The sequence below is a fragment of the Faecalibacterium sp. Marseille-P9312 genome (assembly GCF_902497445.1).
Taxonomy (GTDB): Bacteria; Bacillota; Clostridia; order Oscillospirales; family Ruminococcaceae; genus Faecalibacterium; species Faecalibacterium longum.
In genome coordinates this window covers 114,099-168,729 of sequence record NZ_CABVEW010000004.1, presented here as the reverse complement: position 1 = coordinate 168,729, position 54,631 = coordinate 114,099, and the positions used below count along the sequence as shown (strand labels likewise).

Annotated in this window: 58 protein-coding genes and 1 riboswitch (1 of these 59 running past the window's edge); of the genes, 41 read left to right on the top strand and 17 right to left on the bottom strand. The window is 60.3% G+C overall.

Annotated features, from left to right (window positions below; translation table 11 throughout):
• Positions 1-132: 132 nt before the first annotated feature.
• Together F3G95_RS04625 and F3G95_RS04620 are read left to right on the top strand one after the other, a co-directional pair.
• On the top strand, positions 133-930 hold the full coding sequence (locus F3G95_RS04625) for a GGDEF domain-containing protein (RefSeq protein ID WP_149794024.1): 798 nt from the start codon (positions 133-135) through the stop codon (positions 928-930).
• A 53-nt stretch (positions 931-983) separates the two neighbouring features.
• Complete coding sequence (locus F3G95_RS04620; RefSeq protein WP_015564545.1) at positions 984-1,424, top strand: hypothetical protein; 441 nt, start codon at positions 984-986, stop codon at positions 1,422-1,424.
• A gap of 252 nt (positions 1,425-1,676) precedes the next feature.
• On the opposite strand, the gene F3G95_RS04615 is transcribed toward F3G95_RS04620, so the two are convergent.
• From F3G95_RS04615 to F3G95_RS04605, 3 genes are all read right to left on the bottom strand, one after another.
• Positions 1,677-2,360, bottom strand: coding sequence for a 5'-methylthioadenosine/adenosylhomocysteine nucleosidase (locus F3G95_RS04615; RefSeq protein WP_149794023.1), 684 nt, complete (start codon positions 2,358-2,360; stop codon positions 1,677-1,679).
• Between the two features lie 82 nt (positions 2,361-2,442).
• The gene (gene ychF / locus F3G95_RS04610) at positions 2,443-3,576 is read right to left on the bottom strand and encodes a redox-regulated ATPase YchF (protein WP_015564543.1); all 1,134 of its coding nucleotides are present in this window, start codon (positions 3,574-3,576) and stop codon (positions 2,443-2,445) included.
• A gap of 80 nt (positions 3,577-3,656) precedes the next feature.
• On the bottom strand, positions 3,657-4,292 hold the full coding sequence (locus tag F3G95_RS04605) for a PAS domain-containing protein (protein WP_149794057.1): 636 nt from the start codon (positions 4,290-4,292) through the stop codon (positions 3,657-3,659).
• Between the two features lie 296 nt (positions 4,293-4,588).
• On the opposite strand from F3G95_RS04605, the gene F3G95_RS04600 reads away from it, so the two are divergent.
• The 3 genes from F3G95_RS04600 (at position 4,589) to F3G95_RS04590 (ending at position 7,616) form a co-directional block, all read left to right on the top strand.
• Positions 4,589-4,963 carry a RidA family protein gene (locus F3G95_RS04600; protein ID WP_149794022.1) on the top strand — a complete coding sequence of 125 codons (375 nt, stop codon included), beginning with the start codon at positions 4,589-4,591 and terminating at the stop codon, positions 4,961-4,963.
• 37 nt (positions 4,964-5,000) lie between these two features.
• A complete protein-coding gene (locus F3G95_RS04595) occupies positions 5,001-6,329 on the top strand; it encodes an L-serine ammonia-lyase, iron-sulfur-dependent, subunit alpha (RefSeq protein WP_149794021.1) in 1,329 nt (442 codons plus the stop codon).
• Positions 6,330-6,419: 90 nt separating this feature from the next.
• Positions 6,420-7,616, top strand: a complete 1,197-nt coding sequence (locus F3G95_RS04590; protein WP_149794020.1) for a dicarboxylate/amino acid:cation symporter — start codon at positions 6,420-6,422, stop codon at positions 7,614-7,616.
• Positions 7,617-7,740: 124 nt separating this feature from the next.
• Here F3G95_RS04590 and F3G95_RS04585 read toward each other — a convergent pair whose 3' ends face one another.
• Positions 7,741-7,965, bottom strand: a complete 225-nt coding sequence (locus tag F3G95_RS04585) for a helix-turn-helix transcriptional regulator (RefSeq protein WP_015564488.1) — start codon at positions 7,963-7,965, stop codon at positions 7,741-7,743.
• A gap of 146 nt (positions 7,966-8,111) precedes the next feature.
• A complete protein-coding gene (locus F3G95_RS04580) occupies positions 8,112-8,336 on the bottom strand; it encodes a helix-turn-helix transcriptional regulator (protein ID WP_015564487.1) in 225 nt (74 codons plus the stop codon).
• A 128-nt stretch (positions 8,337-8,464) separates the two neighbouring features.
• Between F3G95_RS04580 and F3G95_RS04575 the strand changes: the two genes are divergently transcribed.
• The 16 genes from F3G95_RS04575 (at position 8,465) to F3G95_RS04495 (ending at position 23,319) form a co-directional block, all read left to right on the top strand.
• Positions 8,465-9,001: a hypothetical protein gene (locus tag F3G95_RS04575; RefSeq protein WP_149794019.1), complete on the top strand. Its 537-nt coding sequence runs from the start codon at positions 8,465-8,467 to the stop codon at positions 8,999-9,001.
• Between the two features lie 135 nt (positions 9,002-9,136).
• Positions 9,137-9,391 (top strand): hypothetical protein, encoded by a 255-nt coding sequence (locus F3G95_RS04565; protein WP_015564485.1) that lies wholly within the window; start codon positions 9,137-9,139, stop codon positions 9,389-9,391.
• Between the two features lie 39 nt (positions 9,392-9,430).
• Positions 9,431-9,820 (top strand): twin-arginine translocation signal domain-containing protein, encoded by a 390-nt coding sequence (locus F3G95_RS04560; RefSeq protein WP_149794018.1) that lies wholly within the window; start codon positions 9,431-9,433, stop codon positions 9,818-9,820.
• Positions 9,821-9,849: 29 nt separating this feature from the next.
• Positions 9,850-11,280, top strand: a complete 1,431-nt coding sequence (locus F3G95_RS04555) for a hypothetical protein (RefSeq protein WP_149794017.1) — start codon at positions 9,850-9,852, stop codon at positions 11,278-11,280.
• Between the two features lie 99 nt (positions 11,281-11,379).
• Positions 11,380-11,787 carry a hypothetical protein gene (locus tag F3G95_RS04550; protein WP_015564482.1) on the top strand — a complete coding sequence of 136 codons (408 nt, stop codon included), beginning with the start codon at positions 11,380-11,382 and terminating at the stop codon, positions 11,785-11,787.
• 17 nt (positions 11,788-11,804) lie between these two features.
• Positions 11,805-12,221: a twin-arginine translocation signal domain-containing protein gene (locus F3G95_RS04545; protein WP_188117508.1), complete on the top strand. Its 417-nt coding sequence runs from the start codon at positions 11,805-11,807 to the stop codon at positions 12,219-12,221.
• Between the two features lie 337 nt (positions 12,222-12,558).
• Positions 12,559-13,257 carry a response regulator transcription factor gene (locus tag F3G95_RS04540; protein ID WP_149794015.1) on the top strand — a complete coding sequence of 233 codons (699 nt, stop codon included), beginning with the start codon at positions 12,559-12,561 and terminating at the stop codon, positions 13,255-13,257.
• Complete coding sequence (locus tag F3G95_RS04535) at positions 13,257-14,774, top strand: HAMP domain-containing sensor histidine kinase (protein WP_149794014.1); 1,518 nt, start codon at positions 13,257-13,259, stop codon at positions 14,772-14,774. Before F3G95_RS04540 ends, F3G95_RS04535 begins: the two co-directional genes overlap by 1 nt.
• A 243-nt stretch (positions 14,775-15,017) precedes the next feature.
• Positions 15,018-15,668, top strand: coding sequence for a ribulose-phosphate 3-epimerase (gene rpe / locus F3G95_RS04530; RefSeq protein ID WP_149794013.1), 651 nt, complete (start codon positions 15,018-15,020; stop codon positions 15,666-15,668).
• A 13-nt stretch (positions 15,669-15,681) separates the two neighbouring features.
• Positions 15,682-16,719 (top strand): RnfABCDGE type electron transport complex subunit D, encoded by a 1,038-nt coding sequence (locus tag F3G95_RS04525; protein WP_149794012.1) that lies wholly within the window; start codon positions 15,682-15,684, stop codon positions 16,717-16,719.
• Complete coding sequence (locus tag F3G95_RS04520; RefSeq protein WP_149794011.1) at positions 16,716-17,441, top strand: Rnf-Nqr domain containing protein; 726 nt, start codon at positions 16,716-16,718, stop codon at positions 17,439-17,441. Before F3G95_RS04525 ends, F3G95_RS04520 begins: the two co-directional genes overlap by 4 nt.
• Positions 17,434-18,045, top strand: coding sequence for an Rnf-Nqr domain containing protein (locus tag F3G95_RS04515; protein WP_149794010.1), 612 nt, complete (start codon positions 17,434-17,436; stop codon positions 18,043-18,045). The genes F3G95_RS04520 and F3G95_RS04515 overlap by 8 nt, the downstream gene beginning before the upstream one ends.
• Before the next feature lie 24 nt (positions 18,046-18,069).
• Positions 18,070-19,179, top strand: a complete 1,110-nt coding sequence (locus tag F3G95_RS04510) for a putative glycoside hydrolase (RefSeq protein ID WP_149794009.1) — start codon at positions 18,070-18,072, stop codon at positions 19,177-19,179.
• 49 nt (positions 19,180-19,228) lie between these two features.
• On the top strand, positions 19,229-20,521 hold the full coding sequence (locus F3G95_RS04505; protein WP_149794008.1) for a DUF1015 domain-containing protein: 1,293 nt from the start codon (positions 19,229-19,231) through the stop codon (positions 20,519-20,521).
• Between the two features lie 12 nt (positions 20,522-20,533).
• Positions 20,534-22,480, top strand: coding sequence for a DEAD/DEAH box helicase (locus tag F3G95_RS04500; protein ID WP_149794007.1), 1,947 nt, complete (start codon positions 20,534-20,536; stop codon positions 22,478-22,480).
• Positions 22,480-23,319: a putative RNA methyltransferase gene (locus tag F3G95_RS04495; protein ID WP_149794006.1), complete on the top strand. Its 840-nt coding sequence runs from the start codon at positions 22,480-22,482 to the stop codon at positions 23,317-23,319. The genes F3G95_RS04500 and F3G95_RS04495 overlap by 1 nt, the downstream gene beginning before the upstream one ends.
• Positions 23,320-23,392: 73 nt before the next feature.
• Here F3G95_RS04495 and F3G95_RS04490 read toward each other — a convergent pair whose 3' ends face one another.
• Positions 23,393-24,067 carry an ECF transporter S component gene (locus F3G95_RS04490; RefSeq protein ID WP_243130265.1) on the bottom strand — a complete coding sequence of 225 codons (675 nt, stop codon included), beginning with the start codon at positions 24,065-24,067 and terminating at the stop codon, positions 23,393-23,395.
• Between the two features lie 165 nt (positions 24,068-24,232).
• On the opposite strand from F3G95_RS04490, the gene F3G95_RS04485 reads away from it, so the two are divergent.
• Positions 24,233-25,666, top strand: coding sequence for a PLP-dependent aminotransferase family protein (locus F3G95_RS04485; protein WP_149794005.1), 1,434 nt, complete (start codon positions 24,233-24,235; stop codon positions 25,664-25,666).
• On the opposite strand, the gene F3G95_RS04480 is transcribed toward F3G95_RS04485, so the two are convergent.
• Positions 25,573-26,478, bottom strand: coding sequence for a hypothetical protein (locus tag F3G95_RS04480; RefSeq protein ID WP_149794004.1), 906 nt, complete (start codon positions 26,476-26,478; stop codon positions 25,573-25,575). The two genes, F3G95_RS04485 and F3G95_RS04480, sit on opposite strands and share 94 nt — an antisense overlap.
• A gap of 81 nt (positions 26,479-26,559) precedes the next feature.
• Between F3G95_RS04480 and F3G95_RS04475 the strand changes: the two genes are divergently transcribed.
• Both F3G95_RS04475 and F3G95_RS04470 read left to right on the top strand, forming a co-directional pair.
• Complete coding sequence (locus F3G95_RS04475; RefSeq protein WP_149794003.1) at positions 26,560-26,856, top strand: hypothetical protein; 297 nt, start codon at positions 26,560-26,562, stop codon at positions 26,854-26,856.
• Positions 26,857-27,036: 180 nt separating this feature from the next.
• Positions 27,037-27,129, top strand: a riboswitch (glycine riboswitch).
• 117 nt (positions 27,130-27,246) lie between these two features.
• Positions 27,247-28,764: a sodium:alanine symporter family protein gene (locus F3G95_RS04470; protein ID WP_149794002.1), complete on the top strand. Its 1,518-nt coding sequence runs from the start codon at positions 27,247-27,249 to the stop codon at positions 28,762-28,764.
• A gap of 47 nt (positions 28,765-28,811) precedes the next feature.
• Here F3G95_RS04470 and F3G95_RS04465 read toward each other — a convergent pair whose 3' ends face one another.
• Positions 28,812-30,059: an aminoacetone oxidase family FAD-binding enzyme gene (locus F3G95_RS04465; RefSeq protein WP_149794001.1), complete on the bottom strand. Its 1,248-nt coding sequence runs from the start codon at positions 30,057-30,059 to the stop codon at positions 28,812-28,814.
• Between the two features lie 149 nt (positions 30,060-30,208).
• Between F3G95_RS04465 and F3G95_RS04460 the strand changes: the two genes are divergently transcribed.
• The 6 genes from F3G95_RS04460 to F3G95_RS04435 all read left to right on the top strand — a co-directional run bounded on the left by F3G95_RS04460 (position 30,209) and on the right by F3G95_RS04435 (position 36,457).
• Positions 30,209-30,751: a stage V sporulation T C-terminal domain-containing protein gene (locus F3G95_RS04460; protein WP_149794000.1), complete on the top strand. Its 543-nt coding sequence runs from the start codon at positions 30,209-30,211 to the stop codon at positions 30,749-30,751.
• Between the two features lie 189 nt (positions 30,752-30,940).
• A complete protein-coding gene (gene hrcA / locus F3G95_RS04455; RefSeq protein WP_149793999.1) occupies positions 30,941-32,014 on the top strand; it encodes a heat-inducible transcriptional repressor HrcA in 1,074 nt (357 codons plus the stop codon).
• Positions 32,011-32,637, top strand: a complete 627-nt coding sequence (locus tag F3G95_RS04450; protein WP_149793998.1) for a nucleotide exchange factor GrpE — start codon at positions 32,011-32,013, stop codon at positions 32,635-32,637. Before hrcA ends, F3G95_RS04450 begins: the two co-directional genes overlap by 4 nt.
• A 92-nt stretch (positions 32,638-32,729) precedes the next feature.
• Positions 32,730-34,562: a molecular chaperone DnaK gene (dnaK, locus tag F3G95_RS04445; protein WP_149793997.1), complete on the top strand. Its 1,833-nt coding sequence runs from the start codon at positions 32,730-32,732 to the stop codon at positions 34,560-34,562.
• Positions 34,563-34,825: 263 nt separating this feature from the next.
• Positions 34,826-36,007 (top strand): molecular chaperone DnaJ, encoded by a 1,182-nt coding sequence (gene dnaJ, locus F3G95_RS04440; RefSeq protein ID WP_149793996.1) that lies wholly within the window; start codon positions 34,826-34,828, stop codon positions 36,005-36,007.
• A gap of 153 nt (positions 36,008-36,160) precedes the next feature.
• A complete protein-coding gene (locus F3G95_RS04435; protein WP_149793995.1) occupies positions 36,161-36,457 on the top strand; it encodes a helix-turn-helix transcriptional regulator in 297 nt (98 codons plus the stop codon).
• 76 nt (positions 36,458-36,533) lie between these two features.
• Here the strand turns inward: F3G95_RS04435 and F3G95_RS04430 are convergent, their stop codons facing one another.
• From F3G95_RS04430 to F3G95_RS04405, 6 genes are all read right to left on the bottom strand, one after another.
• Positions 36,534-36,860, bottom strand: a complete 327-nt coding sequence (locus tag F3G95_RS04430; RefSeq protein WP_149793994.1) for a hypothetical protein — start codon at positions 36,858-36,860, stop codon at positions 36,534-36,536.
• 92 nt (positions 36,861-36,952) lie between these two features.
• Complete coding sequence (locus F3G95_RS04425; protein WP_015564456.1) at positions 36,953-37,285, bottom strand: hypothetical protein; 333 nt, start codon at positions 37,283-37,285, stop codon at positions 36,953-36,955.
• A 205-nt stretch (positions 37,286-37,490) separates the two neighbouring features.
• Entirely contained in the window at positions 37,491-38,663 is a 1,173-nt protein-coding gene (locus F3G95_RS04420; protein ID WP_149793993.1) for a DHHW family protein, read from the bottom strand.
• A 15-nt stretch (positions 38,664-38,678) separates the two neighbouring features.
• Positions 38,679-40,097, bottom strand: a complete 1,419-nt coding sequence (locus F3G95_RS04415; RefSeq protein WP_149793992.1) for an MBOAT family O-acyltransferase — start codon at positions 40,095-40,097, stop codon at positions 38,679-38,681.
• A gap of 171 nt (positions 40,098-40,268) precedes the next feature.
• On the bottom strand, positions 40,269-40,853 hold the full coding sequence (locus tag F3G95_RS04410; RefSeq protein ID WP_149793991.1) for a DUF4358 domain-containing protein: 585 nt from the start codon (positions 40,851-40,853) through the stop codon (positions 40,269-40,271).
• 144 nt (positions 40,854-40,997) lie between these two features.
• Positions 40,998-41,888: a M15 family metallopeptidase gene (locus F3G95_RS04405; protein ID WP_149793990.1), complete on the bottom strand. Its 891-nt coding sequence runs from the start codon at positions 41,886-41,888 to the stop codon at positions 40,998-41,000.
• Between the two features lie 77 nt (positions 41,889-41,965).
• On the opposite strand from F3G95_RS04405, the gene F3G95_RS04400 reads away from it, so the two are divergent.
• From F3G95_RS04400 to F3G95_RS04385, 4 genes are all read left to right on the top strand, one after another.
• Positions 41,966-42,403, top strand: coding sequence for a SpoVA/SpoVAEb family sporulation membrane protein (locus tag F3G95_RS04400; protein ID WP_149793989.1), 438 nt, complete (start codon positions 41,966-41,968; stop codon positions 42,401-42,403).
• A gap of 115 nt (positions 42,404-42,518) precedes the next feature.
• Positions 42,519-43,544: a stage V sporulation protein AD gene (locus tag F3G95_RS04395; protein ID WP_149793988.1), complete on the top strand. Its 1,026-nt coding sequence runs from the start codon at positions 42,519-42,521 to the stop codon at positions 43,542-43,544.
• Positions 43,541-43,897, top strand: coding sequence for a SpoVA/SpoVAEb family sporulation membrane protein (locus F3G95_RS04390; RefSeq protein WP_149793987.1), 357 nt, complete (start codon positions 43,541-43,543; stop codon positions 43,895-43,897). Before F3G95_RS04395 ends, F3G95_RS04390 begins: the two co-directional genes overlap by 4 nt.
• A 108-nt stretch (positions 43,898-44,005) precedes the next feature.
• The gene (locus F3G95_RS04385; RefSeq protein WP_149793986.1) at positions 44,006-44,269 is read left to right on the top strand and encodes a peptidoglycan synthetase; all 264 of its coding nucleotides are present in this window, start codon (positions 44,006-44,008) and stop codon (positions 44,267-44,269) included.
• Positions 44,270-44,904: 635 nt separating this feature from the next.
• Here F3G95_RS04385 and rpsT read toward each other — a convergent pair.
• Complete coding sequence (gene rpsT, locus F3G95_RS04380; protein WP_149793985.1) at positions 44,905-45,165, bottom strand: 30S ribosomal protein S20; 261 nt, start codon at positions 45,163-45,165, stop codon at positions 44,905-44,907.
• 178 nt (positions 45,166-45,343) lie between these two features.
• Here rpsT and gpr point away from each other — a divergent pair, with 178 nt between their 5' ends.
• The 7 genes from gpr to F3G95_RS04345 all read left to right on the top strand — a co-directional run bounded on the left by gpr (position 45,344) and on the right by F3G95_RS04345 (position 52,629).
• Positions 45,344-46,123, top strand: a complete 780-nt coding sequence (gpr, locus tag F3G95_RS04375) for a GPR endopeptidase (RefSeq protein ID WP_149793984.1) — start codon at positions 45,344-45,346, stop codon at positions 46,121-46,123.
• 54 nt (positions 46,124-46,177) lie between these two features.
• A complete protein-coding gene (locus F3G95_RS04370) occupies positions 46,178-47,305 on the top strand; it encodes a stage II sporulation protein P (RefSeq protein WP_149793983.1) in 1,128 nt (375 codons plus the stop codon).
• 351 nt (positions 47,306-47,656) lie between these two features.
• On the top strand, positions 47,657-49,045 hold the full coding sequence (gene asnS, locus F3G95_RS04365; RefSeq protein WP_015564447.1) for an asparagine--tRNA ligase: 1,389 nt from the start codon (positions 47,657-47,659) through the stop codon (positions 49,043-49,045).
• A 179-nt stretch (positions 49,046-49,224) separates the two neighbouring features.
• Complete coding sequence (gene mutY, locus F3G95_RS04360) at positions 49,225-50,268, top strand: A/G-specific adenine glycosylase (protein WP_149793982.1); 1,044 nt, start codon at positions 49,225-49,227, stop codon at positions 50,266-50,268.
• Positions 50,269-50,411: 143 nt separating this feature from the next.
• Positions 50,412-50,633 carry a phosphatase gene (locus F3G95_RS04355; protein WP_149793981.1) on the top strand — a complete coding sequence of 74 codons (222 nt, stop codon included), beginning with the start codon at positions 50,412-50,414 and terminating at the stop codon, positions 50,631-50,633.
• A 296-nt stretch (positions 50,634-50,929) separates the two neighbouring features.
• On the top strand, positions 50,930-52,234 hold the full coding sequence (locus tag F3G95_RS04350; protein ID WP_149793980.1) for a M23 family metallopeptidase: 1,305 nt from the start codon (positions 50,930-50,932) through the stop codon (positions 52,232-52,234).
• 35 nt (positions 52,235-52,269) lie between these two features.
• Positions 52,270-52,629 (top strand): DUF6054 family protein, encoded by a 360-nt coding sequence (locus tag F3G95_RS04345; RefSeq protein ID WP_149793979.1) that lies wholly within the window; start codon positions 52,270-52,272, stop codon positions 52,627-52,629.
• Between the two features lie 92 nt (positions 52,630-52,721).
• Here F3G95_RS04345 and F3G95_RS04340 read toward each other — a convergent pair whose 3' ends face one another.
• Together F3G95_RS04340 and F3G95_RS04335 are read right to left on the bottom strand one after the other, a co-directional pair.
• A complete protein-coding gene (locus F3G95_RS04340) occupies positions 52,722-53,705 on the bottom strand; it encodes an aldo/keto reductase (RefSeq protein ID WP_149793978.1) in 984 nt (327 codons plus the stop codon).
• A 140-nt stretch (positions 53,706-53,845) separates the two neighbouring features.
• On the bottom strand, positions 53,846-54,631 hold the final stretch of the coding sequence (locus F3G95_RS04335; RefSeq protein ID WP_149793977.1) for a peptide chain release factor 3. The gene runs 819 nt beyond the window's last position; 786 of the gene's 1,605 nt are visible here — the last part of the coding sequence; the start codon falls outside the window, past its right edge; the stop codon is at positions 53,846-53,848.

Below are 54,631 nucleotides of genomic sequence, written 5' to 3'. Positions count from 1 at the left end.
ATAATCGCATGAGAGGCAGTCAGGGATAAGAACCTGTTTTCACAGCGATACACTGGCCATGAAAACAGGCTCGACTGTGAAAAGGCAGAGCACCGGGAAGGAAGACCCGGTGTATAAAATGGGGAAAAACGCATGAAAAATGAATGGACTGAGCAGGACTTGCGGCAATTCGTCGAAAGTTCGCGGCCTGTGTTTCAGGATGTGAGCCTGACGCAGGTGGACGAGGACGCCGACCGCTGCTGGCAGGACGACGGCCTGATGGTGGACTACGAGCTGCGCGGCGGTCAGGTGGACTGTGTGCTGCGCCGCTGTGTCGTGGCCGACGGCAAGGTGTGGCAGCTGCAGATGACGGCCCCTCTGGCAGGCAATGACCTGCCCGAAGACCGGATGACCCCGCGGGAACGGGAGATGTGCCGCGACGACATGAACCACGACTTTGTGACGGGGGTGTTCAACCGCCGCTACTACGAGACGGAATTCTGCACGAAACTCGATGAATGGACCGACTGCCACCGCTGTGCGGCGCTGGCGCTGGTGTCCATCGACGGCGCAGAGAAGCTTTCCGCGCGGGAGAGCGACGCCGTCATGGGGCAGCTGGTCTGCTTTGTGGCAAACCAGTGGAAAAAGCACTTCGACCAGCCTGCTGAGCGGGTGGTCTGCCGCCTGAGCGACACCCTGTTCGCCATCGGCTGCGCCGACCGCACCCGCCGTGAGCTGGAAGAGGAGCTGAAAGCCATCTATGCCGAGATGCCCAAGGAGTGTGTGGCCTCGGTGGGCCTGATGCGCCGGGTGCCGTTCACCCAGTCCATCGGCGTGGCCGGCACCCGCGAGGTGCGCTGCAAGAACTGGGATGCCCTCTATGACCTGTGCGAGAAGCGGCTGGCCGCTGCACAGGCCGCAGGCGGCGACCGCATCTACGACGGCGAATAATGCATAAGAGTCCCCCTTTTGAGAGAAACTACCCTCAAAAGGGGGACTTTTGTATGGAAAACCAGAAAAACGACAATCTCAATATGCTGGAAGCCATCGTGCAGAACACCGAGATGGGGAAGAACACCCTCGATCAGCTCGTGCCGATGGCGGAGGATGAGCAGTTCAAGGCAGAGCTTCTGCGCCAGCGCAATATCTACCGCCAGCTCAATCAGGAGGCCCACGCCGCCATCGACGCCTGCGGCGGCTCGGCCCAGGGCCAGAGCGCCATGGCGAAGCTCAACACCAAGGTGAGCATCGGCATGAAGACCATCACCGACAAATCCACCCGCAACCTCGCCGAGATGCTCACCCAGGGCAGCGGCATGGGCGTGGTGGACTGCATCAAATCCCAGAAGGACTACCCGGACGCCGCGCCGGGGTCGAAGAGGCTGATGCAGAAGCTGCAGGATTTTGAGGAGGATAACAGGCTGAAGCTGGAGCAGTATCTGTAACGGGAATAAGTTCTCTTTTGCGTGCCAAAAGAGAACCAGAAAAGCACCAGCGATTTCGACGCGCTGGATCCACGAGAAAGGGGCTGCTCGCCCCTTTCAGACCCCAAAGGGGTTGTCGAAACGGAAAAAAGCTAGCCGCTGCGCTTAACGCTTTTTTCTCGTTTCTCCGATTTGCTGCTTCGCACCAGATTTTAGATGCTGCAATAGAAAAAGCTCCTGCCCGGATGAGGCAGGAGCTTTTCGCAGCTAAAATTAGAGAGATTCTACCATCGCGGCGACGATCTTGGTCGCGGTGGCGACGTACTCGGTGATGCTGAACTTTTTGACCACCAGCACCTCATGGCCGTCCTCGTCGGCGTTATCGCTCATGGCGCGGAGGATGACGCAGGGCACATCGTTCTTGGCGGCGATCTGACTCACGGCCGCACCTTCCATCTCCACGCAGTCGGGGGCGCATTTGGCCTCGATGGCGGCTTTGGTGGCGCTGTCGCCCACGAACATATCGCCGGTGGCGATCTTGCCTGCCAGAGCCTTGACGCCTGCGTCGGCGCAGGCTTTCTCGGCGGCGGCGATAAGGGCCGGGTCGCCGGTGTACTCCTTCAGGAAAGGCGGATTCTGGCAGATCATATCCAGCTGGGCGTCGTGGTAAAGCACCGTCTTGCCGATGACTACGTCACCGATGCCGATCTTGCTGGTCATGTTGCCTGCGATGCCGGAGAAGATGATCTTCTCAGCACCAAACCTGGTGATGAGCACCTGGGTGGTGGCGGCGGCGTTGGCCTTGCCCATGCCTGCACAGCAGACGACCACCTGCTTGCCGGCCAGCGTACCCTTATGATACTCCACACCGCCGTAGGGCTCGACCGTGACATTTTCCAGCCTGGCGCAGAGCTGGTCCACTTCGTCGGGCATTGCGCCCATGATACCGATAATCATAATTTTAATCCTTTTCTGCTTTGGCTCCCCTTTCTAGGGGAGCTGTCGAGCGGTAGCGAGACTGAGAGGTTGTTCCTCTGTTTTACACATTGAACAGGAACTCGATGACATCGCCGTCCTTCACGACGTACTCCTTGCCCTCGGTGCGCTGCAGGCCCTTGGCCTTGACGGCAGCGTAATCGAAATCGTGAGCCTCGAGGTCGCTGTAGGCGATGACGCTGGCGCGGATGAAGCCGCGCTCAAAGTCGCTGTGGATCTTGCCGGCAGCCTGCGGAGCCTTGGTACCCTTGCGGATGGTCCAGGCGCGGCACTCCTTCTTGCCGTCGGTCAGGAAGGAGATGAGGCCCAGCAGGTCGTAGCTGGCGGTGATGAGGTTGTCGAGGCCGCTTGCCTCGATGCCCATCTCGGCGAGGAAGGCTTTCTTTTCCTCGGGGCTGTAGTCGGCGATGTCCTCCTCGGTCTTGGCGCAGATGGGGATGTAGCGTGCGCCCTCTTCCTTAGCGCGTGCAGCCACCAGCGGGACGTACTTGTTGTTCTCGATGCCCTCCATCAGGTCGTCCTCGCCCACATTGCAGGCATAAAGGACGGGCTTTGCGCTCAGCAGGCCCATCTCGTGGAGCACGGTCTGCTGTTCGGCGTCGTTCTCGTCGAAGTCGAAGCTGCGGGCGGGCTTGCCGGATTCCAGATGGGCGGCCAGCTGCTGCAGCCATGCGGCCTCGGCGGCAGCACCCTTGTTGTTGCCGCTCTTTGCGGCCTTGGCCATGCGGCCTGCGCGGTTCTGGACGACCTCGAGGTCGGAGAGGATGAGCTCGTAGTCGATGGCGTCGATGTCGGCGATGGGGTCCACGGCCTCGGCCTTGGTCACGTCCTCCACGACATGGATGATGTTGTCGTCGTCGAAGCAGCGCACGACATGGACGATGGCGTCGCACTCGCGGATGTGGCCGAGGAACTTGTTGCCGAGGCCGGCACCCTGACTTGCGCCCTTGACGAGGCCGGCGATGTCCACGAACTCCACGATGGCGGGGGTCTTCTTGTTGGTCTGCCAGATCTCAGCCAGCTTATCCAGCCGCTTGTCCGGCACGGCCACGATGCCGCTGTTGGGCTCGATGGTGCAGAAGGGGTAGTTTGCAGCCTCCGCGTTCTTGGTGGAGGTGATGGCGTTGAACAGAGTGGACTTGCCGACGTTGGGCAGGCCGACGATACCTAATTTCATATAAAATACGCTCCTTCACGTTATGGTAGACATAATAATACATCTACCATTATACGCGAAGGAGCGTATGAGTGCAAGTATCAATCCTTCAGTTTGCTTAGATAACGGTAGATGGTCGCTTCCGAAGAGCCCAGCTGTGCCGCTACCTCGCTGACCGCGCCCTTCATGTAGAAGATGCCCGCCTGCTGCAGGTCGTCCACGATGCGGATCTTCTCGTCCATGGTCAGCCGATCCGGGGGCAGGCCGGCGGTGCCGGTCACGTCGGTGATGGCAGCCTGCACCGCGTCGGGCAGGCTGCTGACGAAGTTTTCGACGCCCAGCGTGGGGCCGGGCTCCTGATGGGCCCCGCAGAGCGACAGAAGCTCCTGCGCCATCCGGCTGTACTTGGCGGCGTCAAAGTTGATGCAGAGCATCCCGATGAGCTCGCTGCCGTCCTTGATGAACATGGTGGAGGAGCGCAGCCGCCCCCTGGCCTGCGACGCGCCCTGATAGCCTGCCACATAGGGCTGCTTTTCGTAGACTTTGCCGTGGATGAACCGCAGGGCCATGTTGGACAGCGGTGCGCCCTCGGTGCGGCCGCTGATGTTGTTGTTCACGATGGCTGCGATGGTGCCTTCCTCGCTGGTCAGGTCGTGCAGCACCACTTCATAGTCCGGCCCCAGCGCCTCGCCCAGAAACGAAACGAGTGTCCGGTAGGGTTCCAGCCGTGCATCCATGTATGTCACCACTTTCCACGTTGTTTCATGAGGGAAATGATGAGAATTTATTCTCATCCTGCTGCCTATATCATATCACGTTCGTGTGTTGTTGACAATGAAAAATGGAAAACTCAATGCATTTTCGTGAAAGTGCTTCAAAATATCCGCGGAATTTGTCACAAGTGATAATAATTTCTCATCGAGAGAGAAAATTGTTGACTTTTGCCGCCCACCGCGTTAGGATAGGGTCAGGACAAGGGGCATCAAGGCAAGCGATGCCCCTGCAATTCGGAATCGGAAAAGGAGAGAGAATTATGAAACAGGCACTCGCCACTGCACAGGCGCCCGCCGCCATCGGGCCGTATTCGCAGGGCATCGCAGCAGGCCAGACGGTCTACGTCTCCGGCCAGCTCCCCATCGACCCCGCCACCGGGGCCATCCCCGAGGGCATCGCGGTCCAGACCGCACAGTCCCTCAAGAACATCCAGGGCATCCTTGCCGAGCAGGGCATGACTCTGGCCGATGTGGTCAAGACTACGGTCTTTCTGGCCGACATGAACGACTTTGCTGAGATGAACAAAGTCTACGGCGAATACTTCGCCCAGCCCTTCCCCGCACGGAGCGCCGTGCAGGTGGCGAAACTGCCGAAAGGCGCACCGCTGGAGATCGAATGCATCGCCGTGAAGTAACAGAGCATCCTATAAGAGAAAGAGACGGTGCAACACTATGGAACAGAACATGTTCATTCGCATCCTGAACAGTGAGATGGAGCTGGCTACCGGCTGCACCGAGCCGGGCGCTGTGGCGCTGACTGCCGCCGAGGCGGGTCAGGCCCTGCGGAAGGCCGGTGTGGACAAGGCCGAAGAGATCACGGTCAACGCCAGCATCAACATCATCAAGAACGCCATGTCGGCGGGCATCCCCGGCACCGATTACGAGGGCATGGACTATGCCGCCGCCATTGGTGCGCTGGGCGGCGACCCGGTCTATCTGCTGGAAGTCATGAACCACGTCCCCCGCGAGACGGTGGAAGCTGCCGCTGCGCTGGTCAAGGCCGGCAAGGTCAAGGTGAATGTGGCCCAGGTGCCGCAGAAGCTTTACATCGAGGTCATTGCCAAGGGCGGCGGCCATACGGGCCGTGCCATCGTCCGCGACCTGCACACCAACGTCGTGCTGGTGGAGCAGGACGGTGTAGCCACCCTCGACAAGCGGGACACGGACACTGCCGCCGCAGGCGACAGCGATGTGGTCTCCCCGGAGCAGATCGCGTCCTTCCTGACCGTCCGCTCCATCTGGGACTACTGCACCAAAGAGCTCGACCCGATGAACGACCCCATCGACATCATCCGCAGTGCCGTGAAGGTAAACTCCGTCATCAGCAATGAGGGCCTCTCGAAGGAGTACGGCCTCGCCATCGGCCGCAACCTCGACCTCAACTGCCGCAAGGGCCTCATGACCCGCGATCTGACCACCAACTCCATGATAGCCGCCGCTGCGGGCGCAGATGCCCGTATGGCAGGCGCTCCGGTGTCGGTGGTGGCAAACTCCGGCAGCGGCAATCAGGGCATCACTGCGACGATGCCCGTCGTGGCTGCTGCCCACTGGCTGGACATCGACGAGCCCACCATGCTGCGTGCCGTCACCCTGTCGAACCTCATCGCCATCCGCATCAAGTCGAAGTTTGGCCGTCTGAGCAACCTGTGCGGCGCCACCGTCGCCGGCACCGGCGCGGCCTGCGGCATTACATACCTGCTGGGCGGCGGCTACCATGAGATCTGCTGCGCTATCCAGAACATGGTGGGCAATGTCACCGGCATGGTGTGCGACGGCGCAAAGGCCGACTGCGCCCTGAAAATTTCCACCTGCGTCAATGCCGCCTGTCAGGCAGCGGCCATGGGTACCCGCGGCGTCCGCGTCCAGAGCACCGACGGCATCGTGGAAGAGAACGTGGAGCGCACGCTGGACAACTTCGCCATCCTCAGCACCCACGGCACCAGCGACAGCGTCATCCTCGACCTGATGCTCAACAAAGAACATGCTCCGGACGCCGAATAAGCGTCCTCGCAACACCCTGGCAAGCCTGCATCCGCATCCTGCAAAAAACACCCTGCGCCCGAAGCGCAGGAGAATTAGGGGTAAATTATTATGAAAAAGCTATTCGATAACCTGCCGTTCCGGCTGCTTCTCGGTATCATCATCGGCGTCATCCTGGGCCAGGTCTTCCCGGAGAGCGTCATGAAGGTGGTCGTCACCTTACAGTATATCATGGGCCAGCTCATCACCTTCTGTGTGCCGCTCATCATCATCGGCTTCATCGCCCCCTCCATCACCAAGCTGGGCAAGAACGCCTCTCGTCTGCTGGGCGTGGCGATCGTGATCGCTTACGTTTCCTCTGTCTGCGCAGCCCTCATGAGCGCCGGCGCAGGCTACGCCCTCATCCCGCACCTGTCCATCGACACTGAGGTGGCCGGTCTGCGGACCCTGCCCGACGTCGTGTTCGAGCTGAACATCCCCCAGATCATGAGCGTCATGAGCGCCCTCGTGCTCAGCGTTCTGGTGGGTCTGGCCGCTACCTGGACCAACAGCAAGCTCACCTGTGATTTCCTCGGCGAGTTCCAGAACATCGTGCTGGACATCGTCGGCAAGATCATCATCCCCATGCTGCCCTTCTATATCGCCGCGACCTTCTGCAACCTGAGCTATGAGGGCATGATCACCCACCAGCTGCCCGCCTTCATCCAGATCATCCTCATCGTCATGGCAGGCCACTATATCTGGCTGGCTGTCCTGTATCTGCTGGCCGGTGCATACTCCGGCAAGAACCCCTGGGAAGTCCTCCGCCACTACGGCCCCGCTTACCTGACTGCTGTCGGCACCATGTCCAGCGCCGCCACCCTGGCAGTCGCTCTGGACTGCGCCCGCAAGAGCAAGGTCCTGCGCAAGGATATGGTCAGCTTCGGCATCCCCCTGTTCGCCAACATCCACCTCTGCGGCTCTGTCCTGACTGAGGTCTTCTTCTGCATGACCATCTCCAAGATCCTCTACGGCCATCTGCCCAGCATCGGCACCATGCTCCTCTTCTGCGCCCTGCTCGGCATCTTCGCCATCGGCGCTCCCGGCGTCCCCGGCGGTACCGTCATGGCTTCTCTGGGCCTCATCACCGGCGTTCTGATGTTCGATGACGCCGGCACCGCTCTGATGCTCGCCATCTTCGCCCTGCAGGACAGCTTCGGCACCGCCTGCAACGTCACCGGCGACGGCGCTCTGACCCTGATGCTGACCGGCTACGCCGAGAAGCACGGCATCCAGAACAACGACAACATCCAGAGCCCCGTTCTGTAAAGACTGCTTCAAAGGATCTGAGCGCATTTCCCTGAAAATACCAGAAACCGGGCTGCGTCCCCCATTCTGACCAGCCCGTGATATGCAAAAGGGGCCTCCTGCAAAGGAGGCCCCTTTTGGTGCGTTATAGGGAGACAGGCGGCTTGGGGTCGTTCGTACGGCCCAGAAGATAGTCGGTCGAGGTGTGGTAAATGTCGGCCAGCGCGATGAGAGTGGTGGTGGGCAGGTCGCGCAGGCCCTGCTCATAGCGGTTGTACTGCGGCTGGGGCATATGCAGCAGGGCGGCGAGCTGGCGCTGGGTGAGGTCGTGGTCTTCGCGCATATCGCGGATGCGGCGGTAGTATGCCATAAGATGTCCTCCTGATAACTGAATGAGTATCTTGACAATACCGCAGAGAGATGCTATGCTGGACTTATGATAACCAAATGGCTATCTATAGGCAAAACAAAAACAAACACCGCCGCTTTTGGAAAATCAGCGGCAGGACGTCCGGCTCATGCGTGGGGGAAGGGCTGAAGGGTGTCGCTGACGCCGGTGATATAGTTCATATCGACGTCGTAGAATTTGGCCAGCTGGATGAGGCACTCGACCGGGATGCGCACTTTGCCCTTTTCGTAGTCGGAATAGGTGGTCTGGGCAACATGGATAGCCCGCGCGACCTGCGTCTGGTTGAGGTCGTGGTCGCTGCGCAGTGCCTTGATGCGTTCCGTGTATAGCATAGGATTCACCTCTTTGTAGAAAGTCTACAAAGGATGGCCCGAATATCTTGATTTTTAACGGATAATCCGTTAAAATAAGAGCCAAGACAGAGACTTGGGCGGAAGGGCTTGAACTACTGACGGAAAGGATGGGCGAGATGAACATATGCTCTGAAGCGGTGATAGATTCAATTCGACAGGGAGTTTCAAATATTCCACCAGAGAGCGGGGGAATATTAGGCGGAAGAAATGACGTGGTTACAAATATCTGCTTGGATAAAGGAATATTGGGTAAACATCCTTGCAGTTATACACCTGATACACGCTTCCTGAATCAGAAAATCAACCAATGGGCTGAAACTGGGATACAGTTTATGGGAATGTTTCATGTGCATTTCGGTGGCACAGAAAGCCTTTCCGAAGGAGATAAAGAATATATCGTTCGCATTATGGAAGTAATGCCGAAAAAAATTGGTTGTCTGTACTTTCCTGTTGTTGTAATGCCGGAGCGTAAGGTGGTGGCATATAAGGCAGTACGCAACAATGAGAAAGTCGTAATAAAAAGAGATTGTATCAAATGTCAAGGAGGAACTGAACATGAAGAACGTGAAAAACAAGAAAATGATGGCTGTTGTTCTGCCGGAGGGATGCTTCTACGGAAATTGCAGCGACTGCGTCTATGCTGACCGGAGTGACTGGAGAGACGGCGAGGTGTACTGCCTTTGCGAGAAAGGCTGGACACACGGCTATAATCGCCCGAGTGACCGGAACGGCTGTGCCTACTATGAGGAACGCTGATAACGAAAAAGGGAGAAAGAACTATGACGGTTGCATTGTGCATGTTTGCCCTTTGGGCATGGGGCGGATGGATCTCGTGGAAGGGCATTGAAAACGGAAATGGCTGGATCGGTGTTATCCTTTCCGAGAAAATACGCAAGAGTCTGAACAAAAAAGAAAACTGGTGGAAAAAGGCGCTTCTTTCGGTGGCATTCGGCTATGTTGCAATGGGTGCAAAGGTGATAGAGTGGATTCTTACTTTTGTCATGCGCATGGTGGACGGCTCGCTTTTTAGATGAGCTGCCTTAGAAGGAGACAGTCAAAAGGAGACAGTCAAAATGAAAAATATCACGCGACGTGGATTCTTACAGCTTACGGCGGCGACGGCTCTGGTGTGTGCAACAGCACCGCTGACGGGATGCGGGAAGAAAAATAAAAAGAAACTCATTATCGGTACATGGTACCGTCAGGGTTCGGATGACTTGGCGTTCACGATTTATGATGACGGAACCTGCATGATTGATAATGACTACGGAAAAGGAACATGGTCGATTGCGAACGAAGACCAGTTTACGCTTACCGGATTCTATGGGAATAGCGAGATTTTCACGATAATCGCTATCGATAAAAAATCAGTGACCTTTGGCCCGCCGAATGCGGATAAGAATACCGACCAGACAATCGTATTCTGGCATACGGCTGAGGATGCAAAAAATAATGCTGGGTAAATGAGGAAGGACAGAAAGAGGTGAAATCTATGAGAACCGCTCAGAGACTGGCTGCACTCGGAGTTGTGGCAGCGATTGTTCTTTCGGGATGTTCTAATGGAAAAGACAGTTACTCATCTGCGGAAAAAGAGGAAAGCGGCCAGCCACTTCAGTCGGCTTCGATAAGTGCGAGTTCTAGTGTGGAGTCTGCGGAGCTTGCCGAAAGTGCGAATGCAGGGTATCCAACATTGAAGGAAATAGCGCAAAATTATAATGGTTGTGCGCTTGAATACCCGAATATGGAAGAGCTTTCGGTCGCTTGGCTTTATAACGGCGGCGAAGGTAACTTCTGTCTGTTTGATGTGGACGGAAGAGTTCATCATGTTTTTGAAAGTGGTACTTACATTGCTTCTGGTTTTTATAACGGGATGTGTATGACAAGTACCCGTGTGATGGCAAAAGAGGATGGAACGCTTTTCAGGCCGTCTTATCTATCGAATGATGAAATTATCATCCGGTATGCGAAGGATGACGATGGTACGCTGCTCTGGACAGTAAGAAGAGAGGACTCGATTGAAGGAACAAAGGCAATTATAACCGCTTGGGATACGAACGGTGAAATTCGTTTTCAATGTGATACTACACGTGATGAGTTTTCGAAAATGAATTCTGATACCGTATATAAAGACCTTGCGAATAATGACTACGATTCGATTGGAATCTCACAGGCATTTGCATACTGTGGAGGAAGCGTATATCGCATCCGTAGTGATTTTTATTATGTGTTTATGAACATTGATACCGAAAAATTTTTCTCGGTACGGGAACCCAATGCGTATCTGATACAGGCAGAAGGGAACCTGATGATTCGAACAATGCCGGGGCTGAGAGCACTCGATGATGATTTTAATGAGCTTCCGGAATGGGAGGCCATAAAGTCAAGACGAAGCGAAACGCCAGTATTAAGCGAAGGGCTGATTTATTTGGATGTCAGGAGAGATGCAGGTGATTTTGAGGATTATCCATCGGGGTTTTATGATGTCCATTTGAATCAAGTAATCGACCTGAGCCAATATAATATTCAATCAATTTATGAGGATGAACCCCGGTTTATCAACGGCTATGCAGTCTTACAGATGAAAAATCCAGAGGGTGTTCCATTTTGGGGCGTTATAAAGAGAGATGGAACATGGGCGGCAGAACCGCAAAAAGGTTCAGTCAGATATGTATACCAGACAGCTGATGGTGTTCTTATTACTACCTGCGAAGAAAATACGGAGCAGTGGTATACATATGACCAAACCGGGACAAAGCTTGATGAATGGGACAGAATAAAATTTGACGGCTCTTATGGATATGCACAGGATAGTTCGTCAGGACACAGGGGAATCTGTGAAGTCTATAACGGGTATACATATGCTAGTTTGAATAGCCATGTTGCAAAAATCAGCAGTGACGGTTCTTACGAATATCTGTCTTGACGCCCAAGGCAAAAGCTAACAGTGACATTTGGCTGGAAAAGGATTCATGGCAAGTGAAAATCGGACGAGTAACAAACGGATAGAGAAAGGTGTAAAGCTATGTCCAAGAAGGAGAAGACGATTTTATACGCAATATGTGCCGTTATTGTGTGTGCTGTAGTTGCAGTATGTGTGACTCAGAATACTACCGGCAGCCGCGAAAAAGAGATGAAAAAGCTTCTGGCAAACAACTGGTATCGGCAGTGGTCGGAGAGTGTGAGCTTTACGCTTTACGACGATGGAACAGTTACGATTCCAGGTTCTTACGGTCAAGGAAAATGGTCACTTGTAAATGATGATGTTTTGAAAATCTCGGATTTCTATGGTGAAACTATGACACTGAAAATTGACGACCTCGATGACCAATGGCTTGTGGTCTATGAAATGGAAAACGGACAACAGAGTGAAGAAAAAATTACATTCTGGAATACAGCGGAAGGCGCACAGACGCTCCGTGCAAAATTTTGAAGTTAGAAGTTGAAACTATGTCAAATGAAATGAATCGTCGCAAATTCCTGAAGCTTACAGGCGCAGCAGTTTTGGCAACATCCGTTGCAGGAGCGCTGGGCGGATGTAGTGGCGGCGGCAGCAGTACGCCTGCACCGCCCTCTCCTGAAGAAGAGGAAATAGCGCAAATTATCCTGGATTCGATTAATGCTGCACGCAAAGAAGTTGGATTGGACGGCACAGTTCAAGAAGTGGATAAAATAAGCCAGCTTTCAGCACAGCGCGCGCTGGAAATGATGAACGGAAAAACGAATGAGGAACTGCCTTCGATTCCAGAAGATTTCAAAGATGGTGGAAAATGCTATAAGTACGGCGGAAGGGAAAGCTGGACGAAAACAGGGGGTTCCACGGGGATACTTTACAAAGGAACAGCTCACAGCAAAATGGAAGAATGATTTCCAAACAGAGTTGACTGCCCCGGGAAGGACAACGATAAAGGAAGATGTCTATGTGGGTATTGGTGTGCAAGAACGCGAGGGCATTGTATGGCACGATGTAATTTTCGTTCATGAAGGCGAATAAAGCAGATTTTTAATCCTAATTAAATGAGAGGGCGGGAGGGACGAACAATGTCCCTCCCGCCCTCTTTGTCTGCCAAAGATTCAAAAATCATACAAAACCTTCTTTATTTTGTCATAACTGTCCCGTATAATAGAATATAGGTCAACATCAGAATTGCGGCCAGCGCCCGGCGGGAGCTGGCTTTGGACTGGATAGAGGAGGAACACTCACATGGCAAACGAAAAGATACTCGTTGTGGACGACGATACCAACATCTGCGAGCTGCTGCGGCTCTACCTGACCAAGGAGGGCTATCAGGTCACGACGGCCAACGACGGCGAAGAGGGCCTTGAAAAGTTCAACCAGCTCAAGCCCGACATGGTGCTGCTGGACGTCATGATGCCCAGAATGGACGGCCTCGAGGTCTGCCGCCGCATCCGCAAGCTGGGCAACACCCCGGTCATGATGCTGACGGCCAAGGGCGAGACCTTCGATAAGGTGCTGGGCCTTGAGCTGGGCGCTGATGATTATATGGTCAAGCCCTTCGACACCAAAGAGGTCGTGGCCCGCATCAAGGCGGTGCTGCGCCGCTGCACCGTCACCACGTCCCAGACCGAGAGCACCGAGGGCGTCATCGAGTTCGACAACCTCCGTCTCGACATGAACAGCTACGAGCTACGGGTCAAGGGAAAGGTGGTGGAAGCTCCCCCGAAGGAGCTGGAACTGCTGAACTGCCTCGCCTCTCACCCCAACCGGGTCTACACCCGCGACCAGCTGCTGGACGAGGTGTGGGGCTTCGAATACTACGGTGACAGCCGCACCATCGACGTCCATGTCAAGCGCCTGCGCGAGAAGCTGGCCGGTGCTTCCGATAAATGGGAGCTGAAGACCGTCTGGGGCGTGGGCTATAAATTCGAGGTGCGTCAGTAATGCGCAAAAGTGTTTCCGTTGCGTTCTTCTCGCTCATGAGCACCCTGCTCATCTTCGGCACGGTGATCATGGGCGGCTCGGAGCTGGTGCTGTTCAGCAACTACTTCGCGCAGGAGCGGTACGACGTGCTGGACGAAGTGGTCAATGTGGCCCAGCGCACGGCGTCCCATCTGGTGCAGGAAGCCGCTCTGCCGGAAGGCGAAGAACTGGAAGCCCTGAACACCAAGCTCGAGCTCATCGGCGAGAGCGCGGAAGTGTACCTGTTCTTCACCGACTGCGACGGCAACGTGGTGCTGGCCTCAGACCCGGACGATCTGGCCGGGGATGTGGTAGAGGCGTCCGTGCTGGAAAAGTCGGCCAAGGCCAAGGAGAATTATCACATCTTCGGTACGCTGGACGGTGTACTGACCGAGAAGAGCTACATCTCGGTGCATGAGATGCGCAGCGAGAGCGGCGAGTGTACCGGCTACCTTTTCCTCTGCTCGTCGGGCGACCGGCTGGTGGAGTTCCGCAAGGAGTTCTTCTCGAACTTCTTCCTCTCGGCCTGTCTGATGCTGCTGGTGGCCAGCGTCCTCACCAAGGTGATGATGCATAAGCTCACCGACCCCATCCAGAAGGTGACGGACGCGGCCCAGCGCTTCGGCGGCGGCGACCTGTCCGTCCGGGTCGAGGGCGTGGACGGCGAAGGCGAAGTGGCCGACCTGGCCCGCACCTTCAACAAGATGGCGGACAACATCCAGTCCAACGACAACTCCCGGGGCCAGTTCATGGGCAACATCGCCCACGAGCTGCGCACCCCCATGACCACCATCAAGGGCTTCATCGACGGCATTCTGGACGGCACCATCCCGCCCGATATGCAGAACCACTACTTACAGCTGGTCAGTGAGGAGACGGGCCGTCTGGCGCGCCTCATCCAGAATATGCTGGACCTCTCGAAGCTGGAGAGCGGCGAATATCAGGTGAACGCCCGGATGTTCAACATCTGGGAGACGCTGACCGGCGTGGCCCTCTCGGCAGAGCAGCGCATCAACGACGGCATGATCGACATTGACGGCCTGACCATGGATGAGAAGGTGCTGGTCTATGCCGACCCCGACCTCATCCATCAGGTGGCCTACAATCTGCTGGACAACGCCATCAAGTTCACCCCGGCGGGCGGCACCATCCGCTTCGGGGTGGAGAGGCTGGGCCCGGAGGTGGAAGTCTCCATCTGGAACTCCGGCCAGGGCATCAGCCCCGAGGCGCTGCCCTACGTCTTCCAGCGCTTCTACAAAGAAGACCAGTCCCGGGGTCTCCACGCCCGGGGCGCAGGTCTCGGCCTGAACATCTGCAAGGTGCTGGTCAACCTCTCCGGTGGCCAGATACGGGTGGAGAGCAAGCAGGGCGAGTGGTGCAGGTTCGTCTTCACTCTGCCCGTCCAGCCCCCCAACCCCGGCGGCATGAAGCGTCTGCCCGACGAGAGCGGCCGCCCCGGTGCGGTGGAAGACCCGGCCAGCATGAAGCCGGTAGATTAACTTCACAGCGGTCAGACTGCCCCTCAAAGGAGCGGTCTGGCTGCTTTTTGCATTGTGGAAGAGGGGAGATACGCAGAACTTTACGTCTTTTCCGTGAAAAACACGGCGGCGGGTTTGATTTTTTCGCTGTTTTCATGTAAACTATAATCGACTATGCCGACTGCTCCTGTGGGAGATGCCGCAGGGACGGCGGCAGAGCAAAATTACAAAAATTCTCTAAAAAATAACGGGGAGTAAAATAAAATGACAACGATCAGTCCTTCTATCCTTTCGGCTGACTTCAGCCATCTCGGCGCAGACTGCCGTATGGTGCTGGATGCCGGTGCGCAGATGCTGCATTATGACGTGATGGACGGCCACTTCGTGCCGAACATCAGCTTTGGCGTCCCGGTGCTCAAGAGCCTGCACAAGGCCCTGCCGGACGCTTTCTATGACGTCCACCTGATGATCACCCACCCCCAGCAGTACGCCGAGGCTTTTGCCAAGGCCGGTGCCAGCCTGCTCAACTTCCACCTCGAGTGCGACGACGACATCCAGGAGACCATCGACGCCATCAAGGCCCAGGGCTGCAAGGTGGGCATGACCATTAAGCCCGGCACCCCGGTGGAAGAGCTGGGCTACTACCTCGACCAGCTGGACCTCGTGCTGGTCATGAGCGTGGAGCCCGGCTTCGGCGGCCAGAAGTTCATGCCCTCGGCCCTCGACAAGCTCCGCTGGCTCAAGGCGGAAAAAGACCGCCGCGGCCTGAAATTCCTGCTGGAAGTGGACGGCGGCGTGGATGCCGCCACCGCTCCGCAGTGCGTTGCCGCCGGTGCGGACGTGCTGGTGGCGGGCAGCGCCATCTTTGGCGCCGCCGACCCCGCCGCGGCCGTCCGTGCGATGGCAGCTCTCTGAGAGGGGACTGCCCATGGATGAAGCATTGATCCGGCTGCAGGAGGAAGAACTCCGGCGCACCGGCAGATACTATAAGCACATCTGCTTTCTCTGTGTGCCGCTGCTCTGCGTCTCCTGCTACCTCTACGGTCTGCGCCCGCTGCTGCTCTGCGGCTTTGCGGTGCTGATGGGCAACCTGTGCGACCGGCTCATCTCTCTGCTGCGCCGCCGCGTCTATCAGGCCGGGGATTATTCCAACGAGAGCTTTGCCCTCGTCATCACCCTGCTGATGCCTGCGACGGTGGACTGGTATGTCCTCGCCGCCGCCATTCTGGCCGGTGCTCTCATCGGCAAAGAGGTCTTCGGCGGCTATGGCAGCTACCCCTTCCACCCCGCCGCCGTGGGCTACGCGGTGGCGGCAGTGTCCTGGCCGGAGCAGGTCTTCCGCTATCCGGCCCCATACGCCAATATCCCGCTCTGGGACGCCTCCGGTGTTGCCACATCCAGCACCATCTCGGACACCCTGCGCAGCGGCGGCCTCATCAACATCAGCGCCCTGTCGCTGGTGCTGGGCGAGTATGCCGCCCCGATGGGGACCGGTGCAGCCATCGTGCTGGCGGCCTGCGGCCTCTTCCTCTGGATGCAGAAGGATGTGCGGCTGAGCGCCTCCCTGAGCTTCCTCATCACGGCGGGCCTCATCGTCTTCTTCTTCCCGCGCCAGCTGGGCCTGACGGAGGGGACCGCCTTTACGGCGGGCCTTGTGTTCCGCCTGCGCTGTGTGCGCGACGAGATGCTGACGGGCGCGATGCTCTTCAGCGCCGTCTTCCTGCTCAATGAGCCTTACACCTGCGCTCACCACCGGCTGGGCCGCATCCTCTACGGCGTCATGGTGGGAGCCTTTACGATGGGCTTCCGCTACTTCGGCGTCTACGAGACGGGCGTCTGCTTCGCCATTCTGGCGGTCAACAGCATCTCCGGCTGGCTCGACCGCACCGAAGTCCGCCTCCATGAGCTGATAAAGAGCGGCAGAAACTTCAAAGAGAAGAAGACCGGAAAGGAGGGTGCGGAATGAAACGTCATGCTGCAGAACTCCTCACCCGGGACCCGGAAAGATTCTTCCACCATGACCGCGTCTTCCTGAACAACCCCGTGGTCATGCAGGGCATGGGCCTTGCGCCGCTGGTCGTCCTTGCGACGAGCGGCCAGAACGCCCTGATGCTGGCCGTGGCCGTGGCGCTGCTGCTGACGCCCTCCCGGATGCTGGCCTGCCTGCTGAGCCGCCTGTTCCCCCTGCGGGAGGAGCATCCGGCCAACGCAGAGCTGGAAAAGAAGCTGCTGCCCCGCAGCATCCTCTATTCGGGCAGTGCGGCAGTGGTCTATCTGGCGGCGTACCCCATCCTGAACCAGCTGTTCGGCGTGAGCCTGCTGGTGCTGGGCATCTACCTGCCCATGCTGGTGGTGGAGCCGCTGCTGACCTACCGCTTCGGCCGCGTGCAGGAGACGATGAAAAAGGCCGTCTCCAAGGGCATCCGCATCACCATCGGCTACGGCCTGCTGCTGCTTTTGCTGAGCTGTGTGCGCGAGTGGCTGAGCGCCGGCACGGTGTTCGGCCATGTGCTGAGCCGTCCCGTCCTGCCCATGGCCAGTATGCCGGCAGGCGGCTTCATCGTGCTGGGCGTGCTGTGTGCCGTCTGGCGCACGCTGGCCAAGAAGCATAAAAACTATCTGACATCGGAGGCCCGCGGCCTCATGGCGGTCTACCGCCAGAAAGAGGGGGAGCCTGAGGATGAATGATGTGATGCAGGCCGTCGGCGTATTTTTCAGCTACGCCGTGCTGGCCGTCTTTGCACAGAACGCGGTGTTCACCCGGGGCCTCGGCGTGTCCCGCCTCGTCCAGCTGGTGGGCGACGAGCGCACCAGCAGCGGGTGGTTCGCCCTGCTGCTCTGTGTCACGCAGGTGCTGGTGGCTCCGCTGGCGTTCTATGCGGGCGGCTTCGTCGCCGCTCAGCCCAACCCCGCCCAGCTCCGTCCGCTGGTCTATCTGGCCTGCGTGGCGGTGGTGAGCCTGTTTGAATTTATCGTGCTCTGGACCGCACGGGGCAAGCGCCACGGCGGCCAGCTGCTCCGCATCCTGCCGCTGGCGGCGGTCAACAGCGGCGTGCTGGGTACGGTGCTGGTGGAGCGCACCCAGAGCTTTACGCTGGAGCAGAGCATGGGCTTCGGCCTCGGCAGCGGCCTGGGCTATCTGCTGGCCGTCATGCTGGTGACGGAGGCTGACCGCCGTCTGCGCAGCGAGGCCATCCCGGAGGCGTTCCGGGGCCTGCCCATCACGCTCATCTACATCGGCGTGCTGGCGCTGGCCATCTATGGTTTTACGGGCCACTCGGTGATCCTGTGAGGAGTGCAGGAGAAAGGGACGATCATGGCAAAGTATAAAAAGGTCAAGCGGTATCACCGCAGTTTTTACAGCCCCGGCATGTGGGTGAAGAAGGCCGTCGGCATCATCGTGCTGGTGGCCGTGGTGCTGGTCGTGGGCTGGCTGGCCGCGCCCCATGTGCTGGACTGGGCCACTCACACCTGGTACACCGTGGTGCGCAACCGTGACCTCTCGGCTTCGTCTGAGACGACGGCGTCCAGTGCGGCTGCTTCGTCGGAAGTGACGGCAGAGCCTGCCGCTTCCTCGGAGGTGCGGGCGGACTCGGAGCCGGAATCGGAACCGGCTGCACCCGCAGGCGTCATCATCGAGGGCAGCTGGGGCGTTCTGGATACGGCTGCGGCAAAGGACGAAGCTTCCCTGCGTGCCGCCGCCCGGCAGCTGGCCCAGCAGGGCGCAGCCTACGCCGTCGTCACCCTGAAGGACAGTGCCGGAAACATCCTGTATCCCTCTCAGGTGGCTGCTGCGGCAGGCAGCATCGAGGGGGCGTCCCTTGACCCGGCCCTCATCGCCTCGGTGCTCAAGGAGAACGGCCTTGTGCCGGTGGCAAAGCTGGCGGCCTTCCGCGACCCCATCGCGGCCCGCGCCGACCGCAATATGGCCATCGGCTACACCGGGCAGGCTTACCTCTGGCTGGATAATAAGGCGTCTGCCGGCGGCAACCCCTGGCTCAACCCCTATTCCGACGAGGCCGTCCAGTTCATCGGCGACCTCATCGGCGAGGTGCAGAGCATGGGCTTTGACCATGTGCTGCTGGAGAACGTCCAGTTCCCCTCTGCCCAGAACGGCAAGCAGGACTTCGGCTCCACCGGCGGGCGCGGCCGCAGCGCCCAGCTGGCTGCGGACATCGCCGCATGGGATGCCCGCTTTGAGGGCAGCGTGACCCTGTGGTACGGCTACTCGCTGGGTCAGGTGACGGAGGGCGCTTCCACCGTGGGCGGCTCCGCGACGGCGCTGGGCGTCAGGAATCTCGTGGTCGAAGTCCCCGCAAAGCAGACCATGGACGACACCGCCCGCAGCGAGCTGCGGGACACCCTGTCGGCTTCCGGCGTGGAGCATGCCGTGTTCTGGGACGATGCAGCGGGCATTTTCCAGTGAGAACGCTCCATTTGCTGTTGGTGATTTATGTGAGAGTGAGGAATGTGTTATGAAAACTGCATCCTGCTTTGGCCCGGCCCACATCCTGCTGCCCGGGGAGAATATCCCTCTGGAAAAGTGGGGCTGCGTGGCCTGTGACCAGTTTACCAGCGACCGCGCCTACTGGGAGCAGGCAGACGCCGCTGTGGGCGGCTGTCCCAGCACCCTGCGGCTCATCCTGCCGGAAGTCTACCTCGAGGATAAAGACGCGGCCCAGCGGGTGGAGAACATCCACGCTGCGATGGACGAGTACAGCCGCGACGTGCTGACCCGCGCCGTGGACGGCTTTGTCTACGTCGAGCGCACCGAGCAGAGCGGCCGGGTGCGTCAGGGCCTCGTGGGCAAGATCGACCTCGAGGCTTACAGCTACGAGAAGGGCGCCCGCCCGGCCATCCGGCCCAGCGAGCGCACCGTCACCGAGCGCATCCCGCCCCGCATGGCCGTGCGCCGGGGTGCAGCGCTGGAAACGCCCCATGTCATGATGCTGGCCGACGACCCCGGCTGCACCCTCGTCGAGCCCATCGGCGCGCGAAAGAGCGAGCTGAAAAAGCTGTACGAGGGCGAGCTGATGCAGGGCGGCGGCCACATTGCAGGCTGGGCCGTGGAAGACCCTGCGATGCTGGCGCAGATCGACACTGCACTGGCTGCACTGGGCAGCCAGGAGGCTTTCGACGCCAGGTATCCCCAGGCCAGGGGCGCAAAGCCCCTGACGCTGGCTGTGGGCGACGGCAACCATTCGCTGGCCGCAGCCAAAGCCTGCTGGGAGGAGCTGAAAGCCACCCTGACCCCTGAGGAGCGGGAAAGCCATCCCGCCCGCTGGTGCCTGGCTGAGGTGTGCAACGTCCATTCGCCTGCCATCGAGATCGAGCCCATCCACCGCGTCCTCTTCAATGTGGACTGCGGCGCGGTGCTGCTGGCCCTCATCGCGTGGAGCGACTCCAACATGGCCGGCATCTGCTTCGGCGACTCGAAGCAGCAGGCCTTCACGCTGGCCGGCCCCCATGTGTCCAACGTCCTCAGCTTCGAGGACCCCGTCGCCCCGCTGACCGTCGGCACGGTGGACGAATTTATCGAATACTTTATGGCCCGCCACAGCGAGGCCCGGGTGGATTACGTCCACGACGAGCCTGCCGTCCGCGCCCTGACCAGACAGGGCGGCGTGGCCTTCCTGCTGCCGCCCTTCGAGAAGAGCGATCTGTTCAAAGGCATCGTGATGGGCGGCGTGCTGCCCCGCAAGACCTTCAGCATGGGCCATGCGGAGGAAAAGCGGTATTACATCGAGTGCCGCAGAATCAAAGAATGACCAAGGAGAACCATGACTTTTAACGATTTGAAACTGTCCGCCCCCCTGCTCAAGGCTGTAAGCGAGGCAGGCTATGAGACCCCCTCGCCCATCCAGGCTTCGGCCATCCCGCCGGTGCTGGAAGGGCGCGATCTGATGGGCTGCGCCCAGACCGGCACCGGCAAGACTGCTGCCTTTGCGCTGCCCATGCTCGACCGGCTGAGCGCCTCCGCCCCCCGCAGGAAGGGCGCTGTCCGCGCCCTCATCCTTACCCCCACCCGTGAGCTGGCTCTCCAGATCGGCGAGAGCTTTGACGCCTACGGCAAGTACCTCAAACTGCGCAGCACCGTCATCTTCGGCGGCGTGGGCCAGGCCCCGCAGGTGGAGGCCATCCGAAAGGGCGTGGACATCCTCATTGCCTGCCCGGGCCGTCTGAACGACCTCATCGGACAGGGCCATATCGACCTGTCGAACCTCGAGGTCTTTGTGCTGGACGAGGCCGACCGGATGCTGGACATGGGCTTTGTGCATGACGTGAAGAAGGTCATCGCAAAGCTGCCCGCAAAGCGCCAGAACCTGATGTTCAGCGCCACCATGCCCAAAGAGATCGAGCAGCTGGCCGCAGGCATCCTGCACGACCCCGCCTTCGTGAAGGTGGACCCCGTGTCCAGCACGGTGGAGCGCATCGACCAGAGCCTGTATTTCGTCGAGAAGGGCAACAAGAAGTTCCTGCTGCCCTGGCTCATCAAGAACCTGACCCCGCCGGTGCAGAATGCACTGGTGTTCAGCCGCACCAAGCACGGCGCGGATAAGATCGCCCGCGATCTGACCAGGCAGGGCATCACCGCCGCTGCGATCCACGGCAACAAGAGCCAGACCGCCCGTGTGGCGGCGCTGGAAGGCTTCAAGGAGGGCAAGACCAGGGTGCTGGTGGCCACGGACATCGCCGCCCGCGGCATCGACATCAGCGAGCTCTCCCATGTGTTCAACTACGACCTGCCCGAGGTGCCGGAGACCTACGTCCACCGCATCGGCCGCACCGCCCGCGCGGGCGCAGACGGCACGGCGGTGAGCTTCTGCGCACCCGAAGAGATGGAATATCTGGCCGGCATCGAAAAGCTCAACCGCCGGAAGATCCCGGTGGTGTCCGGCCACCCGTGGGACGGCGTACCCGCCCCCGTAAAAGCAGCCCCGCCGGTGCGGGGCCGCAAGCCCAAGGCCGAACAGCCTGCCCCCGAAAAGGCCGAAACTCCCAAGGCGGAAAAAGCCGCCAGACCCGCTGCGCCCGAAAAAAAGAGTGCGGCCAGGCCCTCTGCGGCAAAAAAGCAGAAGGCCCCCAAAATCGAAGCAAAAGAGGAACAACTCATGGATGATAACAAGCGCACCCCCGGCGGACGCGACAACAGCCGCCGTAACAAAAACACCCGCCCCCGCCGCGAGGGCAATGCCCCCGCACAGGGCGCAGGCCGCGGCAGCAATGCCCAGCCGAAGTTCGACCCCCACTTTGTGAGCGCCCCGGAGGCCACCCCGCTCCGTTCTGCCAAGAAGAACGCTGCCGCCCCCGCCGCTCCGGCCCAGACCATCCCCACCGCGATGCAGAACCGCCAGCCCGCCCAGCGCAGCGAGAACAATGGCCGCAATGGTGCAGGCCGCAGCCCCCGCAATGAGCGGAACGACCGCAGCGCCCGCCCGGCTCAGCCTGCCCAGCAGAACAGCCAGCGCAATGAGAACCGCAGTGGCCGCAGCAGCAGCCGCAATGAGCAGAGCGGCGCAGGCCGTGCGCCCCGCGCCCCCAAGGCAGAGCAGTCCGGCCGCAATAACCGCAGCCGCAGCAATAATGTCCCGACGAAGGACGAAGACCCGGGCCTCGTGCTCATCAGCCGCCGCCCGCCGCAGCAGAAGTTCACCAGCTTTGAGGAGTATATGAACGCCCGCGGCGGCGCGACGGCTCCCATCGAGGACCACAGCGAGGAAGTGTGATGGCAGAGGGATTTGCCCCGTGGTGCTGCCCGCTGTGCGGCGCACCGCTTGCCGGGGATAACGTACTGAAATGTCCCTCCGGCCACAGCTTCGACCGGGCCAAAGAGGGCTACTGGCATCTGCTGCCGGTGCAGAACACCCGTACCAAGGCCCCCGGCGACAGCAGGGAGATGGTCGCTGCCCGCCGCGCGTTCCTGAGCGCGGGCTACTACGGCATCTTCGGGCAGGCGCTGGGAGAACTCTGCCTCGAGTACGGTCAGCCGAAAGCCGGAAAGCCGCTCCGCCTGTTGGACGCAGGCTGCGGCGAGGGCTGGTATGACCGGTGCATCGCAAAGCAGTTCGAAGAGGCGGGCCGCCCGCTGGAACTGGCAGGCTTCGACATCGCAAAGCCAGCCGTGCGTCTGGCTGCGAAGGCCCTGCCCTCGGCCCGGTACGCCGTGGCGTCCAGTTTCCATCAGCCGGTGCGCACAGGCTGGGCGGATGTGCTGCTCAACTGCTTCTCGCCCTTCGCGCAGGAGGAGTTTCTCCGCGTCCTGCGCCCCGGCGGACGGCTCATCTACGCCGTGCCGGGTGCAGAGCATCTCTTCCAGATGAAGGCCGTCCTCTACGAAAAGCCTTACAAGAACCCGGTGCAGGAAGTGGCGTATCCGGGCTTTGAAGCCATCGGAGAGCGGGAAGTCTCCGGCAGCATCACGGTGCCTGCCGGGCAGCTGGAAGCTCTCTTCGCCATGACGCCCTACTACTGGAAAACGCCCCGGGACGGTGCAGCCCGTCTCGCGGCACTGCCGGAACTGACCACCGACATCTCGTTCCGGTTCCTCGTATTTGAAAAGAAATAAACGAAAAAGGCATCTGCCGTGTGGCAGATGCCTTTTTCGCTTTATGAGTACATCAGACAGGGATGGAAGTTGGTTACTTGTCGGCCTTCGGTTCAGATGCTTTTTGGGCCTTGGGCAGCAGGTTTGCACGCTCGAGGGCCGGGCGCAGGGCCAGATAGAGGAGGACGACGCAGACGGTGGAGGCCACGCTGTTCACGAAGGTGACGCCGCCGGTGATCTTGGTCAGAGCCTTGGCGATGGTGTACTCCTGGCCGAAGATGTAGACGTTGCGGAAGTAGCCGAGGAACGGGTCGGTGAAGACATTCAGCAGCAGGCCGGAGGCGGCAGCGACGATCACCTTGGCCAGATAGCCGGGGGCGTGCTTGTCCAGCTCACGGAGCTTGAACACCTTGTGAGCGACTGCACCGCAGGTGATGCCGATGATGAACTTCAGGACGAAGGTGGTGACGGCATAGCCCGGGTCACCGGCCAGGATGTCGGCCAGAGCCAGACCGATAGCACCGGCTAGACCGCCGGATACGCCGTCCAGCAACAGGGCGGTCAGGGCGGTGAAGGTGTTGCCCAGATGGAACGAAGAGCCGCCGTAGAACGGCACACGGAAGAACAGGTAGGCCACGAGGCTCAGCGCGGCCATGACGCCGGTGAGCGCTAGCTCGTGGACGGTGAAGGTGCGCTTATACAGCACACTTGCAAAGACGATAACGATGACGACGACTGCCAGCAGCAGCCACATTGCAGTTGTTGACATGATTTTCCCTCCCAGTTTTACAAAATACCCACAAAACCGATTGACTTTTTTGGTTCTTGCGGGTATGCTCCTATTATACGCAAAACTGGCACTGTGCAAATACCCAGAACAAAGATTTTTTATGGGTCCAGTTTGGCGCACTGCCCGAAAAGGAGGGGGCTTTTTATGGTCCATTTGACGACAGCATTGGACGCGGCGTCCGGTGTGCCGCTCTACGAACAGCTCTACCGCAGCCTCGCTGCCGAGATGCGGACGGGGGCGATCTCGGCCGGGACCCGGATGCCCGGCAAGCGGCGGCTGGCGGCAGAGCTTTCCGTCTCGGTGAACACGGTGGACGCGGCCTACCAGATGCTGGCAGCGGAGGGTTATCTGGAAGCGCGGGAGCGCAGCGGCTTTTATGTACAGGAATATCTGGCCCTGCCCGAGCGGACAGAGTCCGCCGCGCCGCCCCAGCCCGAGGCAGCGCCAGCGCCGGAGCAGCCCGTCCGCTACGACCTCTCCACCCGGGGCGTAGACCCGGAGCTGTTTCCGTTCCGCACATGGGCGCGGCTGCAAAAAGAGCTGCTGTACTCTTCGCCGGAGCTGCTGACCCACGGTGACGCCCAGGGCGACCTCTCGCTGCGGCAGGCGCTGGCCGAGTACCTTGAGGAGTACCGCGGTGTGCGGTGCGGCCCGCACCAGCTCGTCGTTGGCGCGGGTCTCGAATATCTGCTGGGCCTGCTGGCACCGCTCCTGCCCGGGCCGGCGGCGGTGGAGAACCCCGGCTATCCCCGCGCCCGGCAGGTGCTGGAAAACAACGGCATCTCCTGCTGTTGTCTGCCGGTGGACGAGGACGGGCTGTCCATCCGGGCGCTGTCGGAGTCGGGGACGGCGGTGTGCTACGTCACCCCCAGCCACCAGTTCCCCACGGGCGTCACCATGCCCGCCGGACGCCGGGCAGAACTGCTCCACTGGGCGGCACGGCGTCCCGGACAGCGGTACATCATCGAGGACGACTACGATTCTGAGTTCCGTTTCGACACCCGGCCTCTGCCCAGCCTGCAGGGGATGGCGGGGGCCGACGGGCCGGTGGTCTACCTCTCCACCTGCTCCCGCAGCCTCGCGCCCAGCATCCGCATCGCCTACATGGTGCTGCCGGAGCAGCTTCTGCCCGCATGGCATGCGAAATACGCCCTCTACTCCGGCACGGTGAGCCGTTTTGAGCAGCAGACACTGGCGCGGTTCATCACCGGCGGTTACTTCACCCGCCATCTGGCCCGGGAGCGGGTGGCCTATAAGGCCCGGCGGGACGCCCTGACAAAAGCCCTGCGGGAAGCCTTTGCGCCGGAAGAACTGCACCTCACCGGCCTGCACACCGGCCTGCACCTGCTGGCCGAACTGCGCGACCCGCCGCCGGACGATGCTCTCCGGGCCGCCGCTGAGGCCGAGGGCGTCCGGCTCAGCCTCCTGAGTGACTATGACCTCACCGGCGGCGGGACCGCTCTGGGCGGGACGCTGGTGCTGGGTTACGGCTCGCTGGCCGACGAGAGCTGTGCCTCGGTGGGTGAGACGTTGAAGAGGGTCTGCAGGGCGGCGTGGGAGTCGTCGGTAAGGGTGTAGTGTTCGCCGTCCCACCCGCCGGGCAGGGCCTCGGTGTGGATGGCGGCAGAGCGGTCGGCGAGAAATTCCAGCGTATCTTCTAAGATGAGCAGGTCCTGCGCCGTCAAATCGGTGAGCAGGCTCGAGCTGTGGGCGCGCAGGGCGTCCGGAAGGGCAGCGGGCAGAAGCTCCAGCTCCTGCCGGAAAAAGGCGTCCCACACCGCCGCCCGGGCGGCAGCTTTGTGGGCGGGCGGGACAGTGTCCTCCATCCCGTTGAGCAGTTCTTCTGCCTCCCGGGCCGAGATGGCCTGCACATTGGAACTGCACCCGGTGAGGGCCAGCTCCTCGGCGGTCAGCGCTCCCGAAAAACCCACCCGAAGCATCCCGTACCGGTCAGCGATGGCTTGCAGAACGGACGGCGCAAGGGCGAGATAGTGGGTGTCCTCGGGCAGGGAGAGAGCTGAGAGAAGTGCTTCCCGGCAGCGGGCCGGGCCGGCGGCGCGGTAGCAGTCGGCAAGAGAGGCTTCGTCCGCCCCGAAAGGGACGGTCAGCTCTCCGGGCAGAGCCAGCGCATGGATGCAGTTCTGACTGGCATTCAGGTAGAGCAGCAGAAAGCCGGGTGCTGTCGTCTCGGTGGGGGCGATGCAGACCAGCAGACTCAGGCGGTTCTCTTCCTTCGGCTGACGGATGGCGACGCCGCTCTGAGGCCGGGAGGCCAGTCTTGTCCGCAGAGAGCGTCGGGTGAGCAGCACGGTGCCGCCCACCAGCGGCAGCAGCACCAGCAGCGCCGCCAGCAGTGCGGCCCAGAAGGGCCTCCAGCCTTTTTCTTTCATCTCCTATTTCCCCTCCATAAAAAAACTGCATAAAGCATGGCCTGATGGGGGAACCTTTATGCAGAAAAGGAGGGAAATGCTATGAAATTCGATGATACCCCCAGCAGGGAAGAGCAGGAGGACTTCTGGCTCGACCTCGGCCCGGCCAGCGCCTACGAGGGACTGGACTGCTGTGAGACAGCCCGCCGCGACGGCGACGCCAGCCCGGACGGCCTTGCCCATGGCTTCGAAGGGGCCGAAAGCCCGAAAGACCTCGTGGCCCCGCCCGACGACGACCCGGACAGCGAACCGGTGCCGCATCTGCCGCCCCAGCTGAAAGCGCTGGAGTGGCTGGACACGATGGGCAGTCCCGATGATGTGCCGCCCATCGACCGATAAAGGACGGGAAAAGTCACACCATAACAAAATTCACCTTCTGGTATGAAAGATGAAACTCAGGAATAAAATGTGGTAAAAGGCTTGCCAAGAAGCCGAAAATGTGATAAAGTATCTCCATTGTGTACAGTTGTGCATGTGGTGAGAACCGAATCGCAAGATGTGCCGCCCGGTGAGCCGGGTGTGCCGCACTCTGGAGAAGCCTGCAGGAGGCGGGTGCCGAAGGTGTAAGGCCGTTTGGGCCGATCTCTCAGGCAAAAGGACAGAGCAAACGTCTTTTGCGCAGGAAAGGTGTCCTGTGCGGGGTCATACGCTGAGTTTTTTGCGGGCAGAGCCTTTGGAAAAGAGGTTCTGCCCGCATTTTTGTTTGGGATGATCAGAGGGGGATTTCATATGGTGGACATTGTCACGCGCGTCAACAATGTGGTCAACGGCTTCGTCTGGGGGCCGTTCGGTCTGGCACTGCTGCTCTGCACCGGCCTGTGGCTCAGCGTCCGCACCGGCTTTTTCCAGTTCCGGCGGATGGGTTACTGGCTCAAGCATACCATCGGTGCAATTTTTACCAATAAGGACGTCACTGCCCACACCAGCAAGGAAGATATGGCCATCAGCCAGTTCCAGAGCATGTGTACGGCGCTGGCAGGCACCATCGGCACCGGCAACATCGTGGGCGTGGCCACGGCCATCGTCTCCGGCGGCCCGGGCGCCATCTTCTGGATGTGGGTCATGGCCCTGCTGGGCATGATGACCAGCTTTGCAGAGAACGTGCTGGGCGTCTACTACCGCCGCAAGAACGAAAAAGGCGAGTGGAGCGGCGGCGCGATGTATTATCTGACCGACGGTCTGGGCGCAAAGCCCGGCTGTAAGACGGTGGGCAGGGTGCTGGCTGTTCTGTTTGCCTGCTTCTGCATCCTCGCGTCTTTCGGTATCGGCAACATGAGCCAGATAAACTCCATCGCCGGCAACATGAACGCGGCCTTCCATCTGCCGTACCTCGCCACCGGCCTTGCGCTGATGGTGGTCACGGCCCTCATCGTCATCGGCGGACTCAAGCGGGTGGCCGCTGTCACGGAAAAGCTGGTGCCGCTGATGGCACTGTTCTATGTCGCAGGTGCGCTCATCATCGTGGTCATGCACGCGGGCAATATCCCGGCGGCACTGGCGGCCATCTTCAAGGGGGCATTCAACCTCAACGCTGCAGGCGGCGGCGCACTGGGCTACGGCATCAGCCAGACCATTACCTGGGGCTTCAAGCGCGGCGCGTTCTCCAACGAAGCCGGCCTCGGCTCTGCGGTCATGGTCAACTCGGCCTCTAACGTCAAGGAGCCGGTGCATCAGGGCATGTGGGGCGTGTTTGAGGTCTTCGCCGATACCATCGTGGTCTGCACCCTGACGGCCCTCGTCATCCTGACCACCGGCGTGGTAGACCTCGAGAGCGGCGCTGCCCTCGCAGGTGTGCAGGACAATGCGCTGGTGGGCCAGGCGTTCACGGCGGCTTTCGGCAGTTTCGGCCCGAAGTTCATCGCCGTGTCCATCCTGCTGTTCGCCTACTCCACCACCCTCGGCTGGAGCCACTACGGCACCAAGGCCGTGGAGTATCTCTTCGGCACGGCGGGAAGCCGCATCTATAAGGTCGTCTTTGTCTGCATGACCGTCGTGGGCGCGACCATGAAGCTGGGCCTCGCGTGGGACCTCTCCGACACCTTCAACGGCCTGATGATGATCCCGAACCTCATCGGCGTGCTGGCATTGTCCGGCACTGTGGTGGACATCACCAGGAACTACTTTGCCCGCCGCGTCCGGGGCGAGGACATCGAGCCCATGTGGTCGGCCTTTGAAGAGTATCAGAAGGAAGAAGAGGCCGAGGCTGCCGCCGAGGAGGCGGAGCTGGAGAAGGCCGCAAACAAATAACACAAAAAGCAAGCCCCCGGAAGGCGACCTTCCGGGGGCTTGCTGGTTTACTTCTTCTTTTTGCGAAGCTTTGCCGCCGCCCGCCCGGCGATGATGCCGCTGCCGAAGGCCCAGTGGAGGTTGTAGCCGCCGCAGCTGCCGGCGCAGTCCAGCGTCTCGCCCACAAAGTAGAGTCCCGGACAGCCCTTGAACTGGAAATCGTCCTCGACTTCGTCCAGCAGCAGGCCGCCGCCGGTGGTCTGAGCCTGCTTCCAGCCGCAGGGCGTCAAGCCCTCGAACCGCCAGCACTTGGCTGTGGCGGCGAGTTTCGGCCACGCGGAGGCGGGCAGGGCGCGGGCGTTTTCAGGCAGACCGGCATCGGCCCAGAGGGCGCGGCCCAGCTTTGCGGGCAGCAAGCCCAGCCAGAACTCCGCCACCTCGCTGCCCAGCAGTCCGACCCGCTGGGCGAACAGTGCGGCCAGCTCGGTCTCACTCAGAGCAGGGAAGAGGTCGAGGACCACGACAGGCCGCTTCGGCCCGCGCCCCGGGGCCAACAGACCCGAAAGCTGCATGATGCAGATGCCCGAAAGCCCGTACTCGGTGAACTGCACCTCGCCCGTTTCCCGGGCAAGCACGCGGCCATCTGCGCCGTCCAGCAGGCTGGCGCAGCCCTTGGCCCGGATGCCGGCCAGCGACTTGCGGGGATGAGCACACTGCAGGGCCGTCAGGCAGGGATAGAGGGGGGCCATCCGTCCGCCGCACTGGGCGGCGAACCGGGTGCCGAAGCCATCGGTGCCGAACTGGGGGCCGGCATCGCCGCCCATGGCGCAGATGACGGCGTCGGCCCGCAGGGTCTCGCGGCCTGCCTCGGCCTCGATTTGGACCGCATAGCCGCCCCGGCTCTGGCTCAGGTTCTGGACGGTGCAGCCGGTGCGCACCTCGACGCCCAGTCTCGACAGATGGTGCTCCAGCAGGGCCAGTACGTCCGCCGCCTGATTGGAATACGGGTACACCCGCCCGGCCTCGTCGGTGCGGGGGTAGAGGCCGAGGCTCTCGAACCACGCCAGCGGCGCAGCCTCGTCCACGGCGCTCAGCAGGCGGCGCAGGGCCTTGGGGCTGCTGGTGAAATACCGCTCCGGCGTGATGTCCCGGTTGTCGAGATTGCAGCGCCCGTTGCCGGTGGCCAGAAGCTTTTTGCCCACCTTCGCGTTTTTGTCCAGCACGGTGATGTGTGCGCGGCCCTCTGCGGTCTGTGCTGCCGCCAGCGCAGCGGCCAGACCGGCTGCGCCGCCGCCCAAAATCAAAATCTGCTGCATCCTCTGTCCATCCTTTCTGTAGTAAATTTATTGTATCATAGCCGCCCCTGTTTGGCAAACACAGGGCGGGCAGGTGTATATTTCCCTTCCGCTTCCACATAATAACTACACAGCATGGGAAAATGCAGAATGGGAAGGATGGTACACAGATGAAAGCAACCGGAATCGTCCGCCGCATCGATGAGCTGGGCCGGGTGGTCATCCCGAAGGAGATCCGCCGCACCCAGCGTATCCGCCGCGGCGACCCCCTCGAGATCTTCACCACCGGCGACGGCGAGGTCATCTTTAAGAAGTATTCCCCGGTGGGGGAGCTGCAGGGGGTGGCGGTGCAGTACGCCGAGGTGCTGAGCCGAAGCTTCGCCCTGACGGCCTTCGTGGCTGACCGCGACCGCATCCTCGCCGCAGCCGGGTCGGGGAGGCGCGACCTTGCCGACCGCAGCGTCAGCCAGCCGCTGGAAAAGGTGATGGAGTCCCGCAAGCCCTACCTCAGCGATGGCGACCCCGAGCATGTCCTGCTGCCCTGCGAGGGTTCGCTGCGGCCATTGCTTTGCGCGTGGCCCATCATCGCGGCAGGGGATGTCACCGGGGCCGTGGGCCTGCTGGCCGAGGACCGCACCCAGCAGCCCGACCCTGCCCAGCAGAAGGCCGTGGCCGTGGCGGCAGCGTTCCTGGCAAAGCAGATGGAAGAGTGAACATTATTATAATAAGGGGAGCGTCTGCGTTTCTGGCAGGCGCTCCCTTTTTTGTTTATGACAGAATTATGAATCTTTATAAACTTTTTCGAGAAGCTATTGACAGGGAAAAATTTTTGGCTATAATGGTCTTAGCACTCAGGAAGATGGAGTGCTAAAGAAACAAAAGCCAAAAAGGAGGCAGGCGCTATGACGATGGATGCACGCAAGCAGCGAGTCTTGCAGGCAATCGTGGCGCTGTATGGCCTCGAGGGCGAGCCTGTGGGCAGCAGTGTGCTGGCAAACTATTTTGATATGGCCGTGTCCAGCGCCACGCTGCGCAACGAAATGGCGGCGCTGACCAAGCTGGGTCTGCTGGAGCAGCCCCACACCAGCGCGGGCCGTGTCCCCAGTGCCAAGGGCTACCGTTATTATCTCGACAATCTGCTGACGGACGACCAGCCGCTGGACCGCGTGACCCGCGCCCGCGTCGAAGCCGTTTTCGCCAGCCTTGACCATGAGCCGGAAAAGCTCGCACAGGGCGCTGCAAAGGCGCTGGCCGCCATCAGCGGCTGCACCGCAGCCGTCAGCACCCCCTGTGCCGAAGACCTCTGCGTCGCCCACTACGAAGTCGTTCAGGTGGGCCGCAGCGCGGCGGCTGTGCTGGCCGTCACGACGGCGGGCTACGTTCGCACCCGTGTGGCGCGGGTCCGCACCGGCCTCTCCCGCGAGAACGCCGCTGCGCTGGCCGCGCTGCTCAACCGCAACCTGACCTTCGTCGCGCCGGTGGACCTGTCCAACCGGCTGCTGGCAGAGCTGTGCAGCCAGATCGACCCGGAGCTGGTTCCGGTCATCAGCGCAGCCGCTGCGATCTTGCAGGATTCCGCACAGCCCCACGTATTTCTGGGCGGTGAGCAGTACCTGCTCAACTGGCCGCAGCTCGAAGGCAAGGTGGGCGACATCCTCACCCTGCTGAACGACGAAGAGCAGGCGGCCCACATCATCGCACCCCCGGCAGACCGCAGTGAGAGCGTGCTGCTGGGCGAGGATCTGGAACCTCAGATCCCCGGCTTGTGCATCGTCAGTGACCGCTACCTGGTAGGCGGCGGGCTGTGGGGTACGGTGGCCCTGATCGGGCCGACCCGGATGCCCTTCCAGAAGCTGATGCCGCTGCTCCACCTCTTCGCCGATGAGCTTGGCGAGGGCATGAGCGGCAAACGAAAAGACACCCCGCAGATGGCCGCACCCCGGCGGACTGTGATATATAAGGAGGATCTGGAATGAGCGAAGAGACCAAGAAGACGGCAGAAGCTCCCGAGCAGGAAGCAAAGGAGACCGAAGCCGCACCTCAGGAAGCGCCCGAGACCGCCGCAGCCCCCGAGAAGGAGGCCGAGGCAGAACCCGCAGACGCCAAGAAGAAAGATGGCTGGTTCAATAAGAAAGCCCGGGAGATGGACGCCGTAAAGGCAAAGCTCGACGCAGCCGAGAAGAACGCCGCACAGGCCAAAGACCAGCTGCTCCGGATGGCAGCGGAGTACGAGAACTACCGCAAGCGCTCCACCCGCGAGGCTGACCAGAAGTTCAACGATGGCGTGTCCTTCGCCGTGAACCAGATCATCCCCATCCTGGACACGCTGGAGATGGCAGCCAACGCCCCCACCACCGACGAGAACTACAAAAAGGGCGTGACTATGACGCTGGACAAAGCCGCCAAGGCACTGGATGCCCTCCATGTGGAGGAGATCGAGGCGCTGGGCAAGCCCTTTGACCCCAACTTCATGAACGCCGTCCAGCAGATCCCCGCCCCGGACGGGCAGGAGAGCGGCACCGTCATCACGGTGTACCAGAAAGGCTACAAGCTGGGCGACAAGATCGTCCGCCACGCGACCGTCGTGGTGGCCGAGTAGATCCGCAAAGACCCGCAGGGGTTTTGAAGATAGACATCCGCTTCACATCTAAGCATGAGATAAACAAGTTCTTTTGAGAGGAGACTTCATTTATGAGCAAAATCATTGGTATTGATCTTGGTACTACGAATAGCTGCGTGGCTGTCATGGAGGGCGGCGAGCCCGTCGTCATCGCAAACTCCGAGGGCGCCCGCACCACCCCGTCTGTTGTTGGCTTCACCAAGACCGGTGACCGTCTGGTCGGTCAGGTCGCAAAGCGTCAGGCCATCACCAACCCCGAGAACACCGTTTCTTCCATCAAGCGTCAGATGGGTACCGACCACAAGGTGACCCTGAACGGCAAGGAGTACACTCCCCAGCAGGTCAGCGCTATGATCCTGCAGAAGCTGAAGGCTGATGCGGAGGCTTATCTGGGCGAGCCTGTCACCGAGGCCGTCATCACCGTTCCTGCTTACTTCAACGACAGCCAGCGTCAGGCTACCAAGGACGCCGGCACCATCGCCGGCCTGAACGTCAAGCGTATCATCAACGAGCCTACTGCCGCTTCTCTGGCATACGGCATCGATAAGGAAGATGACCAGAAGATCATGGTCTACGACCTGGGCGGCGGCACCTTCGATGTCTCCATCATCGAGATGGGCGACGGCGTCACCGAAGTTCTGGCCACCAACGGCGACACCCATCTGGGCGGCGACGACTTCGACCAGCGCATCATCGACTGGATGGCTGACGCCTTCCAGACCGAGAACGGCATCGACCTGCGCAAGGATAAGATGGCCGCTCAGCGCCTGAAGGAAGCTGCCGAGAAGGCAAAGATCGAGCTGTCCAGCGCTATGAGCAGCCAGATCAACCTGCCCTTCATCACTGCTGACGCTACCGGCCCCAAGCATCTGGATATGACCCTGACCCGTGCAAAGTTCAACGAGCTGACCGCAGATCTGGTCGACCGCACCATGACCCCTGTCCGCAAGGCTCTGCAGGATGCCGGCCTGCGCGCATCTGACCTGAAGAAGGTCCTGATGGTCGGTGGTTCCACCCGTATCCCCGCTGTCTACGATGCAGTCAAGAAAGAGCTGAACTGCGAGCCCTTCAAGGGCATCAACCCCGATGAGTGCGTGGCTGTCGGTGCTGCTATCCAGGGCGGCGTCCTGCAGGGCGACGTCAAGGGTCTGCTGCTGCTGGATGTCACCCCGCTGAGCCTCGGCATTGAGACTCTGGGCGGCGTCTGCACCAAGATCATTGAGCGCAACACCACCATTCCTACCCACAAGAGCCAGGTCTTCTCCACTGCTGCGGATAACCAGCCCTCTGTTGAGATCAACGTCCTGCAGGGCGAGCGTGAGTTCGCCCGCGACAACAAGAGCCTCGGCGTCTTCCATCTGGACGGCATCGCTCCGGCTCCCCGTGGCGTGCCTCAGATCGAAGTCACCTTCGATATTGATGCAAACGGCATCGTGAAGGTCAGCGCGAAGGATCTGGGTACCGGCAAGGAGCAGAACATCACCATCACCGCTTCCACCAACATGTCCAAGGACGACATCGACAAGGCTGTGAAGGAAGCTGAGCAGTTCGCTGCCGACGATAAGAAGAAGCGCGAGGAAGTGGACATCCGCAACGGTGCCGACCAGATGGTCTTCCAGACTGAGAAGATGCTGAAGGAGAACGGCGACAAGATGCCCGCCGACGTCAAGAGCGAGGCTGAGGCAAAGCTGGCCGACCTGAAGACCGCTGTCCAGTCCGGCTCCATCGACGACATCAAGGCAAAGCAGGATGCTCTGAGCCACGTCTTCGAGAAGATGTATCAGGCTGCCGCTGCTGCCCAGCAGCAGGCCGCAGGCGCACAGCCCGGCCCCGATGCTGGCGCAAACAACCAGCAGAAGCCGGGCGATGACGGCGTTGTGGACGCAGACTTCAAGGAAGTCTGATTTGAGACACAGCAGTGCGTATCCGGCCAAACCGGCGGGTATGCGCGTAGAATAGCAAAAGCCGCTCCGGTTTTGCCGGGGCGGCTCTTGCTGGTTATAGAGAAAACCTCTCAGTCTCGCTGACGCCCGCCAGCTCCCCTGATAGGGGAGCCATTGGCAGGCCGGTCAGGCTTGTACAGATCTGCTTGAGACTGTCTGTACTGGAAGCGGCAGTGCGCTGCTATATAGGGGAGGTTGCTGCTTATACGAGAGGTGATTGGATTATGGCACAGGAGAAACGTGATTACTACGAAGTGCTGGGTGTATCCAAGACGGCCACCGACGCGGAGATCAAAAAGGCTTACCGCAAGCTGGCCATGAAGTACCACCCGGACTATAACCCCGGCGACAAGGAAGCCGAGGAAAAGTTCAAGGAGATCAACGAGGCAAACGAGGTGCTTTCGGACCCGAAGAAGCGCCAGCTCTACGACCAGTACGGCTTTGCCGGTGTTGACCCCAACTACGCTGCCCAGAACGGCGGCGGCCCCGGCGGCTTTGGCGGTTTCAGCGGTTTTGGCGGCGACGGTGTTGACCTTGGCGATATTTTCGGCGACATCTTTGGCGGCGGCTTCGGCGGTTTTGGCGGCTCGAGCCGTTCGGCGAACCCCAACGCCCCCCGCAAGGGCCAGGACATCCGGGTGCGCATCACCCTGACGTTTGACGAGGCGGTGCATGGCTGCAAGAAGAACATCACCATCACCCGTCAGCAGGAGTGTACCGAGTGCCACGGCAGCGGCTGCGCCGCCGGTTCCAGCCCGGAGACCTGCCCTGACTGCGGCGGCAGAGGCTTTGTCATTCGTCAGCAGCGTACGCCCTTCGGCGTCATGCAGACCCAGCAGCCCTGCTCTCGCTGCGGCGGCAAGGGCAAGCTCATCAAGAACCCCTGCAAGAGCTGCCACGGCAGCGGCACCATCGCGGTCAAGAAGACTCTGGAGGCCAATGTCCCTGCGGGCATCGACGACGATCAGGGCTTCCGCCTCTCGGGCATGGGCAATGCTGGCACCAACGGCGGCCCCGCAGGTGACGTCATCGTGGCGGTGACTGTCCGGCCCAGCGAGGTGTTCCAGCGCGACGAGAACAACATCTACGTCGTCTTCCCCATCACCTACAGTCAGGCTGTCCTGGGCGATACCATCACGGTGCCTTCCATCGACGGCAAGGTCGAGGTCAATGTGCCGGAAGGCACCCAGAGCGGCACCACCTTCCGCCTGCGCGGCAAGGGCGTCCAGTATGTGAATGGCAGAGGCCGCGGTGATATGTACGTCAAGTGCGAGGTCGAGATCCCCAAGAAGCTCAGCCGCACCCAGCGTGAGGCCCTGAAGAAGTTCGAGGGGACCCTGAAAGAGGATAACTACGAAAAGCGCAAGGGCTTCTTCAAAAAGCTGAAGGATATGTTCAATAACTAAATCAGCACATCCATAAACAGGCAGAGGCATCCGGTTTGGGTGCCTCTGCTTTTTGCTTGGGAAAAATGGCTTGACAATATGCTTTATATAACATATAATGAGGGTGGAGAACAAATAAAAATGCGGTGATACGATGAGCTATGAAGTTGAACAATGGGAAAGAATTTCAGAGAGACATTGAACGAGCAGATGAAAGACCCGGAATTCCGTGCAGAGTGGGAAGCGCAGGAGCCGGAACGGCAGATCATGCACACCATTCTGGAAGGACGGCAGAACTGCAATCTGACACAGGAGCAGCTGGCACAGGTTACGGGGATCAATCAGGCCAATATCAGTCGGTTGGAAAATGGAACCGCCAATCCCTCGCTGCGGACGCTCAAGCGTCTGGCAGAAGGGATGGGCATGGAGCTGAAGCTGGAATTCGTCCCCCGTGTCCAGCCGCAGCACTAAAATAAAAAGAGGGCGGCGGCCCTTCCCTTGCGGGAAGAGCCGCCGCCTTTGTTGTTCTTTGGAGTCTCCTGATTTATTAAAGCAGGATAAGAGCTGCGTTAATCACAAGGCCAATTCCGGTAGCGGAGGTACCCAGAACCCAACTGGCACACGCAAGGTCATAGAGGAAATTAGATACACTCTTCCCCATATCATTTGCGAAATAGTCCAGACCATCCTGAGTCCAAGTATTAGGGTTCTTCTTGCGGTAATCACGGATAGCGGTGACGCCTGCAAGCCATGCATAAGGAGGGAAGACCCATGCAGCGATAGCCTGAATAGCACTGGCACCACCGGTGGTATAGGTCATTTCCTCTTCGTTCATCACGCAGTAGGAAGCGGGCAGCATCATGATGTTTTCCATAATAGCACTCCTTTACGAACAATATCCCAAAACAGCGCGGTGTGCGCCGGTTTGACGAAAGATAGAAGCTCCCGAAAAGCCGCAGGGGAAACTTACAGGATGAGCAGCAGCGCGCTCAGGGGAGCGAGAGCCACCACCGTACCGGTGGAAACAACGTCACGCAGGAAGTTGGAAGGCGATTTGGACATATCGTCGCTGATGGCGTCCATTGCACGGCCCATAACGGTGAGAGGATTGCCCCTGCGGTTGCTGTCAACGCTCAGCCAGTCTCTGGCCTGCGAGATGCCCCAGACATAGCTGGATGCCAGAACGGCCACGCCCACGATGGTGACGACGCCGCCAACAGCGCTGCCGCCGGTGGTGTAGGTCATCTCATCGTCAGAAAGCACTGCGTAATCAGCAGGCAACTCCATATATTTCTTCATAAAGAATCACTCCTTCATATCGGCAGACGGCGCACCGCACCGCACTGCAAAGATCCCTCTTGCAGAGCTAACTTCTCTGACAGCATCATTCTACTACAATGCTGGATTTTGTGCAAGGGTTTTGGACAGAAACCACAAAAACCCGGGAAAATGCATGAAAAACACCTCGGAAGTTTGTGGAAAAATACTGCAATAATTCCCAGTATCAGCCCGCAACGCCGGCCCGGTAGAGGTAGGGGTCGCTCTTGAAGCTGTCGAAACTGTAGAGCACGAGGAGCTGGTCGTAATCGTTGTCCGCGATGAGCTTGTCCAGCCCGTAGTTGTAGTTGCGGAAATCCACCACGTCGATGTCGGCGTAGTTGGCCGTCAGGTAAGGCACGAAGCAGTTGGCGTAGCTGTCCTTGATGACAAGAATGCGCCCGGTGCCGTCGCCCTTGATGCGGCTCAGACCGTTGTTGCCGTGGAGGAACATGGCATACTTGTCGTAAACGTCCAGCTTGGCCGTGTCATACAGGCCGGTCGTCTCGCCGTCGGCGGGCTGGCCGGGGCCGCTGACCGAGTAGATGGTCAGTTCGTTCGGCAGGTCATAATAAGTGATGGTGTCGGGTTCTGCGTCCGGCGTCCGCGCCTTGGAGTAGTGGGTGCCGTAGAAGCCGTCTGCCGTCAGCACGGTGTGGGCCGCCGTGTCAAAGGGCGTAAGGCCCAGAGCGTCACAGAGCTGCTTGTAGGCATAATAAGCGCCGGTGCTTGTCCAGTGGTGGTCGGTGCGGTAGTAGATATATTCGTCTTTGTGGTCGGTGAGGGTCTGCCGCACGTCCACAAAGCGGCCTCCGGCGGCCTGTACGGCATCGGAAAGCGAGTCGAGATAACGGCCCTCGTCCAGCAGCGGAGCCCCCGCAGGGACGTTTTCCGGGTAGATAGCGGACGCCGCAGGCACCAGCATCACGTTGACCTTGCCCGGGTACCGCTGACAGAGCGCTTCCAGCGCGGCGGTGTTCTTGGGCAGGGTGCGCGTCTCGCTGGAAACGAGGCCGTAGGTGCGGGGGAACATCATCTGCTGTTTGCCCAGCAGGATGCCGCCGCTCTGCTTCTTCTGCATCACCTTCGTTTCCACGGTGCTCTGCAGGGCGACCCAGTTGTCACGGCCCACCACCTGGTCTTTGACGTATTTCGTGTAGGCCGTGAAGAACTTGTTCAGCCCATCAGCCGAGACGCTGGACAGGCTGGGCCGCTGGGAGAGGGTGGTGTTTTCCAGTTCACTGTAGGCCCGGTCCGGCGTGACAAGGTCCAGCAGGAACAGCCCGGCAAAAAACAGGGTGAATGCGATAAGGACCGGATAGCGGAAAATCGAAGCGGAGCGCTTTGAATGTTTGTCCATCGTTCACGCCTCCTCTTAAAAGTTGAAATACAGGAACGGGCTGTTGGTGCTGCCCACGACATAAGCCATCGAGACCGTCAGCAGCACCAGAATGGTCAGCGCCTTGGTGATGGCATTGCGGGAAAGCAGCTTCCACAGCTTTTCGATGAGCGGGGTGCAGCAGACGACGGAGACCGCCAGCAGTACGCCGTAGTTGCGCAGGAAGTAAAGGGGCATCACGCCGCCGGAAGGGATGAAAAGCTTGCGGAACAGCAGGCCGAACTCCACGCCTGCGTCGTTGCCCACGAACATGGCCCAGCCTATGACCACGAGGAAGAGGGTGTAGATATGGGGCCAGACCCTGCCCTTTTTGAGGTAGGGCAGGAGGAAGAGCTTTTCCAGAGCCAGCAGCACGAAATAGTACAGGCCCCAGCAGATGAAGTTCCAGTTCGCGCCGTGCCAGATGCCGGTGAGCAGCTCGACGACGAACAGGTTGAAGATCTGTCGCTTGAGGCCCTTGCGGTTGCCGCCGAGGGGGATATACACATACTCCCGGAACCAGCCGGACAGCGTCATGTGCCAGCGCCGCCAGAACTCGGTGATGGACGCGGAGATATAGGGGTAGTTGAAGTTCTGGGGGAAGTCGAAGCCCAGCATCTTACCCATGCCGATGCCCATCAGGGAGTAGCCGGAAAAGTCGAAATAGAGCTGGAGCGAGTAGGCGATGACGCCCAGCCAGACCAGCGGGGTGGAAGCGTTGGCGAGGCCCACGAAGGAGACGGAGGGGCTGTCCGCCACGCCGATGATGTCCGTCCAGAGCGCACCGATGGCGTCGGCCAGCAGGACTTTCTTTGCCAGGCCGAAAGTGAACAGGGTCATGCCGTCCTCGATCTGCCTGAGCTCATAGCGGCCTTTGTAGACGTGGAGACGGTCGGAGACATCCCGGTACTTGACGATGGGGCCGGCGATGAGCTGGGGGAACATGACGACATAAGCACCGAAATCAATGATGTTATGCTCCGTTTCCACATCCCGGCGGTAGACGTCGATGGTGTAGGAAAGTGTCTGGAAGGTGTAGAAGCTGATGCCCAGCGGCAGTACGCTGATGCCCTGAATGGGTGCAAAACCGGTGCCGAAGATGGCATTGATGCTGCTGAGCACGAAATTTGCATACTTGAAGTAGAAGAGCATCCCGAGACTGCCCGCCAGCGCGATGAGCAGCAGGATGAGACGGACGGTCTTGTTCTGCTCGAAGCGCTCAAGCCCCAGGCCGCAGAGGTAGTTGATGAGGATGAGCGCCAGCATGACCGGGAAAAAACGCACCTCGCCCCAGCAGTAGAACACGAGGCTGCACAGGAACAGAACGGTATTTTTGAGTTTCGGGGGCGCGAGATAGTACAGCGCCAGTGTGATGGGCAGAAAGCGCAGCAGAAAGATGATGGTGCTGAAGACCACGGCGTCAGCCTCCTTTTATCGCAAGACTAGAAATTAGCACAACGGAAGCAGCATATCTGCGATATGCAAACCAACGTTGTTGCTGTTGCATTAAAAAGTTGGTTTGCTATAACATTGTGATAAAGCCGAAAAAGGCCGATGCCGCCACGGCACCGGCCCGAGAGAGTCTGCTTATTTGCCCAGAACGTCCTTCACGGCGCTGGTCAGATCAGAAGAGCAGTCGTTTGAGGCAATGACCATCACCACGAGGTCGTCACCGCCGTCGATGATGGCGTTCTCCACGTTGGACTGTGCCTGTGCAAACTCAGCATAGTTGCCGTAGAAAGCCACCTGGTCCTGCTGGTAGGTCTTGAGGGTGTCCATGACGTCCTGTGCCTTGCCAGCGGCGGGCTGGATGGCCAGCACCAGACCGGCGTCGCCGTTGTCGTTGCTCTTGATGCCCTTGTAGCTGGTCACATCGTCGGCTTTCAGGCCAAAGTCGTACTCGATGTTCATGGCCGTTATCTCAAACTGGTTGGAGATGGGGTCAGCCTTGAGCAGGGCGTCCACGGCAGAAGCCACGGCGTCGGAAGCGCCGTTCTCCTCGGCGGAGACGGAAGCAGCAGGCTCAGAGGCGCTCTGGCTGGCAGCCCCGGAGGAGGCTGCGGAGGAGGCCGAAGAGGATGCAGAGGAAGCAGAGCCGCCGCAGCCTGCCAGCAGGACACAGCCCGCAGCCAGCGCAGCAGCAGAAAGGACGAGTTTCAGACGAATATTCATAAAAGATTTCCCTCTTTTGTTGTTAAAATTCTGAGGTCCGGCCGCCCCGAAAACTGTCGGCCCAAAACCCCAAGATAGTCTACCATATCGACGGCAGAATTGCAAACGAAGCGTGAAATTTTAACCTTTTCTTCACCAGTGGATTCAGCCCTCGGCGGCGATGCTCTGCAGAGTCTCGATATACTCCTCAAAGCACAGGCCGCTGGCGTTGATCTTAGCGGCGTTCTCCACGCCCACGTACCGCCAGTGCCAGGGCTCGTAGATGATCTCCGTCTTGTCCTCGGCGTCCTTCGGGTAGCGGAGGATGAAGCCGTAGTCGCCCGCGTGCTCACAGAGCCAGCGGAAGGCGGCGGTCTTCTCGAAGCCCTCGTCCAGACCGGTGTGTTCCGGGCTGTTCAGGTCGGCGGCGAGGCCGCAGTTGTGCTCGGAGTATCCCGGAGGGTTGACAACGGCAGCGGCCTTTTCCTTGGCAGTGGCGTTGTCGTAGCCCTTGTCGAGGTAGTATTTGGTCTTCCGCTCGTAGAGGCTGGTCTGGTACTTGACGCTGCGGTAGCCGCTCTGCATCCAGACGGTCACGCCGTCGGCGGCAGCGGCTTTCTGCATGGAGAGGAAGGCGTCGCAGGCCACGGTCTGCAGCGTCTTGTTGACGGCGGTGGCAGAGCCGCACTCCTTGGTATCAAAAGTATAGTCGTCCGGCATCTTGCTGGTGTGGTTCACCAGCACCATCAGCGGGTCGGCCAGCATGGCGCGGGCCTCGTCGGCGGTGAGGCCAAGGGCGTTGACGGGGGCAGCGGTGTTCTCGGCAGAGCTCACAGCGGAATCGGCGATGCTCTGGGCCGGCATGGAGCTGGCGGACGCCGCCGAAGCGCTGGGGACGACGGCATGACGGGTGAGCAGGAAGGAGACGCCGCCTACGGCGACGCAGAGCATCACGGTAAGGCCGGCCACCCGGCGGATGGCACGGTTACGTCTGCGGCGGCGCACCTCGGCGCGGGTGAGGCGCCGGCGGTGAGGATGAGGAGCAGAGGGATTCATAATGGACCTTCTTTCTTGTTGAGGGTGTGTATATTTTTGCACACGGGCGGACATCCTATTCCCGGGAGGCGAACAGGATGAAAATGTCGGCTGAGGAATACGGGCGCAGGGTGCGCCGGGTCGGCCCGCCCTCGCCGCTGGGCGGGGACTGCCTCTGGGCGTTTGGCGTGGGCGGCGGCATCTGCCTGCTGGGCGAGGTGCTGCGCGGGTGGTATCTGACCATGGGGCTCGACAAAGAGCTGGCCGGAACGCTCACCAGCTGCACGCTGGTGGCGCTGTCGGCATTGCTGACGACGCTGGGCCTTTACCAGAAGCTGGCCGCGAAAGCGGGCGCAGGCACCCTCGTACCCATCACGGGCTTTGCCAATGCGGTGGTCAGTGCGGCCATCGAGTTCAAGACCGAGGGCCGTGTGCTGGGGACCGGCGCGAAGATGTTCATCATCGCCGGGCCGGTCATCGTATACGGTACGCTGGCGGCGGTTCTCTACGGCAGCGTCTACTGGCTGCTGCAGTAAAAAAGTCCTCCTGCCAAGGATACGCATAAGGAAGTGCGGAAATTGCACTTTCACACTAAAATTCAGTATACCACAAAAAACAGATAAAATCAGCCCCATAAAGGAGGAAACTGTGATGGCTGCACGACGCGGAGACACTCTCTTGTTCCCGACGCCGCCCGTCGTGGCGGCTCATGCGGCCATCGGCGGCAAAAAGGAGGGCGAAGGCCCCCTTGCCGCCTGTTTCGACGAGCTGAGCGCCGACAACTTTTTCGGCCAGTCCAACTGGGAGGCCGCCGAGAAAGAAATGGCCCTGCGGGCGGCGCGGCTCTGCCTCAAAAAGGCGAAGACGACGCCGGATAACGTCAGCCTCGCGCTGGCGGGCGACTTGCAGGCCCAGTGTACCGCGTCCAGCTACGCCCTGCGGGAACTGGGCATCCCCTTTGTCGGCCTCTTCGGGGCCTGCAGCACGATGGCCGAAGCGCTGGGCCTCGGCGCGGCGCTGTGCAGTGCAGGCATGGCCGACGGCCTGCTGGCGATGACGTCCAGCCATTTCTGTGCGGCAGAACGTCAGTTCCGCACGCCGCTGAGCTACGGCGCTGTCCGCACGCCCACCGCCCAGTGGACGGCTACGGCGGCGGGTGCCTGCCTGCTGCGGCCCGCCGGTGAGGGTGTGCAGCTCTGCGCCGCCACCTTCGGGCGGGTGCAGGACTATAAAATAAAAGACATCAACAACATGGGTGCGGCTATGGCCCCCGCTGCCGCCGCGACCCTTTTGCGCTATCTGAAGGACACCGGCAGCGCCCCGGCGGACTTCGACCGCATCTACACCGGCGACCTCGGCCATGTGGGCAGCCAGCTCCTGCGCGACCTGCTGGCGGCAGAAGGACTTCTGCTCAAGAACCATGTGGACTGCGGCTGCATCCTCTACGATGCCGCCGAGCAGACCGTGAAGAGCGGCGGCTCCGGCCCGGGCTGCTGCGCCTCCGTCCTCTGCGGGCATATCCTGCCCCGCCTCGAGAAGGGAACGCAGAAGCGGGTGCTCTTTATCGCCACCGGCGCGCTGATGAGCCAGATGACCTTTTTGCAGAAGGAGAGCATCCCGGCCATCGCCCATCTCGTGGAGCTGCGCAGCCCGCAGCAGAAGGAGGAAAACGGATGAATTACTTCTGGGCCTTCGTGGTGGGCGGCGGCATCTGCGTTATCGGCCAGCTGCTCATCGACCTCACCGGTTTGACCCCGGCCCGCATCCTGACGGGCTATGTGGTGGCGGGCGTCATTCTCTCGGCGGTGGGATGGTATGCGCCGCTGGCGGAGTTCGCAGGCTGCGGCGCTACCGTGCCGCTGCTGGGCTTCGGCCATCTGCTGGCGAAAGGCGTGCGGACGGCCATCGAAGAGGAAGGGGCCATCGGCATCCTCACCGGCGGGCTGACTGCCGCCGCGGCAGGGATCACCACCAGCCTTGTGTGCGGAGTCGTCTGCTCGTGGGTGGGGGAGAGCCATGACCAGAATTAGAAAAACATCCCGGCTCAAACCGGGATGTTTTTGTGTGCAAGGCGGGCCGTTTCGCCTCATTTTTCGCCCGGAGTGCGTTATATTGGGGCCAGAAGGAGGCGAAAAGCCATGCGACAGGAAACACAATGGACGACGATCTTCTGGGAGGGCTGGACGGCGCTGGCGCTCTGTGCAGCGGCGGTGTTCTGGCCCGGCAGTGCGGCGCTGGGTTATCCGGCTGTGCTCTGGCCGGGGCTGGCCCTTGCGGCGGCGGTCCCCGTCCTCTGGGCCGGGGGGTGGCTCTGGGCGGGGAAGGCCCCGCCGCTGCCGGAGGAGGGGCTGATGGCGGAACCGGGGGGGATACATATTGTTACTGAGGAGGCTCTTCTGTGATGATGGGAGAGTGTTTTCTCGCGCCGGTGGCGCGGGGTTAGAGCGCTTTTACGCTGGGCTAAGTTCTCTTTTGCGTGCCAAAAGAGAACCAGAAAAGCACCCGCTACTTCCGAGGCGCGGGAGGCACGGGAAAGGGGCTGCTCGCCCCTTTCAGACCCCGAAGGAGTTGTCGAAACGGAAAAAAGCTAGTCGCTGCGCTTAACGCTTTTTTCTCGTTTCTCCGATTTGCTGCTCCGCAGCTGGTGTTACCTCTCTGCTGACGGTAAAGTTCTGCGAAAGCCTGAAATCTTCGGCGAAGCCGTAAAACGGCGGAGAGCTAAAATGCGGTTAAGAGATCTTCGTGCGAATGCACGAATCTCCAGCATTTTTGCTTGGAGCCCACTTCTTTGGAATCGTTAAGGGCGAGCAGCCCTTAACTCGTTGCGGGGAGAGTGGAGTCCAGAGGTAGGGAGGGGGGATTCGAAACACCCCTCCCTACCTCTGGCCCGCGCGGAGCGCAAGCCACTTGACCAAAAGAAAAAACCAGCCCCGCGCCAAAAGCGCGCAAGCTCACTTTACCGTCCCGAAAAATATAAAACAAAAACCCCCGCACCGGGGTCCCGGTACAGGGGTTTTGTTCGTCAATCAAACTGCGATCAAGCGTTCTTGTTAGCACGCTTTGCCATACGGCTGATCTTGCGGCTAGCGGTGTTCTTTTTGATGACACCCTTAGCGCGAGCCTTGTCGATCGCGGAAACAGCAGCCAGGACGGTTGCGTCCTTGTCAGCGGCATTCGCATCGATGGCAGCGTCTGCCTTCTTGACGACTGTTTTCAGGTTGGTCTTAATGGCCTTGTTGTGAGCCTGCTCTGCAACAGCCTGCACGACACGGTCCTTCTGAGATTTGATGTTAGGCATTCGTTCCACCTCCTTGGCTACCTATAACAGCGCACCTTATGATACCATATTTACCGTTCCAGCGCAAGCATTTTTTCGATTTTTGTTTCAAAAAGTTTTGATTTTCCCATACTTTTTGTGCCGCGAGGCCCCAAAACCGGCTTTTTGGCGGCAAACAGAGCAGAAAAGAGGGAAAATCATGCGCTTGACAGATATGGCGGACGAGCTCTACACGGCCGCGGCTGACCTGCCCGGCGGAGTCCGCGCGGCCACGGCAAAGCGGGGCGGTGTGACGGTGACGCGAGTGGAGATCGCCCGGGAGGGCCTCGAAAAGCCCCGGGGGCGGTACGTCACGCTGGAAGTCCCCAGCGTCAGTGTGCTGGACGAGCGGGACGCCGAGGTCATCGAGCAGGCATCGGACGAGCTGCGGGCGCTTCTGCCGCCGGAGGGGCCGGTGCTGGTGCTGGGCGTGGGCAACCGCCGGGTCACCGCCGACGCCCTCGGCCCCCGCACCGTTCAGAAAATTTTTGTTACGATGGGCGCAGGCCGTCCGCCGGTGAAGGGCATCCGCCCGGTGGCGGCGGTGGCCCCGGGCGTCTCGGCGTCCACCGGTCTGAGCCTGCAGCAGCTGGCCGGTGCGCTGGTGCGGGAAGTGCGGCCCACGGCCCTCATCTGCGTGGACAGTCTCTGCTCGTCGGAACCCCAGCGTCTGGGCCGGACGCTGCAGTTCTCCGACACCGGCCTCTGCCCGGCCCAGCCCGGCAGCAGCAAGCATCTGGACGCAGCCCGTCTGGGCCTGCCGGTGATCGCGGCGGGCATCCCGACCCTGATGATGGCGCAGGAGGGCAAAGACCTCGTGGTGACGCCCCGGGAACTGGACAGCGTCATCGCCCACGGGGCCGCCCTGCTGGGCGCGGCCATTAACCGCGCCTTGCAGCCGAGGCTCAGCATCGCCCAGCTCTGCTGGCTGGTGGGATAAAACCAGGCCGTCCATCATATTGTATGGATAAAACAAAAGGGGAGGGGGCAGTCTATGCGCTATGGCGAGGCCGGGCAGAGCCATCTGCTGCCCTTTCTGGGCGCAGCGGCCCTTTTTGCGGCTCTGACCATCACGGCCCACAGCGTTGTGCTGGGGCTGGCGGCGGTCATCGCCGGGCCTGTCCCGGCGGCGCAGACGGCGCTCTCCCTGAGCCGAAAGGCCGTCTCCGGTGCAGCACAGGAGGAGGCCGCATCCATGGCCGAAGCCGCCCCTGAAAGCACCGGGACTGCCGCCTCTCAGCCCGAAGCCGCCGCCCCGACAGGCGGCATCGAAAGCTATCTTGTGGAGCTTCTGGGGGACGACGCCCGGCCCGAAGGCGCGGGCGCAGTGATTGAAAAAAATTACCCGCAAGGCAGCGGTGAAAAGTACGTTGCCTGCGGCGCGGGCAGCATCAAGAACAACACCCGACAGACTGCGGCGGACATCGCGGCAGAAATACAGAACCCACTGCCCTTTGGCGTCGAAAAGGACAGCCCTGACCCGCAGATCCTCATCATGCACACCCACGCCACTGAGGACTACCGCCTCTCGGCGGGGCTGTGGTATTCGCCCGGCGACGGCGCCCGTACCACCGACACGAACCTGAATATGTGTGCCGTGGGCCGGGTGATGGCCGACACCCTCAACGCCGCCGGGCTAAACACTCTCCACGACGAGACCCTGAACGACTACCCCAGCTACACCGGCAGCTACGAGAACAGCCGGGCCGTCGTCCAGCGGTACTTGGCCCAGTACCCCAGCATCAAGGTGGTGCTGGACGTCCACCGGGACGCCATCGAGACAGAGGGCGGTTCCCGGATGGCCCCGGTCTGCACCGTGGACGGGCGGCAGGCCGCGCAGGTCATGATCATCTGCGGGTGCGACAACGGCGGCAGCGTCCGGCTGCCCAGCTGGCGGCAGAACCTCCGTTTCGCCGCCGCATGGGAGCGGAGCATGGAGGGGATGTACCCCGGTTTCACCCGGCCTGTGCTGTTCAGCTACCGCTTTTATAATCAGGACCTCACCACCGGCAGTCTGCTCATCGAGATAGGAGGCCACGGCAATAACCTCAACGAGGCCCTCTACGCCGGGCAGCTGGCGGCCAACGGCCTTGTTCAGGCCCTGCTTGGCCCGGATACTTGACGAAACGGCGGCAAAGTGCTATATTTTACTGGTAAATGCAGTGATTGGGAAAAGTAGCGCATCACAACGCCACAGAGAGCGCGGCAGAGCTGGAAGCCGTGCGCGGACGGTGCGTGAACGAACACCCGGGAGCAGCAAACTGAACAGGGCGCAGTGAGAAAAATGCGCCGCCAGTAGGTGCGCCGCAGGCTCAGCGTTAACGGAGCAGCGCTTTTACTTGAGCGCGTGAGCGACCGGACACTTCCGGTAATTCAGGTGGCACCGCGGACATTACAAGACAGCTTGTTCGCCCTGAACTTTCAGGGAGAAAAGCTGTCTTTTTCTTTTGTAAAATCGATAAGGAGAAAAACTATGGAACGCACTGAGATCGTTTCGCTGTACAAGAACACCCCCGCCGATGGTACGGTCGTCACCGTATGCGGCTGGGCAAAGAACATCCGCGACTCCAAGAACATCGGCTTCATCGCCCTGTCCGACGGCGGCTGCTTCAAGACCCTGCAGGTCGTGCTGGAAGCCGGCAAGCTGGCAAACTACGATGAGGTCGTCCACACCGGCCTGTACAGCAGCCTGCGCGTCGTGGGCCGCATCGTGCTGACTCCGCAGGCAAAGCAGCCCTTTGAGCTGAATGCTGACAGCGTGGAAATTCTGGGCGACTGCCCCGCCGACGAGTATCCGCTGCAGAAAAAGAAGATGAGCATGGAGTATCTGCGCACCATGCCCACCCTGCGCCCCCGCACCAACACCTTCAACGCCGCTTTCCGCGTCCGCAGCGTGGCCGCTTACGCCATCCACAAGTTCTTCCAGGAGAACGGCTTCGTCTACGCCCACTCTCCGCTGCTGACCGCTTCCGACTGTGAGGGTGCCGGCGAGATGTTCCGCGTCACCACCCTCGACCTCGACAACGTCCCCAAGAACGAGGACGGCACCGTCGATTACACCAAGGACTTCTTCGAGAAGCCCGTCAACCTGACCGTTTCCGGCCAGCTGGAAGCCGAGGCCATGGCAATGGCGTTCGGCAAGGTGTACACCTTTGGTCCCACCTTCCGCGCCGAGAAGAGCTTTACCACCCGCCACGCCGCCGAGTTCTGGATGATCGAGCCGGAGATGGCGTTCTGTGATTTGAACGGCTACATGGACACCGCCGAGGCCATGACCAAGTACGTCATCCGCTACGTTCTGGACAACTGCCCCGATGAGATGGCTTTCTTCAACCAGTTCATCGACAAGGGCCTCATCGAGCGCCTTGAGCTGGTGGCAAACAGCGAGTTTGGCCGCATCAGCTACACTGACGCCATCGAGATCCTGAAGAAGAACAACAAGAAGTTCCAGTTCCCCGTGGAGTGGGGCGTGGACATCCAGACCGAGCACGAGCGCTACCTGACCGAGGTGGTGTTCAAGAAGCCCGTCTTCGTCACCGACTACCCGAAGGAGATCAAGAGCTTCTACATGAAGCAGAACGCCGACGGCAAGACCGTGGCCGCAGCCGATATGCTGGTCCCCGGCATCGGCGAGCTCATCGGCGGTAGCCAGCGTGAGGAGGACTACGACAAGCTCGTGACCCGTATGGACGAGCTGGGTCTGGACAAGTCCAGCTACGACTGGTACCTGAACCTCCGCAAGTTCGGCGGCGTGGAGCACGCAGGCTATGGTCTGGGCTTCGAGCGCATGATCATGTACCTCACGGGCATCCAGAACATCCGTGACGTGCTGCCCTTCCCCCGCACGGCTTACGGCTTCTAATCAGTGAGTCAACCTCTCCGTCATTGCTTCGCAATGCCACCTCTCCTGACGAGGAGAGGCTTTGGCAGAACGGGAAACTTTTCCTTTTCGCCAGAGGCTCCCCTCGGTAGGGGAGCTGGCAAAGCCGCAGGCTTTGACTGAGAGGTTTTCTTTTATTTTCAACAAGGAGAGCAAAACAAGTGGAAAACATCGCCCCGGCATTGCTGGAATGGTTCTACAAGAACCAGCGCATCCTGCCTTTCCGCACCGACCCCAGCCCCTACCACGTCTGGCTCAGCGAGATCATGCTGCAGCAGACCCGCGTCTCGGCGGCGCTGCCCTATTATGAGCGTTTCCTCGCCGCCCTGCCGGATATTCCCGCGCTGGCGGCGTGCGAAGAAGAAAAGCTCCACAAGCTCTGGGAGGGGCTGGGCTACTACAGCCGGGTGCGCAACCTGCAAAAGGCGGCCCGCATCGTCTGTGAGCAGTACGGCGGGCAGCTGCCAGCCGACTACGACGCCCTCCGCGCTCTGCCCGGTATCGGGGACTACACAGCGGGAGCCATCGCGTCCATCAGCTTCGGGCTGGCTGTCCCGGCGGTGGACGGAAATGTGCTGCGGGTGTTTTCCAGACTGTATAATGACCCCGGCGTTATTACAGAACCGGCGGTAAAACGAGCTTTTACGGCCCGGGTCATGGAGCATCAGCCCCCCGAGAAGGCGGGCGACTACAACCAGGCTCTGATGGAGCTGGGCGCACTGGTCTGTGTGCCGAACGGCGCACCGCTCTGTGAGCAGTGTCCGCTGGCCTCTCTGTGCGAAGCCCGCAGGGCCGGTACGGCGCTGGAACTGCCCCATAAGGCTGCGCCCAAAGCACGGCGCATCGAGCCGGTGACGGTAGTGCTGGCCGAAGATGCCGAAGAGCGCTTCCTGTTGCAGCAGCGGCCCCCAAAAGGTCTGCTGGCTGGTCTGTGGCAGCCGCTTCTGTGGGAGGGCGAAGCCCTCAGCGCCGAAGAAGTCTGCGCCCGGCTGGAAGCGCTGGGCCTTGCCTGTGAGGGCATCGAACCTCTGCCGGCGGCAAAACATATTTTCAGCCACATCGAGTGGCGGATGAGCGGCTATTCTGTCTGCGTCGGCAGTGCGGAAGCCCCGGCGGGCTGTGTCTGGGCCAGCCGCGAACAGCTGCAGAACGAATACACCCTGCCCGGCGCATTCAAGGCGTATAAGAAAAAGCTGGGACTCTGAAAAAAGCAAAATTTTGCCTTTTTGGTTGTAATTTTCGTGAAGTCCGGGTATAATAGTTTCAGAATAGACCGAGCCTGTGCCGCGGAACGACCGCTGAAAATAGCTGGACCGCTGGTTCGACCAAAAAGGAGTGTGCTGAACCTATGAAGAAATCCTGTCTGATCGCTGTTATCGCAACGCTGGCTGCTGTGGCTGGTGCGCTGGCTGCTGTGGCTGTTTATCTGCGCCGCCGTGAGAAGGAGCTGGACGAGTACGAGCGTCTGCTGTTCGGCGAGGATACCGCCGCCCCCGCTGAGGAAGAGCCTGCTGAGGCCGAAGACGAGGCTGCAGAAGAGGCTGCTCCCGCTGAGGATACTGCCGAATAACGCGGGCCGAAACAGAACAAAATGACGAAGGGCGCACCGGCAGTCTGTAACAGGGCTGTGCCGGTGCGCCTTTTTATACCTGCAAATATAGGAAATCGGGCTTGCCCTCTCCGTCACGCCTGCGGCGTGCCACCTCTCCCAAAGGGAGAGGCTATGGCCTGACGGTCACGTTTTTGGCTCTCCCTTTGAGGAAAGACTTCCCCCGGCCGGGGGAAGATGTCGCGCAAGCGACAAAAAGGGGAATCTGTCACCGAAGGTGACTGAGAGGGCGAGGCCGCTACAAGAGGAGAGTACATATGAAGCGGCTTTTGTTATGGCTCATCAGCGTTGCGCTGGGCGTCGTGGTGATGCTTGCGGCGGTGCTGGGCGTGAGCTATTCGTTCACTTCGGAGGGCGCGAAGCCCGCGTCTGAGGTGCAGTTCGCCGGGCAGGAGCTGGAGCCCAACGGCTGGTGCTGGCAGGTGCCGCTGCTGGGCGGGCAGGTGGATAAAGTCTTCGCCAGCCCCCGCACCCTCACGGTGCAGAAGCTTGGCGTCCTCTACGACGCCCACCCGGCCTTCGCCCTGCCCGAGTGGTACAGCTACGGCCCGCTGACCATCACCGACAGCGCGGGCAATGTGGTCTTCGAGGGGACTGCGGCCACCTACGACGATTTTTTGTTCCCGGCCAACGGCGACTATAAGGCCGAGCTGACCGTCTGGCGTCTGCCGGAAAATATGCTGGCCACCCAGTTCGAGGGCGGCAGCACCGGCGAGCTGCGGCAGGACGTCCGGCTCGAAAAGCCCGCGAAGCCCATCGGTTGGTATTATTACTCTTTCCGCTTTACGCTGCAGGCCAGCGCCGAGGTGGAGCTTTCCGCCGAACGGATGGAGCAGGGCGGCACGGTGGCTGCGGCGTTCACCGGCATGGTGGGCGAGACAGCCCCCACGGTGGAAACAGACCTCGGCAATGTGCAGGCCGTCCGTCTGGGCAGCGGGTGGCGCGCCTATATCCCGGCGGCTTACAATGCCGCTGCCGGTGCGCACGAAGTGACCTTTACCGTGGGCGGCGAGACGGTGGTGAAAAACATCACCGTCATCCCGAAGGACTTCGGTACGGTTGAGATCGAAGCCGAACCGGAAGCCTCCGAAGCTGCCAACACCGAGTTCCGCAACGCCGTCTGGCCCCTCTATGAGCAGCCCGCCCGAGAAAAGCTGTGGAGCGGCGGCTTCGCCTGCCCGGCGGAGAATTACATGACTCTGGTGGACTTCGGCCAGACCAAAGTTACCGGCGGCAAGCAGGGCAGCAAATCGAACTCCACGAAACTCTACACCATCCCGGGCGACCCCTGCCGCGCCCCCGCAAACGGCGTCGTGGTGCTGGCCCGGAACCTCGCCCTCACCGGCAACACCGTCGTCATCGACCACGGCTGCGGGATGCGCAGCTACCTCTACGGGCTGGATGCTCTCTCGGTGAGCGCGGGCCAGAGCGTGGAGCGCGGGCAGGCCGTGGGCGCATTGGGCGAAGACCTGACCATGGACTTCAAGCTCGGCAGCAAGAGCGTGAATCCGTGGCTGCTCTTCCAGACCAGCGGCGGGCTGTTCTGGAAGGAGAATGGGTGAGGTCGGCAAATCGGAATTTGAAAGGAGCGTTTTCAATGGCAAGCAAGAAAGTCGAAATGTATGCTAAAAAACGATATGAATTAGATGAAATCAAAAATAAAATCAAAGAAGAATTTGATAAACGTAAGTTCTCCGATGTGGAATTCAAAGACGAAATTATACGTGAATTGGGAGACACCAAAACACTACTATTAATTTTTGAAAACTGGTTTTTACGAACAGGAAGTTATGCCAGTTTAGTAATTATGTTATCCGAGTATCAGGGGTATCAGAGTGCAGATATTATTGCCACTGGTGGTAAAGAAGCTTTCTTTTCTTTTGGTGCAGAAGGTGACTTTGCAAAGTTTGGAGAAGATGCTTTGAAGAATTTAGGCTTTCAAGGAAAAGTTAGATAAATTCCAGTTTATCACAAAGAATCCAGATATGAAACGAGCAGAGCCTCTACCTTTCGGTGGAGGCTCTGCTCGTTTCATATCTGCGGTTTTGCTCAGGAAATGGCGTCCACGTCCCACTTCATCTGGACGGCGTCGGCGCCTTCCAGTGCGATGTGGAGCGCACCGGCGTTGTCGATGGCCTGCTCCGGCGTCCGTGCGCCGCACAGAACGTGCAGGCCGGGGATCATCCGGGCCGTCAGGGCGATGACCAGCTGCGCCTTGGTGCAGTGGTACTTCTCGCAGAGGTCAGACCAGCTGTCCAGCAGCCGGATGGCCTGCATCCGGCGGGCGGGCTGGAAGCAGGGGTTCGTGTTCCGGGTGCTGCCCTCGGGGTAGGTGGTGTCCATGGTCACCTTGCCGGTGAGCAGGCCCTGCTCCAAGGGAGAATAAGCCTGAATGGACACGCCCAGCTCCTTGCAGGTGGGCAGCAGCTGCTTCTCGATGCGGCGGGTCAGCAGGCTGTATTTTTCCTGAATGACGTCCAGCTGGCCGTATTTGCAGTAGCCGCGGATGAACTCAGCGGTGGTGTTGGACGCGCCGATGGCACGAATTTTGCCCTGCTCCTTGAGCTTCATCATGGCTTCGACGGTCTCTTCCAGCGGGAAGATGGAAAGGTCGGGCGTCTGCCAGTGGGTGTAGAGCACGTCCAGATGGTCGGTGCCGAGACGGCGCAGGCTGTCTTCCACATCCTCGATGATGCTCTTGGCCGACAGGTCGCGGTAGGTCTGCACGCCGTCCACCACCTTGTGGAGAACGGGGCTTTCGTGCCGCCACTCGAGGCCGCACTTGGTGGAGAGGATGACCTTGTCCCGGTCGATGTGGCGCAAAGCTTCGCCCACCACCTCTTCGCTGTGGTAAAGGCCGTAGATGGGGGCGGTGTCTATCCAGGTGATGCCCTGCTCCACGGCAGTCTCGATGGCTTTTACCGACAGGGCGTCGTCGTTGTCGCCCCACCAGCTGCCGCCGCCGATGGCCCAGGTGCCAAGACCCAGAAATGGTGCGGAGAGGCCGCTTTTGCCAATGTTACGTTTTTCCATAGATCGTTACCTTCTTTTCCGGCAGCGCCCCGCGAAGGGGGGTGTTGTCGCTGACTGGTACATATTGTTGTATTTTAGATTTATTCCAAAAAGAGCTGCCATGCAGGTCTTCTGCACAGCAGCTCTTGGGAACCTGTAACTTAAATATTGCCAAATTCGCTCAGCTTTAACGTCTCATTGTGCGTTTCAGCCCAGCGGATAGCCCAATCGGAGGTAAACAGGAGCAGGCGGTTGCCCTTCATGTCCTCGACGGCCTTGGTGTCGCTGGTGAGGTCGAGGTCACGCAGGACGTAAGTGTCGGGGTCGTTCTGGATCCAGCGCAGCTGCTCGAAGGGGAGCTGCTGCATCCGGATCTCGACGTTGTACTCGGTGTTCAGACGGTACTCCAGCACTTCCAGCTGCAGCACGCCGACGACGCCGACCACGACTTCTTCCATACCGCCGCCCACTTCGCGGAAGATCTGGATAGCGCCCTCCTGAGCGATCTGCTCCATGCCTTTCACGAACTGCTTGCGCTTCATGGTGTCCTTCTGCTCGATGCGGGCAAAGTGTTCGGGGGAGAAGGTGGGGATGCCGGCGAACTCGATCTTCTTCTTGCCGGTACACAGGGTGTCGCCGATGGAGAAGATGCCCGGGTCGAACAGGCCGATGATGTCGCCTGCGTAGGCTTCATCGACGATGGCGCGGTCCTGCGCCATCAGCTGGGTGCCGGTGGCCAGCTTGATGTTCTTGCCCTCCTGCACGTGGTAGGCTTCCATGCCGCGCTCGAACTTGCCTGAGCAGATGCGCATGAAGGCGATACGGTCGCGGTGGGCCTTGTTCATGTTGGCCTGAATTTTGAAGATGAAGGCAGAGAACTCATCGCGGCAGGGGTCAACGGTCTCGCCGGTCAGGCTGTCCACGCGGGCCAGCGGGGTGGGGGTGAG

What these genes read in the sequence shown, in the direction of transcription:
- F3G95_RS04625 (WP_149794024.1), top strand. Translation starts at nt 133, where the DNA reads ATGAAAAATGAATGGACTGAGCAGGACTTGCGGCAATTCGTCGAAAGT.
- F3G95_RS04620 (WP_015564545.1), top strand. Translation starts at nt 984, where the DNA reads ATGGAAAACCAGAAAAACGACAATCTCAATATGCTGGAAGCCATCGTG.
- F3G95_RS04615 (WP_149794023.1), bottom strand. Translation starts at nt 2,360, where the DNA reads ATGATTATCGGTATCATGGGCGCAATGCCCGACGAAGTGGACCAGCTC.
- ychF (WP_015564543.1), bottom strand. Translation starts at nt 3,576, where the DNA reads ATGAAATTAGGTATCGTCGGCCTGCCCAACGTCGGCAAGTCCACTCTG.
- F3G95_RS04605 (WP_149794057.1), bottom strand. Translation starts at nt 4,292, where the DNA reads ATGGATGCACGGCTGGAACCCTACCGGACACTCGTTTCGTTTCTGGGC.
- F3G95_RS04600 (WP_149794022.1), top strand. Translation starts at nt 4,589, where the DNA reads ATGAAACAGGCACTCGCCACTGCACAGGCGCCCGCCGCCATCGGGCCG.
- F3G95_RS04595 (WP_149794021.1), top strand. Translation starts at nt 5,001, where the DNA reads ATGGAACAGAACATGTTCATTCGCATCCTGAACAGTGAGATGGAGCTG.
- F3G95_RS04590 (WP_149794020.1), top strand. Translation starts at nt 6,420, where the DNA reads ATGAAAAAGCTATTCGATAACCTGCCGTTCCGGCTGCTTCTCGGTATC.
- F3G95_RS04585 (WP_015564488.1), bottom strand. Translation starts at nt 7,965, where the DNA reads ATGGCATACTACCGCCGCATCCGCGATATGCGCGAAGACCACGACCTC.
- F3G95_RS04580 (WP_015564487.1), bottom strand. Translation starts at nt 8,336, where the DNA reads ATGCTATACACGGAACGCATCAAGGCACTGCGCAGCGACCACGACCTC.
- F3G95_RS04575 (WP_149794019.1), top strand. Translation starts at nt 8,465, where the DNA reads ATGGGCGAGATGAACATATGCTCTGAAGCGGTGATAGATTCAATTCGA.
- F3G95_RS04565 (WP_015564485.1), top strand. Translation starts at nt 9,137, where the DNA reads ATGACGGTTGCATTGTGCATGTTTGCCCTTTGGGCATGGGGCGGATGG.
- F3G95_RS04560 (WP_149794018.1), top strand. Translation starts at nt 9,431, where the DNA reads ATGAAAAATATCACGCGACGTGGATTCTTACAGCTTACGGCGGCGACG.
- F3G95_RS04555 (WP_149794017.1), top strand. Translation starts at nt 9,850, where the DNA reads ATGAGAACCGCTCAGAGACTGGCTGCACTCGGAGTTGTGGCAGCGATT.
- F3G95_RS04550 (WP_015564482.1), top strand. Translation starts at nt 11,380, where the DNA reads ATGTCCAAGAAGGAGAAGACGATTTTATACGCAATATGTGCCGTTATT.
- F3G95_RS04545 (WP_188117508.1), top strand. Translation starts at nt 11,805, where the DNA reads ATGTCAAATGAAATGAATCGTCGCAAATTCCTGAAGCTTACAGGCGCA.
- F3G95_RS04540 (WP_149794015.1), top strand. Translation starts at nt 12,559, where the DNA reads ATGGCAAACGAAAAGATACTCGTTGTGGACGACGATACCAACATCTGC.
- F3G95_RS04535 (WP_149794014.1), top strand. Translation starts at nt 13,257, where the DNA reads ATGCGCAAAAGTGTTTCCGTTGCGTTCTTCTCGCTCATGAGCACCCTG.
- rpe (WP_149794013.1), top strand. Translation starts at nt 15,018, where the DNA reads ATGACAACGATCAGTCCTTCTATCCTTTCGGCTGACTTCAGCCATCTC.
- F3G95_RS04525 (WP_149794012.1), top strand. Translation starts at nt 15,682, where the DNA reads ATGGATGAAGCATTGATCCGGCTGCAGGAGGAAGAACTCCGGCGCACC.
- F3G95_RS04520 (WP_149794011.1), top strand. Translation starts at nt 16,716, where the DNA reads ATGAAACGTCATGCTGCAGAACTCCTCACCCGGGACCCGGAAAGATTC.
- F3G95_RS04515 (WP_149794010.1), top strand. Translation starts at nt 17,434, where the DNA reads ATGAATGATGTGATGCAGGCCGTCGGCGTATTTTTCAGCTACGCCGTG.
- F3G95_RS04510 (WP_149794009.1), top strand. Translation starts at nt 18,070, where the DNA reads ATGGCAAAGTATAAAAAGGTCAAGCGGTATCACCGCAGTTTTTACAGC.
- F3G95_RS04505 (WP_149794008.1), top strand. Translation starts at nt 19,229, where the DNA reads ATGAAAACTGCATCCTGCTTTGGCCCGGCCCACATCCTGCTGCCCGGG.
- F3G95_RS04500 (WP_149794007.1), top strand. Translation starts at nt 20,534, where the DNA reads ATGACTTTTAACGATTTGAAACTGTCCGCCCCCCTGCTCAAGGCTGTA.
- F3G95_RS04495 (WP_149794006.1), top strand. Translation starts at nt 22,480, where the DNA reads ATGGCAGAGGGATTTGCCCCGTGGTGCTGCCCGCTGTGCGGCGCACCG.
- F3G95_RS04490 (WP_243130265.1), bottom strand. Translation starts at nt 24,067, where the DNA reads ATGTCAACAACTGCAATGTGGCTGCTGCTGGCAGTCGTCGTCATCGTT.
- F3G95_RS04485 (WP_149794005.1), top strand. Translation starts at nt 24,233, where the DNA reads ATGGTCCATTTGACGACAGCATTGGACGCGGCGTCCGGTGTGCCGCTC.
- F3G95_RS04480 (WP_149794004.1), bottom strand. Translation starts at nt 26,478, where the DNA reads ATGAAAGAAAAAGGCTGGAGGCCCTTCTGGGCCGCACTGCTGGCGGCG.
- F3G95_RS04475 (WP_149794003.1), top strand. Translation starts at nt 26,560, where the DNA reads ATGAAATTCGATGATACCCCCAGCAGGGAAGAGCAGGAGGACTTCTGG.
- F3G95_RS04470 (WP_149794002.1), top strand. Translation starts at nt 27,247, where the DNA reads ATGGTGGACATTGTCACGCGCGTCAACAATGTGGTCAACGGCTTCGTC.
- F3G95_RS04465 (WP_149794001.1), bottom strand. Translation starts at nt 30,059, where the DNA reads ATGCAGCAGATTTTGATTTTGGGCGGCGGCGCAGCCGGTCTGGCCGCT.
- F3G95_RS04460 (WP_149794000.1), top strand. Translation starts at nt 30,209, where the DNA reads ATGAAAGCAACCGGAATCGTCCGCCGCATCGATGAGCTGGGCCGGGTG.
- hrcA (WP_149793999.1), top strand. Translation starts at nt 30,941, where the DNA reads ATGACGATGGATGCACGCAAGCAGCGAGTCTTGCAGGCAATCGTGGCG.
- F3G95_RS04450 (WP_149793998.1), top strand. Translation starts at nt 32,011, where the DNA reads ATGAGCGAAGAGACCAAGAAGACGGCAGAAGCTCCCGAGCAGGAAGCA.
- dnaK (WP_149793997.1), top strand. Translation starts at nt 32,730, where the DNA reads ATGAGCAAAATCATTGGTATTGATCTTGGTACTACGAATAGCTGCGTG.
- dnaJ (WP_149793996.1), top strand. Translation starts at nt 34,826, where the DNA reads ATGGCACAGGAGAAACGTGATTACTACGAAGTGCTGGGTGTATCCAAG.
- F3G95_RS04435 (WP_149793995.1), top strand. Translation starts at nt 36,161, where the DNA reads ATGGGAAAGAATTTCAGAGAGACATTGAACGAGCAGATGAAAGACCCG.
- F3G95_RS04430 (WP_149793994.1), bottom strand. Translation starts at nt 36,860, where the DNA reads ATGGAAAACATCATGATGCTGCCCGCTTCCTACTGCGTGATGAACGAA.
- F3G95_RS04425 (WP_015564456.1), bottom strand. Translation starts at nt 37,285, where the DNA reads ATGAAGAAATATATGGAGTTGCCTGCTGATTACGCAGTGCTTTCTGAC.
- F3G95_RS04420 (WP_149793993.1), bottom strand. Translation starts at nt 38,663, where the DNA reads ATGGACAAACATTCAAAGCGCTCCGCTTCGATTTTCCGCTATCCGGTC.
- F3G95_RS04410 (WP_149793991.1), bottom strand. Translation starts at nt 40,853, where the DNA reads ATGAATATTCGTCTGAAACTCGTCCTTTCTGCTGCTGCGCTGGCTGCG.
- F3G95_RS04405 (WP_149793990.1), bottom strand. Translation starts at nt 41,888, where the DNA reads ATGAATCCCTCTGCTCCTCATCCTCACCGCCGGCGCCTCACCCGCGCC.
- F3G95_RS04400 (WP_149793989.1), top strand. Translation starts at nt 41,966, where the DNA reads ATGAAAATGTCGGCTGAGGAATACGGGCGCAGGGTGCGCCGGGTCGGC.
- F3G95_RS04395 (WP_149793988.1), top strand. Translation starts at nt 42,519, where the DNA reads ATGGCTGCACGACGCGGAGACACTCTCTTGTTCCCGACGCCGCCCGTC.
- F3G95_RS04390 (WP_149793987.1), top strand. Translation starts at nt 43,541, where the DNA reads ATGAATTACTTCTGGGCCTTCGTGGTGGGCGGCGGCATCTGCGTTATC.
- F3G95_RS04385 (WP_149793986.1), top strand. Translation starts at nt 44,006, where the DNA reads ATGCGACAGGAAACACAATGGACGACGATCTTCTGGGAGGGCTGGACG.
- rpsT (WP_149793985.1), bottom strand. Translation starts at nt 45,165, where the DNA reads ATGCCTAACATCAAATCTCAGAAGGACCGTGTCGTGCAGGCTGTTGCA.
- gpr (WP_149793984.1), top strand. Translation starts at nt 45,344, where the DNA reads ATGCGCTTGACAGATATGGCGGACGAGCTCTACACGGCCGCGGCTGAC.
- F3G95_RS04370 (WP_149793983.1), top strand. Translation starts at nt 46,178, where the DNA reads ATGCGCTATGGCGAGGCCGGGCAGAGCCATCTGCTGCCCTTTCTGGGC.
- asnS (WP_015564447.1), top strand. Translation starts at nt 47,657, where the DNA reads ATGGAACGCACTGAGATCGTTTCGCTGTACAAGAACACCCCCGCCGAT.
- F3G95_RS04355 (WP_149793981.1), top strand. Translation starts at nt 50,412, where the DNA reads ATGAAGAAATCCTGTCTGATCGCTGTTATCGCAACGCTGGCTGCTGTG.
- F3G95_RS04350 (WP_149793980.1), top strand. Translation starts at nt 50,930, where the DNA reads ATGAAGCGGCTTTTGTTATGGCTCATCAGCGTTGCGCTGGGCGTCGTG.
- F3G95_RS04345 (WP_149793979.1), top strand. Translation starts at nt 52,270, where the DNA reads ATGGCAAGCAAGAAAGTCGAAATGTATGCTAAAAAACGATATGAATTA.
- F3G95_RS04340 (WP_149793978.1), bottom strand. Translation starts at nt 53,705, where the DNA reads ATGGAAAAACGTAACATTGGCAAAAGCGGCCTCTCCGCACCATTTCTG.